The organism is Salinicola lusitanus, assembly GCF_003206045.1.
Lineage (GTDB): Bacteria > Pseudomonadota > Gammaproteobacteria > Pseudomonadales > Halomonadaceae > Salinicola > Salinicola lusitanus.
The window spans coordinates 342,937-399,062 of record NZ_PZJM01000004.1; the positions used below are offsets into that span (position 1 = coordinate 342,937).

Below are 56,126 nucleotides of genomic sequence, written 5' to 3' on the forward strand. Positions count from 1 at the left end.
AGGTCGGCCGCGACGCAGGTCATGATCTGGCGCGAGCGGGCCTCGGCAACGAGGCTCTCGATATCGACGATGTCACCGTCGACACCGGGGTACTGCAGCAGCGCGCCGAAAACGTCTTCCTGGGCCAGCTGGCTCGCGGGTGCCACGACCAGCTCGAATCCGAGGTAGGCCGCCCGGGTGCGGAGCACGTCAAGGGTCTGGGGCAGTACGCTGTCGGCGACGAAGAAGCGCTGGCTCTTCTGCTTCTTGTTGGCGCGCCGGCAGAGCGCCATGGCTTCCGCCGCCGCCGTGGCCTCATCGAGCAGCGAGGCGTTGGCAATCGCCATTCCGGTCAGATCCATCACCATCTGCTGGAAGTTGAGGAGCCCCTCCAGACGTCCCTGGGCTATCTCGGGTTGGTACGGCGTATAGGCCGTGTACCAACCGGGATTCTCCAGCACGTTGCGCTGAATGACGGCAGGCAGGTGCGTCGGATAGTAGCCCTGACCGATGTAGCTCTTGAAGACCTTGTTCTGGCGGGCCAGACCCCGTAGATAGTCCAACGCCTCCGATTCGCCACGCGGGCCATCCAGATCCAGTTCCCGGCCAAGTCGGATTCCCTTGGGAATGGTGCGATCGATCAGCGTCTCCAGCGATGACATGTCGAGCGCTTTGAGCATCTCGGTGACGTCGAGAGAATTCGGGCCATTGTGACGCTGAATGAAGTCGGCGTGATTGGCCAGGTCAGTCAGAGGGCGAGTCTCGGTGGGCATGATCTATCCGGCGAGGTTGGCGGGAAAAGGGGCGGCCGTTCGACGACGATGGCAGCGAACGGCCGAGCGGGTAAAGACGAGGCGGCGATCAGTCGTCCTGATCTTCCTCGGCGGCGACCAGTTCGCGGTAGGCGTCCGCCGACATCAGCGACTCCAGATCGCCTTGATCGGTCAATTGCAGCTTGAGAATCCAGCCGTCACCATAGGGTGAATCGTTGACGGTTTCCGGCGCGTCCTCCAGCGACTCGTTGACCTCGACGATCTCTCCCGCCAGGGGGGAGTAAAGGTCGGAGGCGGCCTTCACCGACTCGATGACGCCAAACTCGTCGCCGGCGTCCAGCTCCCGCCCGGGATCCGGAAGCTCGACGAAGACCACGTCACCGAGGGCTTCCTGGGCATGATCGGTGATACCGACGGTCACGGTACCGTCGCCATTGTCCAGCACCCATTCGTGGCTATCGGTGTACAGCAGGTTGTTGGGGATGTCGCTCATGGGAGTTTCCTATACGAAACAGTTTTCGGTATGGGGAATTTTGGTGAGCATTATGCACGAATGCGGGATCGATTGGCATAGTCTCGAGCGTCTCCAGCGCACCTTTGCGCGGAGTGCGCTTCTAGGTTGAGCCCAGATCCACGAAACGTCCAGTGTCGGGAGACGATCTCCGCAGAGCCCCGGCATATACGCCACCGACCTCGGCCGCTCCGTCGCCGACCGCTGCCATAGGACATCGCCACGCCAGGGCCGGACACCCGGAATGGCGATGAGGAAAAAGTTTCTTATTGGAAACACCAGGCGCTTTTCGCTAAGGTGTATCTTCCCGTCACATGGGGTATGGCGGCGGCTGCTGGATGAATGCTTTGGAATAATTGTGAACGCGTAGTTGAATCCTCTATTGTTGCCACGCTTTGACTTATTAATGATCGATCGTGGCGGCGGTTGGCCGTTCTGGCCCGTTCGACAGCAACAACAACGTGAGAATGGAGGTCGACGTGGAGCAACTCAATGCGGTTTTCAGTGCCATCAATGGTGTCGTTTGGGGGCCATTGATGCTGATCTTGCTGTTTGGGGTCGGTATCTACCTGCAGCTAGGGCTCAAGTTGATGCCCATTCGCAAGCTTGGCCTCGGTTTCAGTCTGCTATGGCAGGGACGACGCAGTGAAGCCGATAGTCGCGACGAGGGCGAGATTTCACCCTTTAACGCGCTGATGACAGCGCTCTCCGCGACCATCGGGACCGGCAACATCGCCGGCGTCGCCACCGCCATTGCGCTCGGTGGGCCGGGCGCGGTGTTCTGGATGTGGCTGACGGCGCTGGTGGGGATGGCGACCAAGTTCGCCGAAGCCGTGCTGGCTGTCCGTTACCGCGAGACCGATTCGACCGGCAATCATGTCGGCGGCCCGATGTATTACATCCGCAACGGGCTCGGCAAGCGGTGGGCATGGCTGGGCGGGCTGTTCGCGTTCTTCGGTGCGGTGGCGGCCTTCGGCATTGGCAATACCGTTCAATCCAACTCCGTCGCGGATGCTTTGACGACCTCATTCGGGGTGCCGGCCTGGCTGACCGGTCTGATCATCATGGTGCTGGCCGGCGCGGTGATCCTGGGCGGGATCAAGCGCATCTCCCGCGTCGCCGGCAAGCTGGTGCCGTTGATGGCCGTTGCCTACTTCGCGGCCGGCGTGGTCGTGCTGGTGCTGAATGCCGACCAGATCGGTGGCGCTCTGGGCACGATCTTCTCCCACGCCTTCCAGCCGATTGCGGCCAGTGGTGGCTTCGCCGGCGCGGCAGTGGCAGCGGCGATCCGTTTTGGCGTCGCCCGCGGGATCTTCTCCAACGAAGCCGGCCTGGGTAGCGCGCCCATCGCACATGCCGCAGCGCAGACCCGCAATCCGGTCCGTCAGGGACTGATCGCCATGCTGGGGACATTCATCGATACGCTGGTAGTCTGCACCATGACCGCGCTGGTGATTCTGACCTCGACCCACTGGCTCGATGGCGAAAGCGGTGCGGGGTTGACCTCGCTCTCCTTCGACAGCGCCTTGCCCGGCTTCGGGCAGCACATCGTGGCGATAGCGCTGTCGATATTCGCCTTCACCACCATTCTCGGCTGGTCGTTCTACGGCGAGAAGTGCTTCCAGTATCTGTTCGGCGACCGCGCGATTCTGCTGTATCGCATACTGTTCGTGCTGGCAGTGCCGGTCGGGGCCATGGCGAAGCTGGACTTCATCTGGTTGGTGGCGGACACCTTCAACGCGATGATGGCCATTCCCAACCTGATCGCGTTGGCGCTGCTGTCGCCGGTGGTGTTCAAGCTGACCCGGGATCACTTCGCCGGCAAGACGGTTCTGCCGGGAGAGGAGCTGGAAGGTCGCGGCCCTAAAGCGTAACGTTTTTCTATCTGCCCTGATCTGGAGACATCCATGTCCGACATGAAACAGACCCCGCTGTTCGCGCTGCATCAAGAGCTCGGTGGCAAGATGGTGCCGTTCGCCGGATACAGCATGCCCGTGCAGTATCCGCTGGGCGTCAAGAAGGAGCATGAGCATACGCGCCGGGCCTGTGGGCTGTTCGACGTTTCCCACATGGGGCAGCTGATGGTGACCGGACCCGCGCCAGCGAAGGCGATGGAGACCCTGGTCACCGCCGATGTCGTCGGGCTGGCGGAAGGAGGGCAGCGCTACGCGCTGTTCACCAACAGCGAAGGTGGCATCCTGGACGACCTGATGATCGTCAACCAGGGCGACTCGCTGTACGTGGTGGTGAATGCCGCATGCAAGGACCAGGACCTCGCGCTGCTGCGCACCGGGCTCGGGGCGAATCACGATGTCGAGGTCCTCGACCGCGGGCTGCTGGCGCTGCAGGGCCCCGATGCCGCGACCGTCATGCAGCGGCTCTGTCCTGCGGCTTGCGATCTGGTCTTCATGGAGCATGACCGGTTCGAGGTCATGGGCAACGAGATCTGGATAAGCAGAAGCGGTTATACCGGCGAAGACGGTTTCGAGATCTCGGTACCGTCCGAGGCGACCGAAGCACTGGCACGCTGGTTCGTCGATCAGCCGGAGGTCGAGCCCATCGGTCTGGGAGCGCGAGACTCCTTGCGCCTCGAGGCTGGACTCTGCCTCTACGGACACGATATCGACACGACCACCACGCCTGTCGAAGCCAGCCTCTCCTGGGCGGTGGGCAAGCCTCGTCGCGTTGGCGGAGAGCGGGAGGCCGGCTTCCCGGGCGCGGACAGGGTTCTGCACCAGCTGCAGGCCAAGGATCATCGTCGGCGCCGTGTCGGCCTGCTTGGCGAAGGCCGAGCGCCGGTCCGAGAGGGGGCCAAGCTGTTCGACGCGGATGACCAGATGGTCGGGCAGGTCACCTCGGGTAGTTTTGGACCCAGTGTAGGCGCACCTGTCGCCATGGCCTACGTCGTGGTCGAGGCCGCCGAGAAAGGCGCCACGCTCTATGCCGACGTTCGCGGCAAGCGATTGCCGATGGTGATCACGCCGATGCCCTTCGTGCCCGCCAACTACCATCGCGGTTGATCCCCAACATCTCCAGATTTATACCGTTATCTTGCAAGCCTCCTCAATCAGGNNCGCCGTCGATCGCGCGTGGCGCCAGCGCGTGTTGCCAGCGGGATTGCGCGCCGGGGCCCATCAGCAGCAGGCTGCCGTGAGGTAGCCAGACGTTGAAGGCGCGACGGGCGTCGGCGCGCTTTTCCCGAAAGCGAAGCGGGCGTTCGCTGCCGAGCGAGACCGACGCGACGATGGGATCTGCTCCCAGCTCGGGCTCGTCGTCGCTGTGCCATCCCATTCTCTGGTCGCCGCTCTCGTAGCGGTTCAGCAGTACACTGTTGAAGTCTTGGCAGGGTAGATCTGCCACCTCGAGCGCGTGGATCACCCGGTTTCGCAGATCCGCCACCAGCGGGTGCCAGGACCAGGGCTGCAGGGCGCGACCGGAGTAGCGATAGCTAGCGCCGTCATCGCCCATCCAGCACTGGGAGCGAGGAATCACATGTCGTTTGCCGTAGAGCGACAGGGTCGGCGATGACCATGCGATCTCCCGCTCGAGCCGGTGCTGAATGGCGGAGGCCTCGGCGGCGGCGATGAAATCGGGGAGCAGCATCAACGGCGGAGAGGCGGCGACGCATTGCCAGCGGTCAGGGAGGGACATACAGAGGCTTCAGTTCCAGATCATCAGCGCCAGCAGGCCGCTGCACCAGGCGAGGCCCGCCCCGATCAGCGCCCCCACGATCACGTCACTGACGTAATGGAGTCCCAGTATCACGCGGGAAACAGCGATCAGGCCGGCAAGTGGCAGAACCACGGGCAGCAGCTGCGGGCTGCTGGCGGCGGTCAGGCTGGTGAACATGACCGCGTGCAAGGTATGGCCGCTGGGAAAGCTGTAGCGATCCACGGGCGGCATGGTGCAGCGGATCGTGGTGAAGGTGATATAGGGTCGCTCACGACACAGGCGAGTCTTCAGCAGCCGGTAGAGCAGGGCGGCGACGCTGGCCGTCAGGCCCCACTGCACCGCGAGCCACCAGCCCTGGCGGCCGTGAAGCAGCGGCTGCAACAGGGCCAGGAACACCCAGGCAGGCCAGTCTCCCAATCGGCTGACGCAGCGGAAGAGCCAGAGTGTCGGGGCATGGCGGGACAGCTCCGCCAGACGGTGACTGAGCCGGCTCTCGAGGCGATCCAGTCGCTCAAACGTGAGACGTTGAGTGCGTGGCGGCATGTTGGGTCCCCTGAACTTGAATCAACTGCGCAAGAAAGCGATCACCAATGTGGCCCCAGCTCAGGCTCGAGACGCGCTGGTGAGCCTGACGGCCCAATCGAGCGTAGATTGCAGGCTGTCGGCATAGCTCGCTGGCAGCCTGGATGAAGCCTTGGGCATCTTCGGGCGGCACCAGGCGACCATCGATGTTGTCGGTGATCAACTCTCCCGCTGCCGCATGATCGAAGGCCACCACGGCCAGCCCGGAGGCCATGGCCTCCGGAACGACGTTGCCGAATGTCTCCGACAGCGAGGGAAAGATGAACATGTCCGCACTGGCATAGTGCCGTGCCAGCGATTCACCTGTCTTGAAACCCGTGAATATGGCCTCTGGCAGGCGCCTGGCGATCGTCTTGCGTGCCGGCCCGTCTCCGACCAGGACCTGTACCAGCGCCGGATTGGCACGCTGCATCGCCGCCATCGTGTCGGCCAGCAGGTCGATATTCTTCTCGCTGGCGAGCCGTCCGACGTAGAGCGCCACCGGCTGGTGCGGACCGGCTCCCCATTCGCGTCTGAGCTCGACGTCCCGGCGCGAGGGGCGATAGCGTTGAGCATCGACGCCCCGGGCGAGTACCGAGACCCGCCGATATCCGCTGCTCTCGAGCATTTGCTGTTGTGCCGCGGTGGGGACCAGGGTCGCTTCGCAGCGATTGTGGAAATACCGTAGACCCCGGCGAGCGATGGGGATGCTCCAGCCGAGATGATAGTTGCTGGCATACTGGTCGAAGTTGGTATGAAAGCCGCTGACCACCGGGATCCGCAGGTTTCGAGCGGCATTCAGCGCCGACCAGCCGAGTGGACCTTCGGTCGCGATGTAGATGGCGTCCGGACGCTCCTGTCGCCAGAGCCGGATCAGCCGGCGGCGGCACGGCAAGCCGATGTGCACGTCGGCATAGATGGGAAGGGCGATTCCCCTGACGTGAATGTCTCGTTCAGCCAGGGCGTCACGCTCGCCATTCACCGGGCTGGGACGAACCAGCTGAAGCAGGACCCCCTTGGATGCCAGATGGCTGGCGAGCTGGCTCAGGGTATGAGCCACGCCGTTGACCTCCGGCGCCCAGGTTTCACTGACCAGGGCTACACGCATCTTCACCACTCCTTCCACGCCAGCGAGGCTCTCCAGCAGTCCAGCCCGATCGCCAACCGTGTTCGAACCGGTCTCCGATACTGGGGGCTGCCGATGACGTCAATGCGTCACGGTAATGACGAATTCATGACACCGTTGATTAGCGTAGCACGCGTGCGGGGTCCACGGGCTTGCCGCCATGGCGGAGATCGAAAAGCAGATGATAGCGGCTGCTGTCGCTCTCCTTTCCGATCTCGCACAGCGGGGTGCCGGCGGATACCGATTGCCCCTCCGATACCATCAACTTGTCGCAGAACGCATAGACACTCTGCATGTTGTCGGCGTGGTGGAGGATGACGACCTGGCCCAATTGACGCATGCCACTGGCGAATCTGACCTTGCCCGAGGTGGTTGCCCTGGCCGTGGCAGGCGAGGATGTCGTCAGCATCATGGGCTGCAGTGTACCGTGGGCATCTCGTCCGAACCGGCGCTCGATGGTGTAGTTCTCCAAGGGCCAGCGCCAGCCCCTTGCCGACGAAGGGAGCGGGCCGGGATCGGGCAGCGATCGGGATGCCGCCGGTGTTGGCGATGATGGGCGGCGGCCCGCCGAGCCGCCCGCCAGCGGTACCTGGATCAACTGGCCGACGGCCAGCTGCGAGGGATCGATGCCCGCGTTTGCGGCCTGGACACGCTGCGGATTGGCGCCGAAGTATCGCGCGATCGAGTAGAGGGAGTCGCCTCGTCTCACCTGGTAACGGTAAGGGCCGCCACCGGGCGCGCGCTCCTGTTGCGAAGGCAGCAGCAGGCGCTGGCCGACCGCAAGGCGGCGCGAATCCACGCCGGGGTTGAAGCGCTGGAGCCGGAGCAGCGGTATGCCCGCCTGGTCCGCGATCTTGCCCAGCGTGTCGCCACGCTGCACCGTCACCCAGCCACCGCCGTCGGCGATGCGGGCCTGGCCGCCACCCCCACTCGCGCAGCCCGCGAGCAGGAGCATCAATCCCAGGAGTAGGAGGAGAGCGCCGCGTCTTTTTCCTGCCACAGTGCATTCAACCATGTGTAGAAACGTTCCTTGTATTGGGCATCGTCGTAGCCCCCGTCCAGCATCCACTGCGGCCTGTCGAGACATCTCGCGACGATCGCGACGTCGGCCTCGCGCCCGCACAGGAAGTCCCAGAAGTTGGGGGTGCCCCGACGGTAGTGCAGGGTGACGTCGATGATACCGTCCAGGCGCGGCCCCAGCAGCCCGATCACCTGGGCGACGCCGCCGGCCTTGGGCCGCAGGAGATGGCGGTAGGGGCTCTTCTGAAGGCGCTGCTTCTCAGGCGTGCAGCGAGTCCCTTCGACGAAGTTGTAGATCGTCATCGGCATCTCGCGGGCATGATCGCACATGCGCCGGGTCGCCTGGCGGTCCCGCTCGGCGAGCTTGGGATTCCGAGCCAGCTTCTCGCGGGTGTAGCGACGCATGAACGGGAACTCCAGGGCCCACCAGGCCAATCCGACGATCGGCACCAGAATGAGCTCTCGCTTGAGAAAGAATTTTGGCATCGAGAGGCGACCCGTCAGCACGTAGAGCAGGGCGATGATATCGGTCCAGCTCTGGTGATTGGCCATGACCAGCCACCACCGGCGTGGAGAGAGCGAGTCGGGGAGGTCGGCGTGGATCGTGGGACGAATCCAGCGGCGAATCCAGACATTGTTGGTTTTCACCCAGGCGAGGGCGATCCAGTGGAGACCGCCGAGCACCCCAAGGCGCCAGCGCCGGGTGGGGGTCACCAGTTTCAGTATCGTCAGCGCCACCAGAGGCATACCCCAGAAGAGCGTATTGAGAACCAGCAGCAGGACGCTGACGCACCCTTTCAGGGTCGACATGCCATTCTCCATCAATGACTTGGCTCGATGTTACTGGAATGTCGCCAGGCTGCACAGCGCTTCGGCCGGGATCCCGACGCCGCGTGGTGGTCGACGCGAATTCTGGGGCGGAATCCCGGAAAGGTTGAGATCCATCATTGCCGAAAAACTAACCAATCTAAGACCGGTGTCGGTAGGGTCGGCGGCCATCGCCATCGGCCACCGGAAATGCACAGTGTTATCCACAGAAGATGTGAATAATTCGTGTCGGTCCCCGGAATGCAGGCTGGACGAGTGGTCTCGGCAAGAACCGCTTCGAGTTGATAGACTGCCGCCGCCATGGCCTTCTGATCTCGACATTCGGCGCTCTTCGACGCGATTCGATGTGCTGCGCCGGGTTTCCCCATCGACGCCTGACGGAGAACCTCGTTGCGTTCACTACCCGCGACCCTGCCGATCCTGTTCCTGTGTGAAATCAGTTTCCTGCTGGGGCACGGACTGATCATGACGCTGCTCGGCGTGCGCATGTCGCTGGAAGCGTTTCCTTCCCAGATGGCGGGTCTGCTCATGTCCTGCTTCTCGCTGGGCTTCGTCGCGGGCAGCTACTGGCTGGAGAAGCGCATACGTAGCGTCGGTCACATCCGCGTGTTCGCGGCCTGTGGGGCGTTGCTGGCAGCGACGGCGATACTCCATGGGCTCTGGGTCAATCCCTGGGCATGGCTGGTCTGGCGGCTGTTTGGCGGCGCGGCGACCGCGGGGCTGTTGATGGTGATGGAGTCCTGGGTCTCGGGAGAGTCCACCAACGAGAATCGTGGTCGGGTACTGGGTTGGTATCTGGTGATCTCGACGCTCTCCCTGGCGGGCGGCCAGTGGATGCTCAACATGGCGGATCCGGCCACCTTCGTGCTGTTTTCGGTAGCCGGCGTCCTGTTCGCACTATCGCTGGTGCCGCTTTCGATCCACCGTATCCAGGGGCCGTTGCGCAGCAGTCACGACGTGTCCGCCAAGATTTCGCTGCGAACCTTGATGACTCGGGCGCCGGTCGGGCTGGTAGGGGCGTTCGTGGCGGGGCTCATGGTCCAGGCCTTCTTCGCAATGACCCCTTACTATGGCCAGGAGATCGGCCTCACGACCGCTCAGACGGCGAAATTCATGTCGATCACCACGCTGGTGGCGCTTATCGCGCAGTGGACGCTGGGAAGGGTTTCTGATCGCTTCGACCGCCGCAAGGTCATCCTGTGCATGGCGCTGGTGATGACGATATCCGGCGTGCTGATCGTGTTCGCCGCGAGATCGAGTTACTGGCTGCTGGTTTTCGTCGCGAGCTTCCATACCGCGATGCTGCACACCCTTTACTCGCTGAGCCTGGCCCACACCCATGACTGGCTCGAACCGGAAGAGACCATCCAGGCCAATGCGAAGGTCCTGATGTGTTACGGCGTGGGCTCCATCGTCGGGCCCTTCAGTGCGTCGCTACTGATGCACAGCGTGGGGCCGGATGGCCTCTGGCTGTTCCTCGGCGCGGCCGCGCTGGGTCTGGCGCTGTTCATCGCCTATCGGTTGTGGCGCCGCGAGCCGGTCAAGGCACCGGAGGAGCAGGAGCCGTACACGCCGCTAGTGCCGATGGTGGAATCGACCCACTACATCAACGAGCTGGACCCGCGGCATGGCCCCTACCAGTACGAATTGAATCTGGAGGGGGAGCTGGAAGAGGTACAGGAAGAGTCCGGGCTGCAGCCGGCATGAGCTTGCCTGGCCGCCGCAGGCGCATGCTTGTCGCTGGCCGAAACGGCAGCAGCCGGCGAATGCCGGCTTCTGAAGTGGCTGTCAGTGTCTGTCGTGGCGTCGGGCGCCGTTTCCCGTCAGGCGTTTTCGGGCATCAGTGCCTTGTCCCGCACGTACTGGTCGAACTCGGTGAAGCCACCGATATGGGTCTGGTCGACGAAGATCTGCGGCACGGTCTCTACCGGCTTGCCGATGGTCTTCTCCATGTCGGCTTTGGTGATGCCTTCCGCATGGATATCGATGTAACGGAAATCGAAATCGTCTCGCGCCTCCTTCAGTTTTTCCGACAGCTCCTTGGCGCGAACACAGAAAGGGCAGCCGGGACGGCCGAAAATGACAGTCAGCATCGTGTGTCTCCTGTTGCTGGGAAAGGCAATTGGATGGGTGTAAAGCCTGAGAAAAGATGGGGGTTATTCTTTCGTATTAAACCCGCACGGCCCAATAGAGTCTCTCTACGTCCATCATTGCAAGCCACTATGGTTCGAGACGCCGCCCGGCGTCGGCATCCCGCAGCAGATCCCCCAGCGCTCGATGGATGCCGGGCGCTGTGACCAGCAGGTTTTCGCCGTAGAGTTCCGCCGGTAGATTGCGGGGGCATTCGTAGAGATGACTCGTCTTCGCGCCGGCTTCACGAGCGATCAGCAGCCCGGCGGCGAAATCCCAGGGCGAGACGCTTTCATAGTAGGCATCGAGCTGGCCGCAGCCCACATGACAGAGGTCCAGCGCCGCGGAGCCGTTGCGGCGCACGTCGCGGCAGGCGTGCAGGACATGGTTCAAGCGCTTGACCAGCGGGCCGCGTTTGTCGCGCGCGTAGGGAAAGCCCGTCCCGACCAGGCTTCTCTCGAGGGTTTCCGACTGGCTGCACGCCATCGGCTCACCATTGAGATGGGCACCCTGGTCACGCACGGCGGTGAAAGTCTCGCCGAGAAACGGGGCGTGAACCACGCCGAGTTGGACCTCGCCGTCGAACGCCAGGGCGATCGACACGGCGACATGGGCGTGGCCGTAGGCGAAATTGACAGTACCGTCGATGGGGTCCACGACCCACAGCGGGCCGTCCTGTTCGAGTTGGCTGCGGTCCGGGGTCAGCTCCTCGGTCAGCCTTGCCTCGCCTGGAAACAGGGTCTCCAGCTCGCTGGCGATCATGTGATCGACAGCGACGTCGATTTCGGTCACCAGCTCGTCACCACCCTTGTACTGGCGGGAGAAATTTTGCTTCCGGCGAGCCTGGACGATCATGTCGCCGGCCTGTCGGGCGATACGGATCACCGAGTCGAGGCGTTGGGGGTGGTCCACGTTGAACTCCTGTCGGGGAAATGGCGTGGTCCCGGCGATCGGCGGAATCGTCGGGACGAACGGGGAACTTGTCTGCATGACGGCGTCGACCGGCCCCATACGGCGAGCCCGATCGACGCAGCGCGATGCCGAGGTGGCGCCGGGCGGTGATCTAGTGCCGCACCGGGCGCTTCTGGAGTTTACGCTGCAGGGTTCGCCGATGCATGCCCAGGGCCCGGGCCGTTGCCGAGATATTGCCGTCGTGTTCATGCAGCACTTTCTGGATGTGCTCCCAGGTGACCCGGTTCACCGAGGGGGGATTGTCGGCGATTTCCACGTCGACATCGCCGCTCTCGCGCTCGAGCGACTGCAGGATCTCATCGGCGTCGGCTGGCTTGCACAGGTAATTGACGGCACCGAGTTTCATCGCTTCCACGGCGGTGGCGATGCTCGAGTAGCCCGTCAGCACCACGATGCGACACGCGGGCGCCACTTCCAGCAGAGCCGGTAGCAGCTTGAGGCCGGAGTCCGACTCCAGCTTCAGGTCGAGCGTCGCCAGGGCGGGCGGTGCTTCCCTCGCGGCCGCCAGGGCCTGGTCATGAGTATGGGCGACGACCACGTCGTAGCCCCGGCGCCGCATGGCGCGCTCCATGACGAAACAGAGTTGTTCGTCGTCGTCGACGATCAGCAGACGTTCCGGATCGCTCATCGGTGGTTCTCCTTGGCGAATGATTGACGATCGACAGCAGCGCTACAGGCTCTCGCCGACCTTGATGCGGGGGAGCTTGACCTCCGTCAGGGTGCCGCCTTCCTCGTGGTTGTAGAGACTCACGCCGCCACCGAACCGGTTGACGGTGGCGTGGGTGAGGAACAGCCCGATTCCCATGCCTTTGCTCTTGGTCGAGATGAAAGTGTCGCCCAACTGATCCGCGATCGACATCGGTACGCCCGGGCCGTGGTCGCGGATGTCGATGACCACTTCGTCGGCGTTCCAGTCGAGGCTGGTGACGACGGCATCGGGGCTGGCATCGGCGGCGTTGTTGAGCAGGTTGATCATCGCCTGCTCCAGCGTGGCGTCGACGGCGATGGTCGGCTGGCCGCGCTTGCCGAGCACTTCCAGGCGATGGTTGACATCGGGACGCAGCACCAGCCAGCGCTGGATCAGGTTCTGGAGCCAGGGGGTGGCGCGAAGCGTCTCGGGCTTCTCCAGGCGCCGCCGATCCGCATTGGCGACGAGGGTCTGCAGGCGCTGCTTGCAGGTGTCGACCTGATGACGCAGCAGGTCGATATCCTCCACCAGCGATGGCTGGTCGCTGGCCTCGTGGCGCATCTCCTTGAGCAGCACCGCCATCGTCGATAGCGGCGTGCCGAGCTCATGCGCCGTGCCGGCAGCCTGGGTTGCAACGGCCAGGATCTGCTCGTTGCGCAGCGCCGCCTCGCGAGTGCGCGACAGGGTCAGGTCACGTCGCCGCAAGGTGTGCGCCATCTTGAAAATGAAGAAGGTCAACAGGCTGCCGGAAAGAATGAAGTTCAGCCACATGCCCAGGGTATGCAGCTGGACGCCAAAGACGACCGTGCTGTTGGTCAACTGCGGGACCGGCTCGTAGAACAGCATCATGGTGGTGTAACTGGCGGTGGCCGCTATCGCGATGACCCAGGCGTGGAACCACGGCAGGGTGGCGGCGGCGATCCCCAGCGGTACCAGCAGGTAGGTGATGAAGGGGTTGCTCGAGCCGCCGGTGTAGTAGAACAGCAGGCTCAATCCGGCGATGTCGACCAGCCAGTGCAGCAGGTATTCGGTATCGGTGACCGCGCGGGGCCGGCCCAGTCGCCACCAGGTCGCCACGTTGAACAGGCCCATGGCAACGATGACGCTGATGACCGGAAGAACGTGCAACTGGAATCCCAGCACCTCGATGCCGAAGATGATCGCGGCGAGGAAACCGGTCCAGGTGATACCGCGGACGATCGTCAGGCGAACCAGGTTGCGGTTCGGCGTCGAGAGCGGAAGCGGTTGCAGCATGGTCTCTCCGGGATCGAGTCGGGTGACGGCGTCGAAGTTGCCAGCAGTGACGATGGGGCTGGCTCGGCAGCGCCGCCAGCGTCGTCGCCATGTTAACGCAATGCCGGGAAGCGGCGTGAGCCCGGACATGGCCGCCGGGGTGGCGAGGGCAGTGTCCATTTGTCGCAGGTCCGGCCGGTGGTATCCGGCGGGTCGGGCGGCTACAACTCTGCGGGATCAGCGCGTACAATCGCCGCCATCTTCGATTCCCCGCGACCTCCCGGCCACGCCGCGTGAGTGCCGCCCCAGTCAGTGAAGCCTTTCATGTCAGATGCTCAGCTCGCCCAGGAAGCGGCCCTACGCCGCACCTTCGCCATCATCAGTCACCCCGATGCGGGGAAGACGACGATCACCGAGAAAATGTTGCTATTCGGCAACGCCATTCAGTTGGCCGGCTCGGTCAAGAGCAAGCGGGCGGAGCGCCACGCCACCTCCGACTGGATGAAAATGGAGCAGGAGCGCGGCATCTCCGTCACCACCTCGGTGATGCAGTTCCCCTACAACGGGCGCATCGTCAACCTGCTCGACACCCCGGGGCACGAAGATTTTTCCGAGGATACCTATCGCACCCTGACCGCCGTGGACTCGGCGCTGATGGTCATCGATGCGGCCAAGGGTGTCGAAGACCGTACCATCAAGTTGATGGAGGTCTGTCGGCTGCGCACTACGCCAATCCTGACCTTCATCAACAAGATGGATCGCGAGACCCGGGATCCCATCGAAGTGATGGACGAGATCGAGACGGTTCTCGATATTGCCTGCGCGCCGATGACCTGGCCGATCGGCATGGGCCGTGCGTTCAAGGGGGTCTATCACCTCTACGACGACGTCATCCATCTCTACACCCAGGGCCAGGGCAACCGGATTCCGGAAGACAAGCGCATCGAAGGACTGGACAGTCCCGAAGTGGACCGGGTACTGGGCGAGAGCGCGGCGGAAGAGCTGCGGATGGAGGTCGAACTGGTGCGAGGCGCGTCCCATCCGTTCGATCTGGAAGCCTACCGTCGCGGCGAGCTGTCGCCGGTCTACTTCGGCACGGCGATGGGTAATTTCGGTGTCCGGGAAATGCTCAACGGATTCGTCGAGTTCGCACCGACGCCCCAGGTGCGGGAGACCGATACGCGGGAAGTGGTCGCCGAAGATGGCCGCTTCTCCGGCTTCGTGTTCAAGATTCAGGCCAACATGGATCCCAAGCACCGGGACCGGGTGGCGTTTCTGCGAATCTGTTCCGGCAAGTACGAACGCAACATGAAGATGCGTCACGTCCGGATCGGCAAGGAGGTCAAGATCGCCGATGCGCTGACCTTCATGGCCTCCGACCGTGCCCATGTCGAGGAGGCGTGGCCCGGCGACATCATCGGTCTGCACAATCACGGCACGATCCAGATCGGCGACACTTTCACCGCCGGCGAGGACATGCGCTTCCTCGGCATTCCGCACTTCGCGCCGGAGCTGTTCCGCCGGGTGCGGTTGCGCGACCCCCTGAAGATGAAGGCGCTGCAGAAGGGGCTTCAGCAGCTCTCGGAGGAGGGCGCGACCCAGGTCTTCCTGCCGCTGGACAACAACGACCTGATCGTCGGCGCGGTCGGTACGCTGCAGTTCGATGTCGTCGCCCATCGGCTCAAGGAGGAGTACAAGGTCGACTGCCTCTACGAACCCGTCAACGTCAACACGGCACGCTGGGTCTACTGTCCGGACGCGAAGAAGCTCGACGAGTTCAAGCGCAAGGGCAGCGCCAATCTGGCGCTGGATGGCGGCGACTACCTGACTTACCTGGCGCCGACCCGGGTCAATCTCCAGATGACCCAGGAGCGCTGGCCGGAGATCGAGTTCCGGGCCACCCGCGAGCACTGAGACGCGGCCGTTCTGGCACTGCCCGGGGGAGGCGATTTCATCTTGCCGCTCCCGGGCGGTTGGGCCATGCTGACTAGCGTCGCGGCCCGGCGGATGGCGGCCCCCCCCTAACAAGCGTCGTGCGATCGACCAAAAAAGGAGAATGTCGATGGCTTCCAAGTTCCTGAAGGAGTTCCGAGAGTTTGCCGTCAAGGGCAACGTCGTCGATATGGCGGTGGGTATCATCATTGGCGGTGCGTTCACGCTGATCGTGCAGAGCCTGGTCAAGAACGTGATGAACCCGATCCTCGGGCTGCTGATCGGTGGTGTCGACTTCTCCAACTTCTTCGTCGTGCTCAAGGAAGGCGCCACGGCGGGACCCTACGCCTCGCTCGCAGCCGCCCAGCAAGCTGGCGCCGTCACTCTGGACTACGGCCTGTTTCTCAACGCCGTGATCAGCTTCGTCATCGTGGCCTTTGTGGTGTTCCTGCTGGTGCGCAGCATCAACCGCATGAAGCGCGAGGAGGCCGTTGCGCCCAAGGCGCCGACGGACAAGGCCTGCCCCTACTGCTTCATGACGATCCCGGTCAAGGCGACCAAGTGCGGCCACTGCACTGCCGACCTGCCGGTGTCGGACCCCGAGCCGCAAGGGACAGCCGCGACCTGAGTCATGCTGTTCGACGCCCACTGTCACCTCGATTTCGACAGTTTCGACGCCGATCGCCAAGCCGTCTTCGAACGTGCCCATGCGGTTGGCGTTTCGCGTTTCATGGTGCCGGGAACGACGCGTGAGCGCTGGGGGGCGGTGTTGAGCCTGGGGGAGCGTGCCGACGTGGTAGTGGCGCTCGGGCTGCACCCCTATTTCATCGCCCAGCACGCCGCCGGTGATCTCGAGGCGCTGGAGAAGGCCGTGGCGCCCGGCGATCGACTCGTCGGCATTGGCGAGTGCGGGATCGACGCCAGATTCGAGGCGACGCTGGAGCGTCAATGGGAGCTGTTCGAAGCGCAACTGCAGCTGGCGAAGCGGTATCGGCTGCCGGTCATCATCCACTGCGTCCACGCCGATGATCAGGTGGCCAAGCGACTGAAGCAGCTCGATCTTCCGGCGCGCGGCCTGATTCACGCCTTCGGCGGCAGCCCGGAACAGGCCAAGCGTTTCGTGGATCTCGGCTACCGGCTCGGGCTTGGCGGTGCTGTCACCTACGATCGCGCCAAGCGCTTGCATCGGGCGGTAAGGGCGATACCCGACGACGGCTTCGTGCTCGAGACCGATAGCCCCGACATGCCGTTGGCCGGGCGTCAGGGGCAGCGCAACGAGCCCGCCCATCTCGACGAGACCCTGGCCCGTGTCGCGCTGTTGCGGGGCCAGGATGCCGACTGGGTCGCCGCCAGCGCCTGGGACAATACCCACCGGCTCTTCCGACTGGAGGCGGCGTCGCCCTGAGTGGAAGCCGTCGTCGTCAGGCGGTCGCGGTCCCGTCGACGACGGACTCGGGATCGAGACGTTCGAGAGGATAGGGCAGCTCGCGCAACACCAAGTGACGTTCGCCGACGAACAGTGGCGATTCCTCGTCCTGGCTGGTGTTGAGAACGGCCAGGACGGCGCAGGACCCGGAATCGTCGTCGTTGACTGCCTGGAATATCTCGCCCACGCGCTTGGCCTCGCCATTGCGAATCTCCTCGCCGATAACGGGCAGCGATCTGCCTTCCAGCGAGGCGATCCGCAGGCGTCTTTTGACCTGCCCCCGGAAATGCGCCCTTGCCACCACTTCCTGGCCGGTGTAGCAGCCCTTGCGAAAGCTGATGCCGCCCAAGGCTTCCCAGTTGATCATCTGCGGCAGAAAGGCGTCGCTGTGATCGGCGGTGAGCCAGGCGACGCCGGCATCGATATCCGCACGCCGCCACAGAATCGTATTCGCGGCGCTGGCGGACTGGCTCAACGACTCCCATCGTGTTGCGGCCTCGGCGGCTGGCAGGATCAGCATCGCGCGGGGCTGGCCGGCGGGCTGGCGCAAGGCGACGATGCCCTCCTGCTGAGTCATGTGCCAGTCGAGACGGGGCAGGCCGGCAACGGACGTCCACGACTCGGGGCGCCCGATCATGCCGATCAGGGCCAGATCCTGGCGATGGCTCAGCTTCACCTTGTAGAAAGGGGCGTATTTCCCGAGATGAGTCGCCAGGGAAGCGGCCAGCGAGGCGTGCAGCAGCAGCCAGTAGCGTTCGGCGGATACCTTGAGGACTTCGGCATTGGCGATCATGCGCCCCTTCGGCGTACAGAAGGCGGTCAGGGGCGCGAAGTCGCCATCCGCATGCTCGACGTTGGCGCTGGTCTGACCCTGCAGAAAGCGAGCCGCATCGGGGCCGTCGCATTCGAGGATACTCAGGTGGGTGAGCGGTACCAGGTGTGTGCCGTCACTGGCGGAGCCGTGATCGCTGTTCGGGAACACCCAGTCGTGCTCATTCGACTGGCGTCCGCCCTGGGCCGTGAGATATGCCAGCCAATCGTCCATCCGATGCCTCCTGTGAAAACGGTTGTCGGTACCGGCGTCGGCGGTACCGGAGTGTGGTGTCTGGCCTCAAGATGGCGGCGATATCCGGCCATTGCAACGCCAGGTCGCGCAAACGGCGTGCTAGTCTATGCTGTCTGCCTGAAATCGTCGTGGAAGACCGTTGTGGAGAGTCTCGCATGTCCCGTATCAATCTCACGCTGAGCGGCGTATCGACGCCGGAAGACCTCAATCGTGTCACGACCGCCCTGATGATGGTGGATGGTGTCGAAAGCGTCGATATCGGCCGGGAGTGGGCCGAGGTGGAAGGGCGTGTCAACCGCGACGCGCTGATCGCGGCGGTGGAGGCGCTGAAATCGGGATTTACCGCTCGATGATCGTGGCTCGCCCCCCGAGCGATGGCACTCTAAGTTGCACCTCGCCCTTGAATGACGGTCGTTTGGACCCTAATTAGTCACCATGAACAAACCTTTCAAGATTCAATCCAAGTATCGTCCGGCCGGTGATCAGCCGGCCGCCATCGAGGGGCTGGTCCGCGGCCTGGGTGCCGGTCTGTCTCATCAGACGCTGCTCGGCGTCACCGGCTCGGGCAAGACCTTCACCATGGCCAATGTCGTCGAGACGCTGCAGCGTCCGACCATCGTGCTGGCGCCGAACAAGACCCTGGCTGCCCAGCTCTACGGCGAGTTCAAGAGCTTCTTCCCGGATAATGCGGTCGAATATTTCGTCTCGTACTACGACTACTACCAGCCGGAGGCCTATGTCCCGTCTTCCGACACCTTCATCGAGAAGGACGCCTCGATCAACGACCATATCGAGCAGATGCGGCTGTCCGCGACCAAGGCACTGCTGGAGCGTCGCGATGCGCTGATCGTGGTCTCGGTCTCCGCGATCTATGGTCTGGGCGACCCCGAGCAGTACATGAAGATGCGGCTGCACTTCAATCGAGGCGAGCAGATCGACCAGCGCAGCTTCCTGCGGCGGCTGGCGGAACTGCAGTACACCCGCAACGATGCCGACTTCCGCCGCGGTACATACCGGGTCCGCGGCGACGTCATCGATGTCTTCCCCGCGGACGCCGAGGACGAAGGCGTGCGAGTCGAGTTGTTCGACGACGAGATCGATTCGATCCGACTGTTCGATCCGCTCACCGGCGAGGTGCGCGGGCAGGTGCCGAGGATGACCATCTACCCCAAGAGCCACTATGTCACACCGCGGGATACCATCCTTGGTGCGATCGAATCGATCAAGCAGGAGCTGGCGGATCGACTCGAGTACCTGCGCAAGCACGAGCGCCTGGTCGAGGCGCAGCGTCTGGAGCAGCGCACGCTCTACGATATCGAGATGATGCTCGAACTGGGCTACTGCAACGGTATCGAGAACTACTCCCGCTATCTCTCCGGACGCCCGCCCGGCCATGCGCCGCCGACATTCTTCGACTATCTGCCGGACGACGCGCTGCTGTTCATCGACGAATCCCACGTCAGCGTGCCGCAGGTCGGCGGCATGTACCGCGGTGACCGGTCGCGCAAGGAGACGCTGGTCGAGTACGGCTTCCGCCTGCCCTCGGCGCTGGACAACCGACCGATGACGTTCGAGGAGTGGGAGGGCATCGTGCCGCAGACGGTGTTCGTCTCGGCCACGCCCGGCCCCTACGAGGCGGAGCACGCGGGGCAGGTCGTCGAGCAGGTGGTGCGCCCGACCGGTCTGGTCGACCCGCAGATCGAGGTGCGTCCGGCCACGACCCAGGTCGATGACCTGCTCTCCGAGATCCGGCTGCGCGTCGACGTCGGCGAGCGGGTGCTGGTCACCACCCTGACCAAGCGCATGGCGGAAGACCTCACCGAGTATTTCGACGAACACGACATCCGCGTTCGCTATCTCCACTCGGACATCGACACGGTGGAGCGGGTCGAGATCATCCGCGACCTGCGCCTGGGTAAATTCGACGTCTTGATCGGCATCAACCTGCTGCGCGAGGGGCTGGATATTCCCGAAGTGTCGCTTGTCGCCATCCTCGATGCCGACAAGGAGGGCTTCCTGCGCGCCGAACGCTCGTTGATCCAGACCATCGGCCGGGCGGCACGCAACGCCCACGGCAAGGCGATTCTCTACGGGGACCGGGTCACCGACTCGATGCGGAGGGCGATGGATGAGACCGAACGCCGCCGCAACAAGCAGATTGAGCACAATGAGCGCCATGGCATCACCCCGATGACCGTGACCAAGTCGGTGGCCGACATCATGGAAGGGGCGCAGGCGCCCGGCAGCCGCAAGGGGGGCCGCAAGCGCACCGAGCAGTTGGTGGCGGAAGCCCCGGGCGAATACACCCGCGAGGCCCTGGGTCAGATGAGTGCGCCGCAGTTGACCAAGGAGATCAGCAAGCTCGAGGATCGCATGCACGAGGCGGCCCAGAATCTCGAATTCGAGCAGGCCGCGAAACTGCGAGATCAGTTGCAGACGCTCAAGTCCAGGTTGCTGGAGCTGGGATAGGCGAGGTCAGGAAGCGCGAGAATGCCGGAAGGACCGGAAATACGCCGTGTCGCGGATCGGCTGGGGAAGGTGCTGGTCGGCAGACCCCTGGTCCAGACCTGGTTCGCCTTTGCCGAGATCGCACCGATAGCCGGGCGCCTGGGCCGAAGCCGGGTAACGGCGGTCGACTGCTGGGGCAAGGCGCTGTTGATCACCTTCAGCGATGGGCACGTGCTCTATTCCCACAACCAGCTCTATGGCGTCTGGCGTATTCACCGTCGCGGCCACGCGCCGACCTCGGGGCGGAAGCTACGTGCCCGGCTGACGACCGCGACCCACGCCGCCAGTCTCTACAGTGCCTCGGACATCTCGCTCTGGACCATCGAGACCGTTCGGCAGCAGCCATTTCTGGCCCGCCTGGGACCGGATCTGCTGACTCACGACGTCTCGGTGGGGGATATCGAGGCGCGGTTGACGGAGTCCCGCTTCGCGGGTCGGGGGCTTGGCGGGCTGCTGCTGGATCAGGGGTTCTACGCCGGTATCGGCAACTATCTTCGCTCGGAGATCCTGTTCTACGCGGGGTTGTCGCCGAGAAAACGCCCCAGGGATCTGACGGCCGCACAGCGCCAGCGACTGGCGCGCGTCATCCTGGCCACGATCCAGCAGGCCTATCGACAAGCCGGGGTCACCAACCGTCCCGTGTGGCGCAAGCGCTTGCAGCGGGCCGGGGAACATCGCGACCAGTGGCGGTTCGCCGTGTTCGACCGCGAAGACCTGCCATGTCACGCCTGTGATTCGATCATCGTTCGCGAAGCCGTTGCCTCTCGGCGCCTCTATCGTTGCCCCGTTTGCCAGCCGGAGTGACGAAACTCCATTGACGGGGTCAGCAATACATTTTGGTTTATACCGTTATCTTTCATGGCTGGTAAAAGTTGCAAACTGCCAATCTTCGTTCGCTAGGGTATGATTGGCGCCCTCGAAGCTACCGACCCGCGGACGATCGAACCGTCGGGCAGTTACCGTGACCAGCAGGAGACCGATGATGACCGTGATCCGCCAGGAGGATCTCATTCAGAGCGTGGCCGATGCGCTGCAGTACATCTCCTATTATCACCCCAAGGATTTCATCGATGCCATGCACGCGGCCTACCAGCGGGAAGAGAACCCCGCGGCGCGCGATGCCATCGCTCAGATCCTGATCAACTCCAGGATGTGTGCCACCGGCCACCGGCCGATCTGTCAGGACACCGGCATTGTCACGGTCTTCGTTCACGTCGGCATGAACGTGCGCTGGGAAGCCGACATGAGTCTCGACGACATGGTCAACGAAGGGGTGCGCCGCGCCTATCTGCTGCCCGATAACGTGCTGCGCGCGTCGGTGCTGGCCGACCCCGATGGCAAGCGCAAGAATACCGGTGACAACACGCCTGCGGTGATTCATCACAAGCTGGTGCCGGGCGACACGGTCGAGATCCACGTCGCGGCCAAGGGTGGTGGCAGCGAGGCCAAATCCAAGTTCGCGATGCTCAATCCCTCCGACAACGTGGTCGACTGGGTGCTGGAGCAGCTACCCAAGATGGGCGCTGGCTGGTGTCCGCCGGGCATGCTCGGCATCGGCATCGGCGGCACCGCGGAGAAGGCGATGGAGCTGGCGAAGGAAGCGCTACTCGACCCGATCGACATTCAGGCACTGCAGGCGCGCGGTGCCGGCAACCGGGCCGAGGAGCTGCGCCTGGAGCTATTCGACAAGGTCAACCGCAGCGGCATCGGCGCCCAGGGGCTGGGCGGTCTGACCACGGTGCTCGATATCAAGGTCAAGGATTACCCGACTCACGCCGCCAACAAGCCGGTGGCGATCATCCCCAACTGCGCCGCGACCCGTCACGTGCACTTCACGCTGGATGGCAGCGGCGCGGCTGTGCTGCCGGCACCGAAACTCGACGATTGGCCCGAGATCACCTGGGAGGTGGGCAAGGGTGTGCGGCGGGTCAATCTCGACGAGATTACCCCGGAAGCCGTGCGCGAATGGCAGCCTGGCGATACCGTGCTGCTGTCGGGCAAGCTGCTGACCGGACGGGATGCCGCGCACAAGCGAATGATCGATATGCTGGCCAAGGGCGAATCGCTGCCGGTGGATTTGAAGAATCGCTTCATCTACTACGTCGGCCCGGTCGACCCGGTGGGTGACGAGGTGGTCGGACCGGCAGGACCCACCACGGCGACGCGGATGGACAAGTTCACACGGACGCTGCTCGAGCAGACCGGCCTGCTGGGCATGGTCGGCAAGGCCGAGCGCGGCCCGCTGGCGATCGAGGCGATTCGCGACAATCAGGCAGTCTATCTGATGGCTGTCGGCGGCGCCGCCTATCTGGTCGCTCAGGCGATCAAGAAGGCCGAGGTGATCGCGTTCGACGACCTGGGCATGGAAGCGATCTACGAGTTCGAGGTCGAGGACATGCCGGTCACGGTGGCCGTGGACCACCTGGGAACATCGGTTCACCAGACGGGGCCCGCCAAGTGGAAGGAAATCATCGCCGAGCGGGTCTGAGCGCCAGGTGACGGAACCCGTCGGCGAGCGAAGCCGGCTGCTATTGCGTCAACGGAACCCGTAAAGAAGAGAGCCCCTGTGGGGCTCTCTTCTTTTTTCGGTATGATGTTGGTTAGGCTGACGATTTCTGGCGGAGAGGATGACAATGCAGCGTTGCGGAAGATGTCGGACATGACCTTGCTGATCGGCTGGCTGTTGTTCGTTTCTCATGTGGCCGGGATCGCCACGGCAATCATGGCGCTGATGTCCAGCCGCACCTCGCAGGGTGCCGTTGCCTGGATCGTGACGCTGATCAGTTTTCCCTATATTGCCGTGCCGATTTTCTGGACGTTCGGCCGCCCGAGATTCTACGGCTATGTCTCGGCGCGTGGGGAGCGGGACACCGTGCTGCGCCAGGTTCTTCAGCGTTATCGGCCAAACATGGAGTCGTTCATTTCGCGTCCGGAAGCCGTCAGCGGACGTATTCGTGCGGTCGAGGAGCTGGCTCGCATGCCGATGACCCGAGGCAATCGCGCGGAGTTGCTGATCGACGGCGGTGCCACTTTCGACAGCCTTTTCGAGGGGATCGATCGTGCCGAGGACTATATCCTGGTCCAGTTCTTCATCGTGCGCGCCGACGAGATTGGCCTGGCCTTCAAGCGCAAGCTGATCTTCCAGGCAGAGCATGGCGTCAATGTCTATTTCCTCTACGACGAGATCGGTAGTCGAGGGCTGCCCGGCGGTTATCTCAGGGACCTGGAAGAGGCCGGAGTCAGGGTCTCTGCCTTCAACTCCTCGCGCGGCTGGCGCCATCGATTCCAGATCAACTTCCGCAATCACCGCAAGATCGTGGTCGTCGATGGCCGAGTGGGCTGGACCGGCGGGCTCAATGTCGCCGACGAGTACCTGGGCCGGGTCGAGCGATATGGGCCTTGGCGCGATACTCACTTGAAGCTTCAGGGCCCGAGCGTGCTGGCGCTGCAGGAAGCGTTCTGGGAGGACTGGTACTGGGCAACCGGCGACATTCTGGCGCTGGGTTGGAAGCCCAGGCAGATTCCCGATGCGTCCCAGCACGTGGCGATCGTGCCTTCCGGTCCGGCAGACGGGCGCGAGACGGCCAGTCTCCTGGTTCAGCACGCCATTCATGGCGCACGTCATCGGCTCTGGGTGACCAGTCCGTATTTCGTTCCTGATCACGGTGTCCAGGACGCGCTGACCCTGGCGGCGCTCAGGGGCGTCGACGTCCGGGTGCTGATTCCCGAACGTCCGGATCATCTGCTGGTCTTCCTCTCCGCCTTTGCTTTCCTGCCGGAGATGATCCGCAACGGGGTCAAGATATACCGTTATCAGCCTGGTTTTCTGCATCAGAAGGTTCTGTTGGTGGACGACCACACCTCGATGGTGGGCACGGTCAATCTGGACAATCGGTCTTTTCGGCTCAACTTCGAAGTCACCGCCTATGTCCCCGACAAGGTCTTCGCGGCCTCGGTTTTCGAGATGCTCGAACGGGACTTCGCCAGCAGCCGGCAGGTCAGCCAGCGCGAACTCGAGGAGCGGCCGCTGTGGCGCAAGCTGGTATCGCGAGCCACTTATCTGCTGTCGCCCGTGCAGTAGCGCTGCCACTGGCCTGGCGGCCGACGTCACCAACGCTTGAAGGGTTGCCGGGAGGCACCATTGAATCTAGAAACCAAATGGCTCGAGGATTTCGTGGCCCTGTCCAACACGAGGAGTTTCTCGGCGTCGGCGCGTCAACGGCATGTCACTCAACCTGCGTTCAGTCGGCGCATCCGTTCACTGGAACAGGCCGTCGGCGCCACCTTGGTGGACCGCTCGACGACACCGGTCAGTCTCACGCCGGAAGGGCAGCTCTTTCTGGTGACGGCGAGAAACATGGTCGAGCAGCTCAACGACAGCCTGGCGCACCTACGCGGTCTGGCCATGGACAACGAAGCCTTGGACATCGTTGCCGCCCACTCGCTGGCACTGGCCTTCTATCCGCCCTGGATCTCGCGCCTGCAGAAAGGTGTCGGGGAGCTGCCGACCCGATTGGTCGCCATGAACGTGGGCGATGCCATTCACGTCCTGCGGGAGGGCAACTGCGACCTGATGCTGGCCTACCACGATCCCTATGCCACCATGCAGCTGGACGCCGAAATATTCCCCTCGTTCTCCATCGGCCAGGTCAAGATGATCCCCGTCAGCGTTCCGGATACGGGCGGCGAGCCGAGGTTCTCGTTCGATGGCGACGGGCCGATTCCGTTCCTCTCCTACACCCAAGGCGCCTTTCTCGGCCGCAGCGTCCGCATGTTGCTCAAGAACGAGCCCGGGCGCATGCGTCTCAAGACCGTCTACGAGACGGCCATGGCGGAAGGGCTCAAGGGCATGGCGTTGCAGGGCGTCGGGCTGGCCTGGATTCCGGATTTCTGTATTCGTGACGAACTGGCGAACGGAAAGTTGGTGCGCGCCGCGGAGAGCGACTGGGATATCCCGCTGGAAATTCGCCTGTATCGATGCTCGCTGGTCCACAAGCCCGGTGTCGAGAAGCTGTGGCGCCGCATGATGAAGCTCCCCAGCGATTTCCTGCGGGCATGAGGCGAACCGGTAGCGGTTGCGTGTCGCCGACCAGCACGGGAAATCCGGAAATCTCGTCTAGACTGCTGGTGTATCGTCCACAGGCCTCGCACCGTCGAGGCGTTGACGTTCATCTTTGCCGCCCTCGGTGACAGCAGACAACAGGGAACTCAACTTGATACCCCTTTACTCCAAAGCCGTCTCTTTCTGCCAGTACTGGTTCGCCGTCGTTCGCGATTCCATCAAGTTGTGGCTCGACCGCAACGCCTTCAGCTACGCCGGCTCGCTGGCGTTCTACACGCTCTTTTCGCTGGCACCGACGGTCATCATCGCGGTAACCGTGGTGGGGCTGTGGCTGGGTGAGGATGCCGCCCGGGGCGAGATCGTGCACCGCCTGCAGGATACGCTCGGCCCCTCGGCGGCCAGCGCGATCGAGAGTGCCGTCGCGCAATCGAGCATTCAGGCCTCGGGCATCCTGCCGACGGTGGCGGGCTTCGTCACGCTGCTCATCGGTGCGACGACGGTGTTCGGTCAGATGCAGTTTTCACTCAATACCATCTGGGGTGTCGCGCCCAACCCGGACCGCAACAGTATCTTTCTATTTGCCAAGAAGCGTCTGCTGTCGATGGCCGTCGTGCTGGCGATCGGCTTCGTGCTGCTGGTGTCGCTGATATTGGGCATCATCGTGCAGGCGACGTTCAGCTACGCCGGGGATTGGGTTCCCGGCAGCGTGTTCCTGCTCGAGATCGCTCAGTACGCCTTGTCCATCGTGGTCATCACGCTGTTCTTTGCCGCCATCTTCAAGGTGCTGCCGGATGTCGTGCTCTCCTATCGCGACGTGCTGCTGGGCGCCCTGGTGACAGCGGTGCTGTTCATCATCGGGCGCAACGCGATCGCGGCCTATCTGGCGCACACGGCAACGGCTTCGACGTACGGGGCGGCGGGTTCGGTCGTGCTGGTCCTGCTCTGGGTGTACTACTCGTCGCTGATCCTGCTGTTCGGCGCGGCGTTCACCCGAACCCATGTCCTGGCCAAGGGCGGCAGCATCATTCCTCGCAATACGGCCGTGGCAGTGCGCCATGAAGTGATCAGAAAGGAGGAGGCATCTCATGACTCATCGGACGATCAAGGCCTGGGTGAGCGGGAGAGTCCAGGGCGTCAGCTATCGTGAACATGTACGTCGTCACGCGGAGCGCTGGGGCATCACCGGTCATGCGATCAATCTCGAGGATGGACGCGTCGAGGTAACCGCCCATGGCGAGGCCATCGCCATCGCCGAGCTGATCGATCAACTGTGGGAGGGCTCCCCGGCCGCTGACGTCACCGATGTCACGGTCGAAGAGGCGACGATCGCGGCACCTGCAAGCTTTACCACAGGCTGAGACTCCGGGAGCCAACGCCGGCCGAGAATCGACCAGCGATGGTCGAACAAAATCGGCGAAGGCGGTCCCGGTTGACGCGGCAATCGATCGCTAACGTGGTACGGGTGGGCACAGTCGTTTACCGGCCGGCGCGCAGGCCGTGCCCGGCGGTATCGGATCGCGGTGGAATCTCGCCCGCTCGCCTGGCCGGCGCTCGGGCGAGCCGGTTTCAGTGCGAGGGCGGAGTGACCAGCGTGTCGACGATCCAGTCGATGACGCCCGGGCCATCGGCGTTCATGCAGATCTCCGCCACGTTGCCCTGGGACCAGCGGGGATCGACGAACTCGCGTCGTTCGGGGGCCATCAGGGTCTGGCCTTCGGCCAGGCCGTCGGTGACCACGCTCAGGTAGCCGCGCTCGACGCGGAACAGGTCCGGGCGCATCAGCCACACCAGCGCACAGCTATCGTGGGGGCAGCAGCCATCGATGCCCAGCGCCTGCTGGTAGAAGGCGCGGTAGAAGTCATAGCTCTCGCCCAGTACCTTCCCCAGGCGCCCCTGGGCTTCGACGATCCGCGCCATGCTCTGCGGATCCAGCACGCAGCGGTGTGTCGCGTCCAACCCCACCAGCGTCAGCGGCCAGTCGGCCTGCAATACCCGGGCTGCGGCATGGGGGTCGTTGAAGATATTGGCTTCCGCGACGGGCGTCACGTTACCGCCTTCACGGATCGATCCGCCCATCACGACCACGCGCTTGACCTTGTCGACCAGCGTGGGGTCGAGCTGCAACGCGGCGGCCAGGTTGCCCAGCGGGCCGACGGCGACCAGCACGACTTCGCCCGGCCGGGCGTTGACCTGCTCGACGATGAATTGGGCGGCACTCTGCTTCAGCGCCTGGGTGGAGACCTGCGGCAACTCGATGTTGCCCAAGCCGTTGTCGCCGTGGATGTGCCCCGGCGGCGGGTTCTTGGGCTTGACCAGCGGCCCGGCGGCCCCCTGGGCAACGGGAATCGACTGACCGGCGAGCTCCGCGAGCAGCAGTGCATTATGGGTGGCCACCTCGATCGTGACATTGCCGAAGGTGGTGGTCAGGCCCAGTAGCTCGATATCCGGGTGGGCCAGCGCGATGGCGATGGCCTGGGCGTCGTCGACTCCGGGGTCGGTGTCGAAAATGATGGGCGTCGGCATGAGAATTCCTAGAGTCGGTTCAGTTGATGCGCCGCCACCGCCGGGATGGCGGCGCGGCGGCGATGAAGAGGTTCAGAGGGTCGAACGCTCGGCCGGGAGAGCGGGCAGGGTGGTCATGGCCTTCTCGACGGCATCCGCATCGGGAATGCTGGGTTCGGCACCAGCCTTCTGGACACAGAGCGCCGAGGCGGTCGTTGCCAGGCGCAGCGCCTGTTCGATATCGTCGCCGCGCTGCCGTGCCGCCATGAAGTAACCGATGAAGGTATCGCCGGCGGCCGTGGTGTCGATCGCCTCCACCTTGTGGGCGGCCAGCATGACGCGCTCACCGCGATGCTGATGACAGGCCCCCTGGCCGCCCAGGGTCAGGACGATCTCCACGTCCGGCAGACGCGTGGCCAGCGCCTCGAGCAGGGTGTCGGAATCGACGGACTCTTCCGCCCCGACCAGCGCCGCCGCTTCGCCGCGATTGAGGAACAGGAGCTGGCACAGATCTAGCGGCAAGCCGGCGATCTCCGCGGAGAGCGGGGCCGGGTTGAACGCGATCGAGAGGCCGTTGTCGGCCGCCAGGCGCAGCATCTTGCCGGCATCGTTGCACTCGTTCTGGAGCAGGATCCAACTGCCGGGGACGGCCGAGCCGACCAGCGCCTCGAGGCGACCGTCGTCGAAGCCGTGGTTGGCGCCAGGGTAGAGGATGATCGCGTTCTCGGCGTCGTCGTCGACCTGGATCAGTGCGTGGCCGCTGGCGCCATCGATCAGCTCGATATCCGCGGTATCGACGCCGGCGCGGGTCAACGGCTCCAGCGCCCACCGGTCGCCCTCGTGCAGGCGTCCCCAGTGAGCAACGCGCCCGCCGGCACGCGCCAGGGCCAGCGACTGGTTGGCACCTTTGCCACCCAGTACCTGATGCAGGCTGGTGCTGGAGAGCGTCTCGCCCGGGCGCACCAAGTGTGGAACCCGATAGACGTGGTCGATGTTGATCGAGCCGTAGTTGTAGATCCCCGGAATTTCGGTCGCCATCATCCGCGCTCCTCGGTCAGCCAGGCGCGCAGGTTGTCGGCGGTCAGGTCGACGACGCGTTGACGCGCTTCCGGCGTGATCCAGGCATTGTGCGGCGTCACGATCAGATTGAGCGGCTCGTGCAGGGCATCGAGCAGGGGGTGCCCCTCTCGTGGCGGTTCGACAGGCAGGCTGTCGACGGCCAGCCCGCCCAGGCGCCGATCGCGGAGGGCGGCCAGCGCCGCGTCCTCGTCGATGATCCCGCCGCGAGCACAGTTGATCAGCAGCGCATCTCTCTTCATCGTCGCCAGCGCCTCGCGGCCGATCAGGCCCCGGGTCGCTTCCGTCAACGGGCAGTGCAGGCTCAGCACGTCGGCATCACCCAGCAGCGAGGTCAGACTGGGGCGAGCATCATTTGCCTCGTTACCGGGGCGGGCGGCAAAACTGACACGCATGCCGAAGGCTTCCCCCAGCCTGGCCACCGCCGAGCCCAGCTCCCCGCGGCCGACGATCACCAGGTGTTTGCCGGCCAGTTGTAGGGTGCGGTGGTCGAGCAGGCAGAAGAAGTCGCTTCGTTGCCAGGCGCCATCACGCACGTCGGCCTGGTACAGCGGCAGTCGCGCGGCCAGCGCCAGCATCAGCATCAGGGTGTGCTGGGCGACGCTCGCGGTGCCGTAGGCCGAGACGTTACGTACGATGATGCCACGCCGTTCCGCTGCGGCCATGTCGACGTTGTTGGTGCCGGTGGCCAGCACGCAGATCAGCTTCAGATCGGGAAGGGCGTCGATCAGCTCGGCGTCGATGACGACCTTGTTGGTCAACGCGATGTTGGCGCCCTCGAGCCGGTCGAGCCTTTCGTCCATGGCAGTGAGCTGATGAATCACGAGATCGTCGACGAACGTGCGAATCGGTGCGAGGTCGACGTCGTCGCCGAGGGAAGCGGCATCCAGAAGTACGGCTTTCATGCGTCTTTTCCTTGTCTCTTTTCCGTGCCGGCTGTCATCGCCTGGCAGTCGCTGGCGTGCGGACGACGACATCGGCATTGTCAGCCGGTAATATTGCCTGCGACCGGCCGCTACGCGCTATACTATGCGGCTTTCGAGCTTGGCTTGGGAAGGTCCGCGTGGCCACCGGTCATGACGAACGACGAACGAAAAACCGACTAAAGGATGGCGCGACGCCCGTCGGGGGAAGCGCGCCTGGATATCGCCAGCGAGCCGCCCGATCACCGGCCGGCGACCCTGGCACTCATAGAGAGTGACGACATCATGCCCATCTATGAATACGAGTGTAAGGCTTGCGGTCATCGGCTGGAAAAGCTCCAGAAGATCGGTGCGGCACCGTTGACCGATTGCCCGGCCTGCGAGCGCGCCGAACTGTCTCGCCTGGTCTCCGCAGCCGGCTTTCGGCTGGCCGGTGGCGGCTGGTACGAGACCGATTTCAAATCGGGCAGCAAGAAGAACCTCGTTGGCGATAGTGCCAAACCGGCGACTTCCGGCGATAGCGGCGGCAAGTCGGACGGCGCTAGTAAGGCGAGCGGCGAGAGCAAAGCGTCGGCCTGAATACCGTCTTCACCCTTTTTAGCTTCACAATCTTAGGATCCAGCATGCGCAGTCATTATTGCGGCCAATTGAACGAGTCATTGATCGATCACGAAGTCACGCTTTGCGGGTGGGTGCATCGCCGCCGCGACCATGGCGGTGTCATTTTCCTCGACATGCGCGATCGAGACGGTGTCGCTCAAGTGGTAGTGGATCCCGATACCGCAGAAGCGTTCGCCAACGCCGATCGCTCACGCAGCGAATATGTGCTGCGTATCGTCGGCCGCATTCGACTCCGTCCGGAAGGCACCCAGAACCCCAACATGCCCACCGGGATGATCGAGGTACTGGCCAAGCAGGTCGAAGTGCTGAATACCGCCGCCACGCCGCCTTTCCAGCTCGACGAGCATGGCAAGGTCGGCGAGGAGGTACGACTGAAGTACCGCTACATCGACCTGCGCCGCCCGGAGATGATCGAGAAGCTACGCCTGCGCTCGCGGATCACCCATAGCGTGCGTGCCTATCTGGAGGAGCAGGGCTTTCTCGACATCGAGACGCCGATCCTGACCCGTGCCACCCCTGAAGGGGCGCGCGACTACCTGGTGCCCAGCCGAACCCACGAAGGCCACTTCTTCGCGCTGCCGCAGTCGCCGCAACTATTCAAGCAGTTGCTGATGGTGTCGGGCTTCGATCGCTACTATCAGATCGCCAAGTGTTTCCGCGACGAGGATCTGCGCGCCGATCGTCAGCCCGAGTTCACTCAGATCGATATCGAAGCGTCGTTCATCGAAGAGCGCGATATCATGGGCATCACCGAGACCATGGTGCGTCAGCTGTTCCAGGACGTGCTCGACGTGGCGCTGCCGGAGTTCCCGCGCATGCCTTACAGCGAGGCGATGCAGCGCTACGGTTCCGACAAGCCGGACCTGCGCATCCCGCTGGAGCTGGTCGACGTCGACGACCTGATGCAGTCGGTCGACTTCAAGGTCTTCTCCGGTCCGGCCAAGGCCGAGGACGGCCGCGTCGCCGCGCTCAAGGTGGGCGGTGGGGCCAAGCTCTCACGCAAGGAGATCGACGACTACACCAAGTTCGTGGGTATCTACGGCGCCAAGGGCCTCGCCTGGATCAAGGTCAACGAGCGCGCCAAGGGCCTCGACGGACTGCAGTCGCCGATCGTCAAGTTCATGGAAGGCGTGATCGAGGAGCTGCTCGACCGCGTGGGTGCCGAGGACGGTGATATCGTCTTCTTCGGCGCCGACAAGGCGCGGGTGGTCAACGAGGCGCTGGGCGCGCTGCGGGTCAAGCTCGGCGAGGATCTCGACCTCTACACCGCCGCCTGGGCACCGCTGTGGGTGGTCGACTTCCCCATGTTCGAAGCCGACGACAACGGCCGGCTGTCGGCGCTACATCATCCGTTCACCGCGCCTTCCTGCTCGCCGGAAGCGCTCAAGGCGTCACCGGCTACGGCGCTGTCGCGGGCCTATGACATGGTGCTCAACGGCACCGAGCTGGGTGGCGGCTCGATCCGTATCCACAACCAGGAGATGCAGCGCGTGGTCTTCGACGTGCTCGGCATCGGCAAGGAAGAGGCGGAAGAGAAGTTCGGCTTCCTGCTCGACGCGCTCAAGTTCGGTGCGCCGCCCCACGGCGGCCTGGCCTTCGGACTCGACCGTCTGGTGATGCTGATGACCGGTTCGCGTACCATCCGCGACGTCATCGCCTTCCCCAAGACCCAGAGCGCCGCGGACCTGATGACCGACGCCCCGGGCGAGGTGAGCAAGGAGCAGTTGCGCGACCTGCACATCCGTCTGCGTCCCAAGGCCAAGCCGGAGAGTGCCGGCGAATAACACCGCCTGGCGTTCAGCCTGACCCGAACCGGCGCCCCGCGAGGCGCCGGTTCTTTTATGTGCGGCGGCTAGGGGATAGTCTGCCGAAGACACCCTCGCGGCGCGTTCCAGGCGTATCGTACAGCCCCGCCGAGCAGAAAGGTCGAGCAAGCATGAAACGTATGACTGAGCCAACGATGATCATTCGCACGACACCGGAGCCGGGACGATGATCCTGCTGGGTATCGATCCGGGCTCGCGCATTACCGGCTATGGCGTGATCGACGTCGGTGCGGCGCGGCCCCGCTACGTCGCCAGCGGCTGTATTCGCATCTCCGGTGACGACCTGGCGCAGAAACTGGCCCAGGTCTATGCCGGAGTCGCTGAACTGATCGGGCTCCACCGACCCCAGGAGTTCGCCATCGAGCGCGTGTTCATGGCCAAGAACCCCGACTCCGCGCTCAAGCTGGGCCAAGCCCGCGGCACCGCAATCGTATGTGCCGCCAACCACGGTATCCCGGTGCACGAATACGCCGCACGCCAGATCAAGCAGGCGGTCACGGGCACCGGCGGCGCCGAGAAGGCCCAGGTCCAGCATATGGTGACGGCGCTACTCGCGCTGGACGCGTCCCCCCCGGAGGATGCCGCCGACGCGCTGGCCATCGCGCTCACCCACGCCTACGCGCGTCAGGGGCTGGTGGCGACCAGCGGCCGCCGGCGCAGTAGTGGTAGCGCCGGTCGCAATCGTTGGCGCGACTTCAGGCCGGAGTGAGAGACGGGGAGGCATCCAATGTGCCAGCCCGGTTTTCAGAAGCAGAGCGCAGATGAATTAGCCCCCTCCAGAGCACTGGACACCGAGCAGCCATCGGGAACTAGGAATGGCCGAAGCGCTCCAGCTGCATCTCGCGCAGACGGCTGAGCGTGCGGCGAAAGGCAAATTCGAGGTAGCCCTGGGTGTACAGCTCATCCAGTGCGACCTCGGCCTCGATGTACAACGGCACGCGGCGGTCGTAGCACTCATCGACCAGGGCAATGAAGCGTCGCACCGCCTCATCGTTGCGCGCCAATGCCGGCAACTTTCTGTCGCCGGCGTCGACCCGCTCGGCGCCATCCTCGGTGCCACGGGCGATGCGTCCTTCGCGCGATTCGCCGCCCAGGCGCGGTACTTCCCCAAGGAGAATGGCCGGAAAGCGTTCGCACAGCGCGATGAAGTCCGACGCGGCCAGCGGCCGTTCGCACAGTTCACTGAAGCGGCACCACAGCGCTGCCGAGCTGTGACCTAGATTGGCGATATGCCGATGGTTCAGTTCGACCGGCTCATGACTCACCTGCTGATTGTCGCTCAAGCGGGCGAACAGCTCGTCCAGCGCCTGTGGCTGCTGCACCCAATAGCGCTGCACCTCGGCGCCAGGGTGCAGGCGATGATCCTGCTCGCCGTCCACGGCCACCACCTGCATATGCGCCTCGAGCGCGGCAATGGCCGGCAGGAAACGCTCGCGGTTGAAACCGTCGGCATAAAGCTGATCCGGCGGCTGGTTGGAGGTGGCCACCAGCACCACGCGCTGCTCGACCACCAGGCTGAGCAGGCGGCCGAGCAACATGGCATCGCCGATATCGCTGACGAACAGTTCGTCGAAGCACAGCACGCGTACGTCACGCCCCAGTTCCTCGGCCAACAGACGCAGCGGGTCGGCATGGCCGGTCAACTGGAACTGACGACGATGCACCCACTGCATGAAGTGGTGGAAGTGCTGGCGCCGCGCCGGCACTCGCAAGCTGTTGTAGAAGCCGTCCATCAGCCAGGTCTTGCCGCGTCCCACTGGCCCCCAGAGATACACGCCGGGCGGGCATTCGCCGCGATGCACGGCCTCGAAGCAGCGCTGCAACGCCTCGACCGTGCGGCGCTGGGCGGCATCGACGACGAAGCCGGCAGCGAGGGAGCGTTCGTACGCGGCCATGGGGGAGTCGGGCTCCCCCCGCTGGGCGTTCATCGCAAAACCAGCCGGCCGTCGTCGAACTGCGTTGGCCAGTCGCGCCGGGTGAAGACCTGGCCCGCCTCACGCACCCGGCGCACCTCGTCCAGATCCAGCTCGGCGATCAGCCAGCGGCTGCGCGTGGGGCACAGCTCTGTACTTTCGGCAATCACGCCAGTGGCCGGCATGCCGTGGTCCGACGGTACGTAGAGCGCGGCGCGGCCGATATTCTCGTCCAGCGCCGGCGACCAGGGCGCCAGGCCGACCGTGGGTGACTGCAGCACGGCAATCTGGTTCTCCAGCGCGCGCGCCTGGGCGCCGATGCGCACACGGTAGAAGCCGGCCTCGGTATCGGTGCAACTGGGCGCCAGGATCAGATCGACGCCGGCCTCGGCCAGGGTCCGCGCCAGCAGCGGGAACTCGTTGTCATAGCAGATCAGGATGCCCAGCTTGCCCAGCGCCGTGTCGAACACCTGGAGCCCGCTGCCGGCGGCGATCTGCCACTGCTCCCGCTCGAAGCGGGTCATCATCAGCTTGTCCTGGCTGCCCAGGCAGCCGTCCGGGCCGAACAGCCAGGCGCGATTGCGGTAGAGGCCGTCGTCATCCCGCACGGCCACCGAACCGGGTTGTAGATGAATCTGCAGCCGCTTCGCCAGGCTTTCGCACAACTCCAGCCAGCGCGGCAGCAGCGCCTGGATGCCGGCGATGGAGCCATGCAGGTCGCTACGCTGGGCCTCTGGCAACTGGCCCGTGAGCACCATGCCGGCGTATTCCGGCAGCAGCAACAGCTCGGCGCCCTGAGTGGCGGCCTCTTCGCAAAGCCGGGTCAGGTGATCGGCGTAGGTATCCCAACCGGTCAGCAGGTCGATGTGATATTGGCAGGCGGCAACCTTGATCATGAGGTGAGTTCCTTGAGCCAGAACGACAGGGGCTTGGCCGACGCCTCGGCTTCGTCCAGATCGCGCCAATGATACTGGGTGTGCAGTTCGGGATGATGGCGATAGCCGCGGCGCGCCCAGAAGGCGTCCAGCGGCTGGTAGTCGGCGGGCCGGCGCGGGTGCTCTGCCGGGCGCTGCACGGCGCAGAAGGCGCACCAGTCGAAACGGCTCAGCTGGCGCGCATGGGCCTCGCGCTCGGCGAAGAAGCGCACGCCCAGGCCACGCCCACGCCAGCCCGGCAATACCACCGACTCGGCGCAGTAGAAGATGCGCCCAGGATCCCAGCCTGCGGTGAGGAAGGGGTGCTGGAACTCCACGGTTTCATCGGCCAGCGGCAGCGCCGTGGAGGCGCCCACCACCCGGCCCTCGTCACGCACCAGCACGCACAGGCTGTCCGCGCTGCGCACATAGGTGTCGAGGTATTCGGCCTCGTAGTCGAGGCTGCCGTCGTAGAGGTAGGGAAACTCGCGGAAGACCGTGATCCGCAAATACGCCAGGTCTTCGACGTGGGGTGCAATCTGCGGCCCCCGTAGCAGTTCGATATCCATCTGGAGTCGTTCGCCAGCAGCAGGGTGACGCCGGCAGCTATGCCGGCTGGAAGGCGCGAACTTATCATGCGAGCCAACCCATCACTAAGGAAGCGCTGAATAAATCGACGAGCGAGATGAAGCGCAAGGCGCATGGAACACAGAACACGAGACATAACATGGGGTTAGGCGAGTGTTCGAGTACCACGCAAAGCAGCGATTCGCTCGCGCAGGCATTTATGCAGTGGTTTCCTAACCACGCTACGCAAGGAACCTAGCCATGACCGCCACCGAACTGATTCAGGCCTACTATGCCGCCTTCAACGCCGGCGACATGCCCACCTTCATCGACCTGCTGGACGAGGATGTAGTCCACGACATCAACCAGGGCGAGCGCCAGGTCGGCAAGGCCAACTTCGCCGTCTTCATGGACAAGATGAACCGCTGCTACCGCGAGCGCTTGGCCGACATCGTGGTGATGCAGAATGCCGCTGGCGACCGCGCCGCCGCCGAGTTCGTGGTGCACGGTGAGTACCTGGCCGACGACGAAGGCCTGCCACCGGCCAACGGCCAGACCTACGTGCTGCCGGCCGGCGCCTTCTTCGAGATCAGCAACGGCAAGGTCGCGCGCATCAGCAACTACTACAACCTAAACGAGTGGGTGGCGCAGGTGGGCTGAATATCGTCTGGCAAGAGGCCCGCGCGGCAGCTAGCCAGCCGATTCGGCGATGCGTATAGTGGACGCCGTCACGGAAAGGACGTTGAATGGAATGATTGGACGCCTGCACGGCACCCTGCTGGAAAAGCTCCCTCCCTGGATCGTGATCGATGTCAACGGCGTCGGTTACGAACTCGAAACCTCGATGACGACACTGGTCGCGCTACCCGCCGTGGGCGAGGAGGTCCGCCTCTATACCCACCTGAGCGTGCGCGAGGATGCGCATCTGCTCTACGGTTTCGGGCGTGACGAGGAGCGCCAGCTGTTTCGGGCGCTGATCAAGGTCAATGGCGTTGGGCCGAAACTCGCTCTGGCGATCCTTTCCGGCATGGATCGCGACGCCTTCGTGGGCTGCGTCATGGAGGGCGACAGCAAGGCGTTGACCAAACTCCCGGGCGTGGGCAAGAAGACTGCCGACCGGTTGATCGTCGAGATGCGCGATCGCTTTCCCCATTGGCAGGAAGAGCAGGGGTCGCTGCTGGATGCGCCGCGCCAGCCCGTGGTCAAACCGCAGGACCCGCTCGCCGATGCCGAAGCGGCGCTGGTGTCGCTCGGCTACAAGCCGACCGAGGCGTCGCGCATGCTCTCCGGGCTCGATGAGGGCCTGCCCACCGAAGCTCTGATCAAGGCGGCGCTGGCGCGCCAGATGGCCGGGTAAGCCGATATGATCGAACCAGACCGTCTCATCGAAGCCTCGCCGCGACAGGGCGAGCAGCACGCCGATCATGCCATCCGGCCGCGCCGGCTGGGCGACTATATCGGCCAGCCGCGGGTGCGCGAGCAGATGGATATCTTCATCTCGGCGGCGCGCAATCGCGGTGACTCCCTCGATCATACCCTGGTCTTCGGCCCACCCGGGCTGGGCAAGACCACGCTCGCCAATATCATCGCCGCGGAGATGGAGGTCGATATCAAGTCGACCTCGGGGCCGGTGCTGGAGCGCGCCGGCGATCTCGCCGCCATGCTGACCAACCTGCAGCCGGGCGACGTACTGTTCATCGACGAGATCCACCGTCTGTCGGCCGCGGTCGAGGAGGTACTCTATCCGGCGATGGAGGATTTCCAGCTCGACATCATGATCGGCGACGGGCCCGCGGCGCGGTCGATCAAGCTCGATCTGCCGCCGTTCACGCTGGTCGGCGCCACTACCCGCGCGGGGCTGCTGACCTCGCCACTGCGCGATCGCTTCGGCATCGTTCAGCGCCTGGAGTTCTATGCCATCGACGAACTGACCGAAATCGTTGCCCGTTCGGCGCGGCTGCTCGGGGTGACTGCCGATGTTGCCGGCGCTCGGGAAATCGCGCGGCGGGCCAGGGGAACGCCACGCATCGCCAATCGCCTGCTGCGGCGGGTACGTGACTTCGCCGAGGTCAAGGGCGACGGTAGTGTCGATGCCACGCTCGCCGACCAGGCGCTCAACATGCTCAACGTCGACAGCCACGGCCTCGATCACATGGATCGCCGGCTGCTGCTGGCGATGATCGAGAAGTTCGACGGCGGGCCGGTAGGGGTCGATAGCCTCGCGGCGGCCATCAGCGAAGAGCGTGACACCATCGAGGATGTCATCGAGCCCTATCTGATCCAGCAGGGGTTCATGATGCGAACCGCCCGTGGCCGTGTCGTCACCCGCTCCGCCTATCACCATTTCGGCATCGTGCCCAGCGATCAGGCGCCCCGAAGCGCGCCCCCCAACCACGACGAGCCCGGCAATGAATGAATTCATCCTGCCGGTGAAGGTCTATATCGAGGACACCGACGCCGGCGGCATTGTGTACTACGTTAACTACTTGAAATTCATGGAGCGCGCACGGAGCGAGTGGTTGAACGCATTGGGTTTCGGTCAACGTGGACTGATCGAGCAGGGCGTACAACTGGTGGTACATTCGCTTCAGTGTCGCTACGCCCGCCCGGCGCGACTCGATGACCGGCTGGAGGTGACCGCCAGCATCGAGCGCCTGGCCGCCTGCTCGTTGCGATTCGCGCAGGCAGTTCGGTACGACGGGGATACATTATGCGAAGCGTCGGTCGATATTGCGTGTGTCGACGCGCAACGCCTGAAACCAAGACGTTGGCCCAGCAGTCTATATGCGGCGCTGACATCCGCCATTCCTAGCCAGTGATTCGAGGATTTTCGTGAACGACTCCATGTCCATCCCCCATCTGATCATGAACGCCAGTCTGGTGGTCCAGCTGGTCATGCTCCTGCTGTTGGCCGCCTCGGTCGCTTCCTGGGTCGTCATCTTTCAACGCAGTTTCGCGTTGAGCCGAGCCCGGAAGGCGCAGAAGGCCTTCGACGAGCGTTTCTGGTCAGGTGTCGATCTCAACGAACTCTATCGTGACGTACCGGATAACTACGAAGCCCAGGGCTCGGAGCACGTGTTCCGGGCGGGCTTCCGGGAGTTCAACCGGCTGATGCCCAAGACGCGCAGTAGTGAAGCGGTGCTGGACGGCGTACAACGCTCCCAGCGAGTCGCGCTGTCACGCGAGGAAGACAGCCTCAATGACAAGCTCACCCTGCTGGCCACGGTGGCGTCGGCCAGCCCCTACATCGGCCTGTTCGGCACTGTCTGGGGAATCATGGGGTCGTTCCAGAGCCTGTCGATGGCACAGCAGGCGACGCTCTCCACGGTCGCGCCATGGATCGCGGAAGCCCTGGTGGCGACAGCCATGGGCCTGTTCGCGGCGATCCCGGCGGTGATCTTCTACAACCGGCTGTCATCCATCGCCAGCCGTCTGCTCGGCGAGTACGAAGACTTCGCCGAAGAGTTCCATTCGATCCTGCACCGTAACCTGCAAGGTCGCGGTGGCAACCCGGCGGCCTGAGGCGGAGGTTCAACATGGGTGGACCCTATAGCCGCCATCATCGGCGCAAGCCGATGGGCGAAATCAACGTCGTCCCGTTCATCGACGTCATGCTGGTACTGCTGGTGATCTTCATGATTACCGCCCCGATGCTGACCCAGGGCGTGCAGGTCGATCTGCCGCAAGTCACGTCGGAGCCGATCGATACCGACGAGCAGGAGCCGATCATCGTCTCCGTGGACAGTCAGGGCGAATACTTCATATCGCTGGGCGAACAGGACAAGGCGGTCACGCTGCAGACCGTTGGCGACCAGGTTGTGGCGATTCTCGAGCGCAAGCCCAACACCCCGGTCATGGTACGTGGTGACAGGAACGCCTCTTACGGTCAGGTCGTGACATTGATGAGCACGCTACAGATGGCAGGTGTGGCGAACGTCGGATTGATTTCCGAGCCGCCGCAAGGCAACGACGGGTAAGGAGTCAGCATGGCGAAGCGAAACCGCCGTGTCGGTTACGGCCTGCCCGTCGTCCTGGCGATCGCCGTTCACGTGGTGGCACTGCTGTTGACGATGCTGCGCCTGCCGGATAGCGAGCCTACGCCCAGCTCATCCTCGGTGGTACAGGCCACATTGGTCAGCGACGTGACTGCCACGGATCAGGCACAGTACGCCCAGGAAGCGCGGGCACGTGCAGCGCAGCGGCAGGCGGAAGAGGCCGCCCAGCAGGCAGCGGAGCAACAGGCCCAGGAAGCCGCCCGGCAAGCGGCCGAGCAGCAAGCCCAGGAACAGGCCCAGCAGCAAGCCGCCCAACGCCAGGCCGCCGCGGAGCAGGCTCAGGCGGAGTCGGCGCGGCGCCAGCAGGCGGCGGAGCAGGCGGCTGCCGAACGTGCCGAGGCAGAAGAGCAGCAGAAGGCGGCCGAAGCCGCACGCCAGGCCGAGCGAGAGAAGCAACAGGCCGAAGCCGAGGCGGAAAAGCAGCGTCAGGTCGAACAAGCCAAGAAGCAGGCCGAAGCCGAGGCGGAGAAGAAGCGCCAGGCCGAAGAAGCCAAGAAGCAGGCCGAAGCCGAGGCGGAGAAGAAGCGTCAGGCCGAAGAAGCCAAGAAGAAAGCCGCAGCCGAGGCGGAGAAGAAGCGTCAGGCCGAAGAGGCCAAGAAGAAAGCCGCAGCCGAGGCGGAGAAGAAACGCCAGGCTGAAGAGGCCAAGAAGAAAGCCGCAGCCGAGGCGGCGGCAAAAGAGGCGGCAGCCAAGGCGCTGAGCGACTCCATTGCCAACGAAAAGGAACGTATCGCCAATGCCCAGCAGTCCGACCAGGCCTCGAACAGCTTCATCAACCTGGTCAAACGGGCCGTCGAGGACCGGTGGCACTTGCCGGCCAACGTGGACAATGGTTTGGTGGCACAAGTGAGAGTGAGGCTAGGGCCTTCGGGTGAATTGCTGGCAGCCAGCATCACTCGCAGCAGCGGTAACCCCAGCTTCGATCGCTCGGCCACGCAGGCCGTGGAAGCCGCGGCCCCGTTCCGTGAGCTGCAGCAACTGGACGCCGGTCTGCAGCGGCGGTTCCGCGATTTCAATCTCAAATTCACCCCCGGGGATATACAGTGATGAAACGATGGATGTCTCAAGGATGGAAAGCCCTGGCCGCTGGCTGGCTGGTGTCGCTGGCGTGTCTCGCGACCACGGCCCAAGCGCAGAACCTGACCATCGAAATCACCCGCGGTAGCGATCAGGCAACGCCCATTGCCATCGTGCCGTTCGAATTCAGTGGACAAGGCGGGTTGCCACAGGATGTGGCGCAGATCGTCAGCGATGACCTGGAACATAGCGGCCAGTTCTCGCCGCTGAGCCGCAGTTCTCTCGTGTCACTGCCCAGCAGCAGCAAAGACGTGTTCTACGACGACTGGAAGCGGGTCGATGCCCGCTATCTCGTGGTCGGAAAGATCGAGCCCCAGGGCGATCAGTATCGTATCCAGTACGAGCTGATGGATATCCTGGGGGGCAAGCGCATGCTGGGAGAGACGCTGACTTCGTCAGACGGCAACCTGCGTGCCAGTGCTCATTACATCAGCGACCAGATCTTCGAGGCCATCACGGGCATCCGAGGGGCTTTCTCCACTCGCATTGCTTACGTCGCGGCCAGCGGTACCGGTGACAACGCGCGCTACGCCCTCTACGTGGCCGATGCCGATGGACACAACGGCCAGCAGATTCTGTCCTCAGACGATCCGATCCTGTCGCCGGCGTGGTCGCCGGATGGCCAGAAGATCGCCTACGTCTCGTTCGAATCCGGTAACTCGGCCATCTACGTGCAGAATGCCTCCACCGGCGAGCGGGTCCGCCTGACCTCTTTCCGCGGCATCAATGGGGCGCCGGCATGGTCGCCGGACGGACGCAAGATGGCGATGTCGCTTTCCAAGGATGGCCAGCCGGAGATCTATGTGATGGATCTGGCCTCGCGCCAGCTCACCCGTCTGACCAACAATCGTGCCATCGAGACCGAACCCGACTGGTCCCCGGACGGCCAGTCCCTGATTTTCACCTCTGACCGAAGCGGGGCGCCGCAGCTCTATCGCATGTCGGCCACAGGAGGACAGGCCGAGCGGGTAACCTTCACCGGCAACTACAATTCCGATGGACGCTTCTCACCGGATGGAAAAACATTGTTCATGGTGACCCGTGATGGCAGCGGCTATCACGTGGCGAAGCAGGAGCTCGACACGGGTCGGGTGACGGTTCTGACAGATTCACGTTGGGACGAATCGCCCAGTGTCGCGCCGAATGGCACCATGGTAATCTTCGCTACCCAGCAAGGGGCGCAAGGTGTGTTGGGGGCAGTTTCTTCGGATGGACGAGCGTCTTTCCGACTGCCTTCGGCGCAGGGTGACGTACGCGAACCCGCGTGGTCGCCGTTTTTGAACTAAACGACTACAGTCATTGTGTCATTCGACATCCGAGCAAGGAGATGACAATGCAAATTAAGACCTACGCCAAGACGTTAGCAGTCGCGCTGTCGCTAGCCGTAGTGGCTGGTTGTTCCAGCAGTGGCGGTACCCAGGAAGGGGACATGAATGGCACTTCCGGTGGCATGTCCGGACAGGGCATGACTTCCGGACAGGGCACCTCGGGCTCGCAGATGGGCGCCAACGATCAGCGTCCTAGCGTCGACACCATCTATTTCGCATTCGACAGCGAAGAAATTCGCCCTGAATTCGAATCGGTACTGCGCGGCCACGCCCAGTATCTGATGGCCAACCCGAACGTCAACGTGACCCTCCAGGGTTATGCTGACGAGCGCGGTACTCGCGAATACAACCTGGGCCTCGGCGAGCGTCGTGCGCAGGCGGTCGAGCAGTACCTGACCGTTCAGGGCGTATCCCCGTCACAGATCCAGATCGTCAGCTACGGTGAAGAGCGTCCGGCAGTTCAGGGCCATACCGAAGAAGCGTACGCCAAGAACCGTCGTGTCGTGTTCGCGTACTAAGCTGCGACGGAGAGAAGCATGAAACACGGTCTGAAAAGACTGTGCGGCGCGGGAGCCCTGGTGCTCCCGCTGTCCGTATGGGCTCAGCAACCTGTCGTCGATGATCTCACCGGTCAGTCGAACGGCTTCTACAGTCAGACGGAAGCCCGCCAAAGCGGCGGCGGCACTCTGACGATCCTCAATCAACTGCAGGACAACAAGCAGCAGATCCAGCAGCTTCGTGGCCAGGTCGAGGAGCTGCGTTACCAGCTGGATCAGCTCAAGCAACAGACCCAACAGCAGTATCTGGATCTCGATGACCGTATTTCCGGCGGCGGAATGGATTCAGGTAGCGCGGGAGATGCCAGCAGCGATCTGAGCGGATCCGATGTCGACAGCGGCACGGCAAGTGAGGTCTCCGGCGCCGCCGGCGCCTCCGCGTCAGCCAATGGTGGCGCTGCCAGTGAAGCCGACGCCAGTGCCAGCCGTTCGAACGCCGCCAGCACCACGGGCGGTGAAGGGCGAGAGGCCTATCAGGCGGCATTTCAGCAAGTGCAGTCGCGGCAGTTCGATGCAGCCATCGACGCCTTCCAGCGTTTCATTTCCGACTATCCGCAGTCCAGCCTGCTACCCAACGCACACTACTGGCTGGGTGAACTCTACTCGGCGCAGTCACAGCTCGATCAGGCCGCCGATGCGTTCGATACGGTCATCAGCGACTACCCACAGAGCAACAAGGTGCCGGATGCGCTTTACAAGCTGGGCCTGCTGAAGGCGCGTCAGGGCGATGCCGAAGGCAGTCGGCAACTGCTGCAGCGGGTACGCAGCGACTATCCCGACAGCAACGCCGCGCAGATGGCGGGCGATTTTCTCAATCAGATGGGCTGAGCGGATCGTTCAGCGATCCGCCGGCACCGCGACTCAGGATCTCTCCCTATGACCTGCCATATCGATTACCAGGCGCCCGCTGACCTGCTCGCCGGAAAGATCGTGCTGGTGTCTGGCGCCAGCGCCGGCATCGGCAGGTCCGCGGCCATGACTTACGCCCGCCACGGCGCCACGGTCATTCTGCTCGGTCGTAGCGTCAGCCGTCTCGAGGTGGTCTACGACGCCATCGAGGCGATGGGTGGCCCGCAGCCGGCGATCTTCCCGCTCAATCTGGAAAGCGCGACCGCCCAGGATCATCTGGCGGTGGCCACCAAGCTCGAGAAGGAGTTCGGGCGCCTGGACGGGTTGCTGCACAATGCGAGCATTCTGGGAGATCGGGTGTCGGTGGCGTCCTATGACCTGGAGCTCTGGGCCAAGGTGATGCAGGTCAACTTCACCGCGACACTGGGATTGACCCAGGCTCTGCTGCCGCTACTGGGTCAATCCGCCAGTTCGTCGGTGGTGTTCACCTCTTCCAGCGTCGGACGACTAGGGCGGGCGAAGTGGGGCGCCTATTCGACTTCGAAGTTCGCCACCGAGGGACTGATGGAGATTCTGGCCGATGAGCACCACGGGTCGACCATCCGTTTCAATTCGCTCAATCCCGGTGCCACGCGCACGGCCATGCGTCAGGCCGCCTATCCCGACGAGGATCCTCAGCGCCTTCGCACGCCGGAAGAGATCATGCCGACCTATCTGTGGCTGATGGGCCGGGATAGCGAAGGAATCAGTGGCGAGGCCTTCGACGCCCAGCCGCCGAAGCGCTGAGCCCGGGCCCGGCTAGCGAGACGTCAGTAACGCCAGCAGTTCGTCGGCCAGGGACTCCGAGGTATCGAACCAGCGCTCCGCCGGCCATTCGTCGAGTGGCTCCTCGGCCGGAATATAGCCGTAACGCACGGCAATCGCCGTCATTCCGGCCCGCTCCGCGGCTTCCATATCCCGCCGATGGTCCCCGACGTACCAGCACTCTCCCGGCTCCACGTTCAGTCGACGAGCGGCGAACCACAGCGGCGCCGGTTCGGGTTTCCTGACAGGCAGATCATCGGCACAGACCAGCACCCCGGGCCGCAAGGAGAGCGCTTCGATCAGCGGTTCCGCATAGGCCCTGGGCTTGTTGGTCACGATCCCCCAGCCCCGCGCCTCCGCCTCCCAGCGCGCGATGAGCCCTGACAAGCCCGGATAGACGCGACTGTTGTCGGCCACCACTTCCGCATAACGATCCAGCAGATATTGACGGGCGTCGGCATGTTGCGGGTGATCACTGGCGAGATCCAGCGCCAGGGTCACCAGGGCACTCCCGCCGTTGGAGACCTGGGCCCGGATGACGGGGTAGGGAAGTCGCTCCCTGCCATGGTGCTCCCTCAACCGGTTGGTGGCCTCGGCCAGGTCGGGAGCGGTGTCGACCAGGGTGCCATCGAGATCGAACAGCAGCGCTTTCGGGAGGGCATGCGGGCTCATTTGTCGTTGCCGCTACCGGTCCACTCGGGACGCACATGCACCATGTAGTTGACCGAGACATCGTTGGGTGTCAGCCGGTAGCGTCGGGACAGCGGGTTGTAGGTCAGCCCGGTCTGGTCTTGCAGTCGCAGGCCGGACTGTCGACACCAGCCGGAAAGCTCGGAGGGGCGGATCAGCTTGCGGTAGTCGTGGGTGCCCTTCGGCAGAAGGCCCAGCACGTATTCGGCACCGACAATCGCGAAGGCGTAGGATTTCGGGTTGCGATTGATCGTCGAGAAGAACAGATGGCCGCCGGGTTTGACCAGCTTGGCACAGGCCGCGATCACCGAAGCCGGATCCGGCACATGCTCGAGCATCTCGAGGCAGGTCACCACGTCGAACTCGCCACTATGCGCCGCCGCCATCGCCTCCACGCTGATGCAGCGATAGTCGACCTCCACGCCGCTCTCCTGCTGGTGCAGCCGTGCCACCGCCAGGGGAGCCTCTCCCAGATCGATCCCGGTGACTTCGGCGCCGCGCATCGCCATGGCTTCACTCAGGATCCCGCCCCCGCAGCCGACATCGATGACCCGCTTGCCGGCCAGGGAGACATGGGCGTCGATGAAGCCCAGACGCAGCGGATTGATATCGTGCAGCGGCTTGAAATCGCCTTCCCGATCCCACCAGCGGCTGGCAAGCGCATCGAACTTGGCGATTTCGGCATGGTCGACGTTGTGATGCACGGAGGTGTCGTCGTGAGGTGATGATGTCATGAACGGATTTCCTTTCCGGGAATGTCGGTACACCGTCAAGCGGGGACGGCCGGCCAAGCGCATGGCGGTGCATCGCTTTGCGATATTCTACTATGGACGGTAGCTTGTCTGGAGACCATGTCGGAGAAAAGCGAGTCGGTGGGGCAGCGCCTCGAGTTGTCGCTTTTCTGCGACTGTGCTTTCGGCTTCTCGCCCGCTAAGCTAGCAGAAGGATACGCTGTCGGCACACCGGCAATCGTTGATTTCATACCCAGGAAGGGAAGGACCTAAAAGATGATTCGCAAGGCCGTACTGCCCGTCGCCGGATTCGGCACCCGCTGCTTACCCGCTTCCAAGGCGATTCCCAAAGAGATGATCACCATCGTCGACAAACCGGTGATTCAGTACGTGGTCACCGAGGCGGTCAAGGCGGGCATCAAGGAGATCGTCCTGGTCACTCACTCCTCGAAGAGCGCCATCGAGAACCATTTCGACAAGCACTTCGAACTCGAGACCCAGCTCGAGGCCAAGGGCAAGAACGAACTGCTCGAGGAACTTCGCAACATCATCCCGGACGACGTCAATATCATCAGCGTGCGTCAGCCGGAGGCGCTGGGGCTGGGACACGCCATCCTGTGTGCCCGCCCGGTCATCGGCAATGACCCGTTCGCCGTACTGCTGCCCGATGTGGTCATCGACGACGACGGTATGGCCAGTAACGATCTCACCGGCATGATCAAGGCGTTCGACGAGACCGGCAAAGCCCAGATCATGGTCGAAACCGTGCCCAAGGAGCTGACGTACAAGTACGGCATCGTGGCGCTCGAGGGGGCCGAGCCCGCCGCCGGCAAGAGCGCACCGCTGACCGGTATGGTCGAGAAGCCGAAGGTCGAGGAGGCACCCTCCACGCTGGCCGTGATTGGCCGTTATCTCCTGCCGGGCGAGATCTTTCCGATTCTGGCCGAAACGCCACCGGGGGCGGGCAACGAGATTCAGTTGACCGATGCCATCGAGACCCTGCGCAAGAACAGCGGTGCGGCGGCCTATCGCATGCAGGGCCAGACCTATGACTGCGGCAGCCAACTCGGCTATCTCGAAGCGACCCTGGCCCTGGGGCGGAAACATCCCACCCTCGGTGAAGGGTTCCGTCAGTTGATCCAGCAATACGCGGCCGAGGACTAAGTCGATGCGCGTGGTCGTACATGGTAGCGAACTGGCCGCGGCAACCGCCGCCGCCGCATTGTGCTCGGTTGGGCATCAGGTTACCTGGATGCCACATGCCGAATTTCGCTGGGACAGCTTGGCGCGTGCCGACTGGCTGATCAGCGAGCCCGGATTGAAGGATCAGATTCTGGCAGGCGAGGAGTCCGGCCAGTTGGCGATCGTGGATGAAGTACCGGCCGACGCCGATGCCGATGTCCATTGGCTGGCACTCTCCCCGGATCAACGCGAGTCGGCGGAGAGCTACGTCCGGCAGGTGCCGGGGCGTCAGAGCACGCCTCTGATCATCGTCAACAACTCCACCTTCCCGGTAGGCCAGACGGAGAAACTCGAAGCGCTGCTGGGTCACGCCGGCCAGGTGGCCGTGGCGCTGCCCGACCGCATCGAGGAAGGGCGTGCCTGGGAAACGTTCACCCGACCCGCGCACTGGCTGCTGGGGAGCGAGGACGAGTGGGGAACCCAGCAGATACGCGAGCTGTTGCGGGCCTTCAATCGGCGCCACGAGGTGTTCCAGTTGATGCCCAGGCGTGCCGCCGAACTGACCAAGCTGGCCATCAACGGCATGCTGGCGACACGGATCAGCTTCATGAACGAACTGGCAGGTCTTGCCGATTCGCTCGCCGTCGACGTGGAGTATGTGCGCCAGGGGATGGGGGCCGATACCCGTATTGGCTTCGAGTATCTCTATCCCGGCTGTGGCTTCGGCGGTCCCAACTTTTCGCGGGACCTGATGCGTCTGGCCGACGTCCAGCACTCAACCGGGCGCGAATCCCATCTGCTGGAGCACGTCCTCGACATCAACGAGAGCAAGAAAGAGACACTGTTCCGCAAACTCTGGAACCACTTCAAGGGGGAACTGGAAGGCCGCACCGTAGCCATCTGGGGCGCCGCCTTCAAACCCGGAACGGCGCGGATCGATCATGCCCCGGTCCTGACGCTGCTGGAAGCGCTGTGGGCGCAGGGAGTCACGGTCAGGGTTCATGATCCGGCGGCACTGCATGCGCTGGGTGAACTCTATCCCGACCACCCGCAACTGATCTTGTGCGAGGGCGATTTCTATAGCGCTTGCGAGGGAGCCGATGCCCTGATGCTGGTGACGGAGTGGAAGTGTTACTGGAATCCGGATTGGCGCCGGCTGCTGCAGTCGCTGAAGACGCCGCTGATCTTGGACGGGCGCAACATCTACGATCCCGCTTACGTGGCTTCACGCGGACTGGTCTACCGCGGGATCGGCCGCCGCGCCTAGTCCCGCTCCCGGCGAGCGCCTGAATCCTGGCCCTTGGCCGGGGCTCAGGCGCTCGCCTCGATGTTGAGCTGCGCGTATTCCCAGTTCAAGTGGGGCCACAGCGCATCGAAATAGTCGCCTTGGCGTTGAGGGTAATCGATCCGGTAGGCGTCCTCGTTCAGGGCAATGGCCAGCAGCGGGGCCACGTCGGTGGGGCGCGCTCCTGTTGGCGAGTGCCGCAGTTCCAGCCTGCCATCGGCGTTGACCGCCAGCCATGACCACCCCTCCGAAACGTCCAGGATGCTGGCTCGCCACCGGTACTGCAGTGCCCCGATGCCGCCGAAGGTCTGGTCGATTCTCCGCGCCAGATCGTCGGGCACCGCAACGCTTCCGGCGCTGAGTCCATGCCAGAAGAACACCAGATTCCAGGCCTCCTGCGCGGATCGGCGAATCTCCGCCTCGTGGTATTCGGCAAGGCTCGCCAATGAGTGCTCGGGTAGCCCTGGCGCTCTGGCGTTGAGCGCATCGATATGGCGGCGATGGTAATGACTATAGAGCAGGTCGACCTGAGCCCGGGATACCTCGGGCTCCAGCGAATGGCGCTCGAATGGCAGGGCGGGCAGCTCGAATCGGTTAGCGAATTCAGGCATCTGGCTCATCGACGAGTAGAGGTGGAGAGGGCTACATTACGGCCCAGCGGAAGCGGCCATGCTACCGCGATCGCACCCGCCATCGTCAACGGCGCGCCTGCGGCCGCCAGTATCGTGCGAGCCGACTGCGGCCAAGTCTGGGCTTTGCAACGGCTTTCACGTAACGTGATCTCGTCAGCCGCCCGAGACCCGCTTTTCGTGGCATAGTGGCGTCCATGGCTGACGCCTCGAAACCGGCTTCCAGGCTCCGGGACCTGGATGTCGAGCGCTGTTTCTGTTTTACGTACTATCCGCACCACTATTGGCAAGGTATACGACGGCAATGCCATCACAATCGGACGAGCATCGCGCATCCCCATCCATCGTCCCAGATCGAGACGACATGACGACACGCCGCTCGGGAGCGGTGCATTATCAAGGTTCTTCTTCCGGGCGCGGCCGACCCAGGGTGTGGCCGTTGTGGTTCCTCATCCTGCTGCTCATTGCCGGCGCGGTTGCGGGGGGGTGGCTGCTCTGGCAGCGGCTGGAGGCACAGCACGCCCAGATCGACCGGCTCAACCAGCGTGTGGATGCGACCGGGTCGACCCTGGACGCTTCTGGGGAGAGTCTGCGGGCCGAGTTCGATCGCCTGCGTGACCAGTTGGAGGCCACGCGAGCGGCGGTGGGGAGCCTGGAGACGCGGGTGGCGGATTCCCGATCCAACGACCAGACGGCTCAGCAGATCGAGAAACTGCAGGACGCCGATCGAAACCTGCAGGGATTGATCGACGCGCTCCAATCCTCGCTCAACGCCCTCGAGAGCACCGGCAAGGACGAGCGTGGCGCGCTGGCTGCCAGGCTGGCCTCGCTCGAGAGTGGCCAGAATCAGCAGGGCGATCGCCTCGATTCGATGGCCGACTCGCTCGATCAACAGCAGCAGGAGAACCAGGCACTTTCGGAGCAGCTCACGGCCTCGCTCGAGGAGTTGCGTCAGTCCCAGCAGACGCTCTCTCGCCAGGTGGAAGGAAACGACTCGACCGATCTGGGTGCCGCTATCGCGGATCTGGAGTCCCGTGTCGAGACCCTGGCCCAGCAGGATGTACCATCGACCGATGCCCTGAATCAGCTTCGTGGCTCGGTGACGGAACTTCGCCAGGGCCAGACGGCTCTCAGTGCTGGTCTCGAATCGCTACGCTCACGGGTCGATGCGCTGCCAACGGGGGCGAGTGCCGCCCAGATTCGCGAGCTCAAGGAGCGGCTGGGATCCCTCGAGGCCAGCCGTTCGCAATTGACGAGCCGCGTGGCCTCGTTGATCACGGACGTTTCCAACCTACAGCGCGGCGGAGGCTGATCTCATGCGGCAAGTCAAGGTCCTACGGATGGGACTCTTTTGCCTGGCGTTGCCCGCCGCGGGGCATGCCTGGGCACTCGGTGTGACGGTCAAGGGATTGAGCGGACCTCCGGCGGAGAATGTGGTCAACATCCTGTCCGAACTCGAGCCCGACAGCCAGGCGACCCGGGAGCGCTTGGACGGGGTGGTGAGGAACCGTGCCCAGCAGGCGCTGCAGGCCTTTGGCTACTACAACGCCAAACTGGCCACCCATTACCCCGATGCGGACAACCGGCGGGTCGTGATCGATGTCGAGCCGGGCGAGCGCACCAAGATCACCCAGGTAGACGTCAAGCTGGAGGGCGACGCCAGGCAGGATGAAGCTTTCGAGGAGGTGATGCGCTCGAATCCGCTCAAGGTCGGCGACCCGCTGCTGCACTCTCGTTACGATGGTTTCAAGGGCAAGTTGTCGACCCTGGCGCTGGAGCGCGGCTACTTCAACTCTCGTTTCCGGCAACAACGAATCGAGGTTCGCCCCTGGGAAGAGAGCGCCCGCATTTTTCTCGATCTCGATAGTGGTCCACGCTATCGTTTCGGGCACGTGCACTTCCGAGGGAGCCAGATCGAACCGCATCGGCTGCAAAACATGGTTCCCTTCGAACCTGGCGACCCCTATCTCGCCGGTGATCTCGCCACGCTCAACCAGAATCTCGGCCAGACCGACTGGTTTGCCGGGGTAGCGGTGCGCCCGCGCGTGAACGAGGAGGCCGCATCCACGGTCCCCAGCCAGTGGTGGAGCGAGTCGACCGGGCGCGATACCACCGCCGACCCGTCCAGTGTGCTCGGCGGGCCGGGGCTGAGCATGGCCCGCGAGTTGACCGACAGCCAGCCCACGGTGGTTCCGGTCGATGTCGAACTGACACCGGCCGACCGCCATCAGTTCGAGGTCGGTGTCGGCTACGCCACCGACGTAGGCCCGCGAACTCAGTTCTCCTGGACCATGCCTTGGCTAAATCGCTATGGCCACAGCCTGACCAACTCGCTCTACCTCTCGGCCCCCGAACAGCGCTTTTCGGGGGAGTACAGGATCCCGCTGGAGAACCCGCTGAGAGACAGCTACCGGGTTCGTTACGGGCTAAAGAATATCGACAACGAGGATACCAAGAGCTTCGAGAGCTCGGTGCAGTTGGCCCGCCACTGGGAGTTTTCCAACGGCTGGATCCAGGATCTCTACTGGCAGACCACCTACGAGGATTTCACCCAGGCCGATCAGAACGACGCGGTGCTGCTGCTCTATCCCGGCATCAGCTGGTCGCGAACGCGCAAGCGCAACCCGATCTTCCCGAGCTGGGGCGACAAGCAGGAACTCACTCTGGAGTGGTCCGACCCTTCGTGGGGGTCGGACGCCCGCTTCGTGCGCACCACCTTCAACTCCCAGTGGGTGCGGATGCTCGGCGGCGAGAACCGCTTCGTCGGGCGTATCGGTGGTGGTGCCATGGCGACCAACACCTTCGACAAGATCCCCCCCTCGCTGCGCTTCTTCGCCGGTGGCGATCAGAGCATACGCGGCTATTCCTACGAGAGCCTGTCGCCGGAAAACGACGATGGCGAGCTGCTTGGCGGACAGCACATGCTGACCAGCAGCATCGAGTATCAACGCCACCTGACCGGCAATTTCTGGAGCGCGACCTTCGTCGATACCGGCAACGCCTTCGACGAGTGGTGGCCCGATGAGCTCAAGACCGGCGCCGGCGTCGGCGTGCGCTGGATTTCACCCGTTGGGCCGATCCGTTTCGATATCGCCCACCCGTTTGACGACGAGGAGGACTCTTGGCGTCTTCATTTCTCCATCGGACCGGAGTTCTGATTCGGCTACTGCTGTTCCTGATCCTGTGGCTGCTGGGTCTGGTTCTAACGCTGGTCGGGCTGGGATTGTCCCCCTGGGGTAGCCAATGGCTGTTCGAGCAGGCCCAGTCGAGAGGCTGGGTCGAGGCACAACGTTTCGAAGGCGCGCCGCTCGATGAGCTGACCGTCGACGGTCTGCGCCTGTCTGCCGGGACACTGGACCTGTCCGTCGATCATCTCCACCTGGCCTGGGCGGACGACTGCCTGCTCAAGGGGCGGATCTGCCTGGACGATCTGACGATCACGGGGGCGCGAATTCGACTGGGCGAGAGCGAATCGCAACCGTCCCCTGAGCCTGACGCGGCCGAAGGGAGTGGCATGCCGTCGATCTCCGTGCCGCTGCCCATCGAGATTCGCCAGGTGCGCCTGGACGATGTCGGCATTCAGCTCGCCGACGGTACCAACGTGCACTGGGATCATTTCCAGACCGCTGCCGAGATGGCCGGCAACCATCTGAAACTGCTCCCGACGACCCTGGAGCGGACTCGCATCGCACTTCCCCAGAGCCCGGGCCTGACGCTGGCGACGCCCGACCTGGGCAGCGGCGTCTTGAGCCCGGATGCCATCGATGCGTCGGTCGCCATCAACACGGTCGATGGCGACAACGGCAATGACGGCGGGGCCAAGGTCTCCACGCCGCTGACGGACGCCGCGGCGCTAGCCGCCGTTCCCGATGCCCCGGTCGCCGTCGCGCTGACACCATTGACCCTGGCGGCGGCTGCCAACGTTGCCGACGGTAGTGCCGAGCAGACCGATGCGCGGGTTCAGCGCATCGAGCAGAGCCTGCGGGAGATCCGGGATCGGCTGCCCGATATCCAGCTGCCGCTGGAGGTTGAGATACCGGACCTGACGATCAGCGACCTGCAACTCGAGGGACCGAGCCCGCAGCATCTCGACCGGTTGGCGCTGTCGGCCTCCGCGGTCGACCGCCGGGTCGAGATTCACCGGTTGATGGTGGATTCGCCCGATGGCCACGTCGAACTCACCGCCAGTGCCGAGCTGCAAGGGGACGTCCCGCTCTCCCTGTCACTGCAGGGTCGCATTACCCGAGCGCCGATCTATGGCCAGACACTATCGCTCGACGCCAACGGCACCCTGGCCGACCTGGACATCCGGCTACGCACGGCCGGCAACGCCGCGGCCGCGGTCGATGCGCGACTCCAGGCGTTCGCGCCAGGATTGCCGTTTTCGGTGAATGTCAACGCCGAGCGGCTGCGCTGGCCGCTGGCCGCGCGGCCCTTTGCGCCGCTCACCGATCTGGAAGGCGGCCTCGATGAGGTCGCGATCCTGAGTGCCCGCGAGCTTCGCGGCATCAAGCCGGTCGAGCAGACCCCAGCGCAGTACCAGCTTGACCACCTGACGCTGGCTGTCGAGGGTCGACTCGACGACTATCGTGCCAGCGTCGACCTTGCCGGTCAGGGCGAGGGCCTGCCCCCGGTGACACTAAGTGTCGCCGGCGAAGGGGACCTCGATCATTTCCGCTGGCAACCGATGCGGCTGGCAGCCGAGGGCGGCCAGCTCAACAGCCAGGGGACGGTACGCTGGACCCCGGCTCTCTCGGCCAGCGTGAACCTGGATTTCGAGCAGCTTCCGCTGGAGGCGTTCACCCAGGCCGTGACAGGGCAATTGAACGGCCAGGCCCGTGCGGCCTTCGCCATGCGCGACGACGGCGGCTGGCAGCTGTCGGTTCCGCAACTGGCGATCGATGGCCGGCTGCAACAGCGCGCACTCAAGCTGAATGCGCGTCTCGACGGCAACAGCGATAACCAGTGGGACATCCGCGCACTCGATTTTCGTCAGGGTGACAATCGCGTGACCGCCAGCGGCCGCGTCGACGACCATCTCGCTATCGATGGCCGGATCGATGCTCCGGCGTTGGGCACGATCTTGCCGGACCTGTCGGGCGCGCTGCGCGGCCAGTTCCAAGGGCGCGGCACGCTGACGAGGCCGCAGATCACGGTCGACCTGCAAGGCAGCAATGTTGGATACGCGGAAAACCGTCTCGAGCAGTTGGTGCTGAAGGCCAACTCCACCGGTACGCGGGACCCGCAGTTCGACGTCAACTTGAACGCCAGCGGCGTCCAGGCCGGCGGACAGCAGCTTCGGAGCGTCGATCTGGACCTCCAGGGGAGACTGTCGCGACATCAACTGGCGCTCGACGTCAGTGGCGGTGAGGGCCTACCGGTCTCGCAGGCCTCGGTGAGGTTGCAGGGCGGCCTGGACAGCGCGTTCCAGAACTATCGGGGGGCATTCTCCCGGCTCTCGGCATCGACCGACTACGGCGACATCGCCCTGCGCGACTCGCTGGACTTCAGCGCCAACCTGACCAACGCCAGTGCGACGATCTCGCCGTTCTGTCTCGATCGCCAGCAGGGCGGCGCGCTCTGCCTGACCGAGCGCATGAACGCGTCGGCCGCGCAGGGACGCGCTGCGCTGTCGATCGATGACGTCCCGATGGCGCTGCTCAACGATTTCATGCCGAGCGGGTGGCAAGTCGATGGCCAGACCAGCGGTAACATGGTTGCCAGTTGGTCACGCGGCGGTCAGGCCTGGGCCGCCACGGCCGATATCGATAGCCGCATCGATGTCAGCGGTGTCGACGCGAGGGGGGCTCCCTGGCAAGTGCCGGCGGCGACGATCTCTCTGTCGCTGGACGCCGACCAGCAGCGAGCCCAGACGCAACTCGACCTTCAGCTGGAAGATGCCGGAAAGGTGCAGCTGCAGGCACGGATCGACGACCCGGCGGGGCAAGGCAACCTGCAGGGGCGCCTGCAGATGAGCGACCTTCGCTTCAGTCCCTATCGGCCACTGATATCCGGGATCGACCAGTTGGAGGGCGCCATCAATGGCGACGTCTCGCTGGGTGGCACGGTGGCGATGCCGGCCTTGAATGGCAACGTCACGATCGACGGCGTCAGGGTCAAGGGCGGCGTGTCTCCGGTGGCGGTGACCGATGGACAACTGACGCTGGCGCTGCGGGGCCAGTCATCGACACTGCAAGGCTTCGTTCAGAGTGAGGATGGCCGGCTCGACCTGACCGGCGACGCCAATTGGCAGCAGCCCGACGAGTGGAGGGCCAATGTCGATATCGATGGTACCCAGTCTCCGCTCATGGTCGCGATGCCGGCCTATGGGCGTCTGCGGATAGCGCCGGACCTGCAGATCCGGGCGATGCCACAGCGCTTGCAGGTTCGGGGCGACGTGAGCGTACCGTGGGCACGTCTGGAAATCGGCCAGATTCCCTCGTCCGCCCAGGCACCCAGCAGCGACACCGTCGTGATTACCGAGGAGGAGGACCGGCAGCAGCAGGCCGCTGCCGCCGCCCGCCAGAACGACGAGGGTGCCGGCACTGCCCAGGCTCTGGCCGATGCGGGGATGCAGCTCGACGTTCGGGTCAATCTGCACCTGGGGCCCGACATGAAGCTGGAGGCCTATGGGCTGGAAGCCGGCCTGCGGGGCGAACTTCAGGTCCGCCAGGGCACCGGCCCGGTTCAGTTGTATGGCGATGTGAACCTGGTCGATGGTACCTACACCTCCTTCGGCCAGGATCTCATCATTCGGCAGGGCCAGGTGCTGTTCAGCGGGCCGGCGTCGCAGCCAAGCCTGCAGTTCGAAGCCATCCGCAACCCGGATACCACCGAAGACGATGTGATCGCGGGCTTGCGGGTGACGGGCTCCGCTTCCGCGCCGCGTCTGACGATCTTCTCCGAGCCGGCGATGACCGAGAGTCGGGCGCTCTCCTACATCCTGAGAGGCCGGGCACCCGAGGACTCGGGTAGTGGAGACGACGCCCTGACCTCGGCGCTGATCGGGCTCTCGCTTTCGCAGACCGGCAGCGCCGTGGGTCAGGTCGGCCAGGCGTTCGGCGTTCAGGACCTGAGCCTCGATGCCTCGGGATCGGGCGACGACAGCC

At 64.0% G+C, this 56,126-nt stretch carries 54 protein-coding genes (2 of these 54 only partly in view); 33 read left to right on the forward strand and 21 right to left on the reverse strand.

The genetic code is table 11. The annotated features are described in order from the left end of the window. Positions 1-752, reverse strand: partial view of an aminomethyl-transferring glycine dehydrogenase gene (gene gcvP / locus DOM45_RS08770; protein WP_110599566.1) — the start only. 2,149 nt of this gene lie to the left of the window's left edge; 752 of the gene's 2,901 nt are visible here — the first part of the coding sequence; its start codon is at positions 750-752; the stop codon falls past the left edge of the window. 88 nt (positions 753-840) lie between these two features. Continuing rightward, positions 841-1,245 carry a glycine cleavage system protein GcvH gene (gene gcvH, locus DOM45_RS08775; protein ID WP_110599568.1) on the reverse strand — a complete coding sequence of 135 codons (405 nt, stop codon included), beginning with the start codon at positions 1,243-1,245 and terminating at the stop codon, positions 841-843. 497 nt (positions 1,246-1,742) lie between these two features. Between gcvH and DOM45_RS08780 the strand changes: the two genes are divergently transcribed. Together DOM45_RS08780 and gcvT are read left to right on the forward strand one after the other, a co-directional pair. Then, complete coding sequence (locus DOM45_RS08780; RefSeq protein WP_110600432.1) at positions 1,743-3,137, forward strand: alanine/glycine:cation symporter family protein; 1,395 nt, start codon at positions 1,743-1,745, stop codon at positions 3,135-3,137. Between the two features lie 33 nt (positions 3,138-3,170). Then, positions 3,171-4,283 carry a glycine cleavage system aminomethyltransferase GcvT gene (gcvT, locus tag DOM45_RS08785; protein WP_110599570.1) on the forward strand — a complete coding sequence of 371 codons (1,113 nt, stop codon included), beginning with the start codon at positions 3,171-3,173 and terminating at the stop codon, positions 4,281-4,283. A gap of 43 nt (positions 4,284-4,326) precedes the next feature. Here gcvT and DOM45_RS08790 read toward each other — a convergent pair whose 3' ends face one another. The 5 genes from DOM45_RS08790 to DOM45_RS08810 form a co-directional block, all read right to left on the reverse strand. Then, positions 4,327-4,914 (reverse strand): alpha-ketoglutarate-dependent dioxygenase AlkB family protein, encoded by a 588-nt coding sequence (locus DOM45_RS08790; protein WP_240612337.1) that lies wholly within the window; start codon positions 4,912-4,914, stop codon positions 4,327-4,329. 9 nt (positions 4,915-4,923) lie between these two features. Next, positions 4,924-5,478 carry a phosphatase PAP2 family protein gene (locus tag DOM45_RS08795; protein ID WP_110599572.1) on the reverse strand — a complete coding sequence of 185 codons (555 nt, stop codon included), beginning with the start codon at positions 5,476-5,478 and terminating at the stop codon, positions 4,924-4,926. After that, positions 5,447-6,604 carry a glycosyltransferase family 4 protein gene (locus DOM45_RS08800; RefSeq protein ID WP_110599574.1) on the reverse strand — a complete coding sequence of 386 codons (1,158 nt, stop codon included), beginning with the start codon at positions 6,602-6,604 and terminating at the stop codon, positions 5,447-5,449. The genes DOM45_RS08795 and DOM45_RS08800 overlap by 32 nt, the downstream gene beginning before the upstream one ends. 139 nt (positions 6,605-6,743) lie before the next feature. Beyond that, positions 6,744-7,577: a murein hydrolase activator EnvC family protein gene (locus DOM45_RS08805; protein WP_240612338.1), complete on the reverse strand. Its 834-nt coding sequence runs from the start codon at positions 7,575-7,577 to the stop codon at positions 6,744-6,746. Further along, positions 7,577-8,452, reverse strand: coding sequence for an acyltransferase (locus DOM45_RS08810; protein ID WP_110599578.1), 876 nt, complete (start codon positions 8,450-8,452; stop codon positions 7,577-7,579). The genes DOM45_RS08805 and DOM45_RS08810 overlap by 1 nt, the downstream gene beginning before the upstream one ends. Before the next feature lie 408 nt (positions 8,453-8,860). Between DOM45_RS08810 and DOM45_RS08815 the strand changes: the two genes are divergently transcribed. Further along, positions 8,861-10,177 (forward strand): MFS transporter, encoded by a 1,317-nt coding sequence (locus DOM45_RS08815; RefSeq protein ID WP_110599580.1) that lies wholly within the window; start codon positions 8,861-8,863, stop codon positions 10,175-10,177. Positions 10,178-10,293: 116 nt separating this feature from the next. On the opposite strand, the gene DOM45_RS08820 is transcribed toward DOM45_RS08815, so the two are convergent. The 4 genes from DOM45_RS08820 to DOM45_RS08835 all read right to left on the reverse strand — a co-directional run bounded on the left by DOM45_RS08820 (position 10,294) and on the right by DOM45_RS08835 (position 13,514). After that, positions 10,294-10,563 (reverse strand): GrxA family glutaredoxin, encoded by a 270-nt coding sequence (locus DOM45_RS08820; protein WP_110599582.1) that lies wholly within the window; start codon positions 10,561-10,563, stop codon positions 10,294-10,296. 127 nt (positions 10,564-10,690) lie between these two features. Beyond that, on the reverse strand, positions 10,691-11,512 hold the full coding sequence (locus tag DOM45_RS08825) for an inositol monophosphatase family protein (protein ID WP_280951676.1): 822 nt from the start codon (positions 11,510-11,512) through the stop codon (positions 10,691-10,693). 151 nt (positions 11,513-11,663) lie between these two features. After that, the gene (locus DOM45_RS08830) at positions 11,664-12,200 is read right to left on the reverse strand and encodes a response regulator transcription factor (RefSeq protein ID WP_110599584.1); all 537 of its coding nucleotides are present in this window, start codon (positions 12,198-12,200) and stop codon (positions 11,664-11,666) included. 42 nt (positions 12,201-12,242) lie between these two features. Beyond that, positions 12,243-13,514 (reverse strand): ATP-binding protein, encoded by a 1,272-nt coding sequence (locus tag DOM45_RS08835; RefSeq protein WP_110599586.1) that lies wholly within the window; start codon positions 13,512-13,514, stop codon positions 12,243-12,245. A gap of 303 nt (positions 13,515-13,817) precedes the next feature. On the opposite strand from DOM45_RS08835, the gene DOM45_RS08840 reads away from it, so the two are divergent. The 3 genes from DOM45_RS08840 (at position 13,818) to DOM45_RS08850 (ending at position 16,830) form a co-directional block, all read left to right on the forward strand. Then, entirely contained in the window at positions 13,818-15,407 is a 1,590-nt protein-coding gene (locus DOM45_RS08840) for a peptide chain release factor 3 (RefSeq protein WP_110599588.1), read from the forward strand. A 148-nt stretch (positions 15,408-15,555) separates the two neighbouring features. Further along, positions 15,556-16,053, forward strand: a complete 498-nt coding sequence (gene mscL / locus DOM45_RS08845) for a large conductance mechanosensitive channel protein MscL (protein WP_110599590.1) — start codon at positions 15,556-15,558, stop codon at positions 16,051-16,053. Between the two features lie 3 nt (positions 16,054-16,056). Beyond that, positions 16,057-16,830 (forward strand): TatD family hydrolase, encoded by a 774-nt coding sequence (locus tag DOM45_RS08850; protein ID WP_110599592.1) that lies wholly within the window; start codon positions 16,057-16,059, stop codon positions 16,828-16,830. Between the two features lie 16 nt (positions 16,831-16,846). On the opposite strand, the gene ygfZ is transcribed toward DOM45_RS08850, so the two are convergent. Further along, positions 16,847-17,896: a CAF17-like 4Fe-4S cluster assembly/insertion protein YgfZ gene (ygfZ, locus tag DOM45_RS08855; RefSeq protein WP_110599594.1), complete on the reverse strand. Its 1,050-nt coding sequence runs from the start codon at positions 17,894-17,896 to the stop codon at positions 16,847-16,849. A 176-nt stretch (positions 17,897-18,072) separates the two neighbouring features. On the opposite strand from ygfZ, the gene DOM45_RS08860 reads away from it, so the two are divergent. The 8 genes from DOM45_RS08860 (at position 18,073) to DOM45_RS08895 (ending at position 26,845) form a co-directional block, all read left to right on the forward strand. Continuing rightward, entirely contained in the window at positions 18,073-18,270 is a 198-nt protein-coding gene (locus DOM45_RS08860; protein ID WP_110599596.1) for a heavy-metal-associated domain-containing protein, read from the forward strand. A gap of 82 nt (positions 18,271-18,352) precedes the next feature. Further along, positions 18,353-20,386, forward strand: a complete 2,034-nt coding sequence (uvrB, locus tag DOM45_RS08865) for an excinuclease ABC subunit UvrB (RefSeq protein ID WP_110599597.1) — start codon at positions 18,353-18,355, stop codon at positions 20,384-20,386. A 21-nt stretch (positions 20,387-20,407) separates the two neighbouring features. Then, positions 20,408-21,229: an endonuclease VIII gene (nei, locus tag DOM45_RS08870; RefSeq protein WP_110599598.1), complete on the forward strand. Its 822-nt coding sequence runs from the start codon at positions 20,408-20,410 to the stop codon at positions 21,227-21,229. Between the two features lie 178 nt (positions 21,230-21,407). Beyond that, on the forward strand, positions 21,408-22,913 hold the full coding sequence (locus DOM45_RS08875; protein WP_110600438.1) for a fumarate hydratase: 1,506 nt from the start codon (positions 21,408-21,410) through the stop codon (positions 22,911-22,913). Positions 22,914-23,075: 162 nt separating this feature from the next. After that, entirely contained in the window at positions 23,076-24,506 is a 1,431-nt protein-coding gene (gene cls / locus DOM45_RS08880) for a cardiolipin synthase (protein WP_425353329.1), read from the forward strand. 60 nt (positions 24,507-24,566) lie between these two features. Beyond that, positions 24,567-25,484 carry a LysR family transcriptional regulator gene (locus DOM45_RS08885; RefSeq protein ID WP_110599600.1) on the forward strand — a complete coding sequence of 306 codons (918 nt, stop codon included), beginning with the start codon at positions 24,567-24,569 and terminating at the stop codon, positions 25,482-25,484. Positions 25,485-25,641: 157 nt separating this feature from the next. Continuing rightward, positions 25,642-26,634 carry a YihY/virulence factor BrkB family protein gene (locus DOM45_RS08890; protein ID WP_425353332.1) on the forward strand — a complete coding sequence of 331 codons (993 nt, stop codon included), beginning with the start codon at positions 25,642-25,644 and terminating at the stop codon, positions 26,632-26,634. Next, positions 26,573-26,845 (forward strand): acylphosphatase, encoded by a 273-nt coding sequence (locus DOM45_RS08895; protein ID WP_110599602.1) that lies wholly within the window; start codon positions 26,573-26,575, stop codon positions 26,843-26,845. The genes DOM45_RS08890 and DOM45_RS08895 overlap by 62 nt, the downstream gene beginning before the upstream one ends. A 208-nt stretch (positions 26,846-27,053) precedes the next feature. Here DOM45_RS08895 and DOM45_RS08900 read toward each other — a convergent pair whose 3' ends face one another. The 3 genes from DOM45_RS08900 to DOM45_RS08910 form a co-directional block, all read right to left on the reverse strand. After that, a complete protein-coding gene (locus DOM45_RS08900; protein WP_110599604.1) occupies positions 27,054-28,010 on the reverse strand; it encodes a nucleoside hydrolase in 957 nt (318 codons plus the stop codon). A 72-nt stretch (positions 28,011-28,082) separates the two neighbouring features. Continuing rightward, positions 28,083-29,030: a ribokinase gene (locus tag DOM45_RS08905; protein ID WP_240612340.1), complete on the reverse strand. Its 948-nt coding sequence runs from the start codon at positions 29,028-29,030 to the stop codon at positions 28,083-28,085. Continuing rightward, the gene (locus tag DOM45_RS08910) at positions 29,027-29,971 is read right to left on the reverse strand and encodes a D-2-hydroxyacid dehydrogenase (RefSeq protein WP_110599606.1); all 945 of its coding nucleotides are present in this window, start codon (positions 29,969-29,971) and stop codon (positions 29,027-29,029) included. The genes DOM45_RS08905 and DOM45_RS08910 overlap by 4 nt, the downstream gene beginning before the upstream one ends. Positions 29,972-30,274: 303 nt before the next feature. Here DOM45_RS08910 and DOM45_RS08915 point away from each other — a divergent pair, with 303 nt between their 5' ends. The 3 genes from DOM45_RS08915 (at position 30,275) to ruvC (ending at position 33,145) form a co-directional block, all read left to right on the forward strand. Beyond that, positions 30,275-30,568: an FmdB family zinc ribbon protein gene (locus DOM45_RS08915; protein WP_110600447.1), complete on the forward strand. Its 294-nt coding sequence runs from the start codon at positions 30,275-30,277 to the stop codon at positions 30,566-30,568. 44 nt (positions 30,569-30,612) lie between these two features. Next, positions 30,613-32,394, forward strand: coding sequence for an aspartate--tRNA ligase (aspS, locus tag DOM45_RS08920; protein WP_110599608.1), 1,782 nt, complete (start codon positions 30,613-30,615; stop codon positions 32,392-32,394). Between the two features lie 208 nt (positions 32,395-32,602). After that, a complete protein-coding gene (gene ruvC, locus DOM45_RS08925; RefSeq protein WP_110599610.1) occupies positions 32,603-33,145 on the forward strand; it encodes a crossover junction endodeoxyribonuclease RuvC in 543 nt (180 codons plus the stop codon). Positions 33,146-33,245: 100 nt separating this feature from the next. On the opposite strand, the gene zapE is transcribed toward ruvC, so the two are convergent. Genes zapE through DOM45_RS08940 form a run of 3 tightly spaced genes read right to left on the reverse strand, consistent with a single transcriptional unit; the run spans position 33,246 to position 35,832 of the window. Continuing rightward, positions 33,246-34,331 carry a cell division protein ZapE gene (gene zapE, locus DOM45_RS08930; protein WP_240612341.1) on the reverse strand — a complete coding sequence of 362 codons (1,086 nt, stop codon included), beginning with the start codon at positions 34,329-34,331 and terminating at the stop codon, positions 33,246-33,248. A gap of 29 nt (positions 34,332-34,360) precedes the next feature. Beyond that, a complete protein-coding gene (locus DOM45_RS08935; RefSeq protein ID WP_110599614.1) occupies positions 34,361-35,245 on the reverse strand; it encodes a carbon-nitrogen hydrolase family protein in 885 nt (294 codons plus the stop codon). Next, positions 35,242-35,832 (reverse strand): GNAT family N-acetyltransferase, encoded by a 591-nt coding sequence (locus tag DOM45_RS08940; RefSeq protein WP_110599616.1) that lies wholly within the window; start codon positions 35,830-35,832, stop codon positions 35,242-35,244. Before DOM45_RS08940 ends, DOM45_RS08935 begins: the two co-directional genes overlap by 4 nt. Before the next feature lie 259 nt (positions 35,833-36,091). Between DOM45_RS08940 and DOM45_RS08950 the strand changes: the two genes are divergently transcribed. The 11 genes from DOM45_RS08950 to DOM45_RS09000 all read left to right on the forward strand — a co-directional run bounded on the left by DOM45_RS08950 (position 36,092) and on the right by DOM45_RS09000 (position 44,482). Next, positions 36,092-36,490, forward strand: coding sequence for a nuclear transport factor 2 family protein (locus tag DOM45_RS08950; RefSeq protein ID WP_110599618.1), 399 nt, complete (start codon positions 36,092-36,094; stop codon positions 36,488-36,490). A 91-nt stretch (positions 36,491-36,581) separates the two neighbouring features. Further along, complete coding sequence (gene ruvA / locus DOM45_RS08955) at positions 36,582-37,187, forward strand: Holliday junction branch migration protein RuvA (RefSeq protein ID WP_110599620.1); 606 nt, start codon at positions 36,582-36,584, stop codon at positions 37,185-37,187. 6 nt (positions 37,188-37,193) lie between these two features. Continuing rightward, positions 37,194-38,246: a Holliday junction branch migration DNA helicase RuvB gene (ruvB, locus tag DOM45_RS08960; protein WP_110599622.1), complete on the forward strand. Its 1,053-nt coding sequence runs from the start codon at positions 37,194-37,196 to the stop codon at positions 38,244-38,246. After that, the gene (gene ybgC / locus DOM45_RS08965; RefSeq protein ID WP_110599624.1) at positions 38,239-38,649 is read left to right on the forward strand and encodes a tol-pal system-associated acyl-CoA thioesterase; all 411 of its coding nucleotides are present in this window, start codon (positions 38,239-38,241) and stop codon (positions 38,647-38,649) included. The genes ruvB and ybgC overlap by 8 nt, the downstream gene beginning before the upstream one ends. 13 nt (positions 38,650-38,662) lie before the next feature. Continuing rightward, positions 38,663-39,352: a protein TolQ gene (tolQ, locus tag DOM45_RS08970; RefSeq protein WP_110599626.1), complete on the forward strand. Its 690-nt coding sequence runs from the start codon at positions 38,663-38,665 to the stop codon at positions 39,350-39,352. Between the two features lie 14 nt (positions 39,353-39,366). Further along, positions 39,367-39,807, forward strand: coding sequence for a protein TolR (gene tolR, locus DOM45_RS08975; protein WP_110599628.1), 441 nt, complete (start codon positions 39,367-39,369; stop codon positions 39,805-39,807). Between the two features lie 9 nt (positions 39,808-39,816). Continuing rightward, positions 39,817-40,932 carry a cell envelope integrity protein TolA gene (gene tolA, locus DOM45_RS08980; protein WP_110599630.1) on the forward strand — a complete coding sequence of 372 codons (1,116 nt, stop codon included), beginning with the start codon at positions 39,817-39,819 and terminating at the stop codon, positions 40,930-40,932. After that, positions 40,932-42,248, forward strand: coding sequence for a Tol-Pal system beta propeller repeat protein TolB (tolB, locus tag DOM45_RS08985; RefSeq protein WP_240612342.1), 1,317 nt, complete (start codon positions 40,932-40,934; stop codon positions 42,246-42,248). The genes tolA and tolB overlap by 1 nt, the downstream gene beginning before the upstream one ends. Before the next feature lie 47 nt (positions 42,249-42,295). Then, complete coding sequence (gene pal / locus DOM45_RS08990; RefSeq protein WP_110599634.1) at positions 42,296-42,808, forward strand: peptidoglycan-associated lipoprotein Pal; 513 nt, start codon at positions 42,296-42,298, stop codon at positions 42,806-42,808. Positions 42,809-42,826: 18 nt separating this feature from the next. Beyond that, the gene (gene ybgF, locus DOM45_RS08995) at positions 42,827-43,675 is read left to right on the forward strand and encodes a tol-pal system protein YbgF (RefSeq protein ID WP_110599636.1); all 849 of its coding nucleotides are present in this window, start codon (positions 42,827-42,829) and stop codon (positions 43,673-43,675) included. A gap of 48 nt (positions 43,676-43,723) precedes the next feature. Beyond that, the gene (locus DOM45_RS09000; RefSeq protein ID WP_110599638.1) at positions 43,724-44,482 is read left to right on the forward strand and encodes a YciK family oxidoreductase; all 759 of its coding nucleotides are present in this window, start codon (positions 43,724-43,726) and stop codon (positions 44,480-44,482) included. 12 nt (positions 44,483-44,494) lie between these two features. Here the strand turns inward: DOM45_RS09000 and DOM45_RS09005 are convergent, their stop codons facing one another. Together DOM45_RS09005 and ubiG are read right to left on the reverse strand one after the other, a co-directional pair. Beyond that, entirely contained in the window at positions 44,495-45,172 is a 678-nt protein-coding gene (locus DOM45_RS09005; protein ID WP_110599640.1) for an HAD-IA family hydrolase, read from the reverse strand. Then, complete coding sequence (ubiG, locus tag DOM45_RS09010) at positions 45,169-45,924, reverse strand: bifunctional 2-polyprenyl-6-hydroxyphenol methylase/3-demethylubiquinol 3-O-methyltransferase UbiG (protein WP_110599642.1); 756 nt, start codon at positions 45,922-45,924, stop codon at positions 45,169-45,171. Before ubiG ends, DOM45_RS09005 begins: the two co-directional genes overlap by 4 nt. 273 nt (positions 45,925-46,197) lie before the next feature. Between ubiG and galU the strand changes: the two genes are divergently transcribed. Both galU and DOM45_RS09020 read left to right on the forward strand, forming a co-directional pair. After that, positions 46,198-47,085 (forward strand): UTP--glucose-1-phosphate uridylyltransferase GalU, encoded by an 888-nt coding sequence (gene galU, locus DOM45_RS09015; protein ID WP_110599644.1) that lies wholly within the window; start codon positions 46,198-46,200, stop codon positions 47,083-47,085. Between the two features lie 4 nt (positions 47,086-47,089). Further along, positions 47,090-48,370, forward strand: coding sequence for a nucleotide sugar dehydrogenase (locus DOM45_RS09020; RefSeq protein ID WP_110599646.1), 1,281 nt, complete (start codon positions 47,090-47,092; stop codon positions 48,368-48,370). 44 nt (positions 48,371-48,414) lie between these two features. Here DOM45_RS09020 and DOM45_RS09025 read toward each other — a convergent pair whose 3' ends face one another. Continuing rightward, a complete protein-coding gene (locus tag DOM45_RS09025; protein ID WP_162302610.1) occupies positions 48,415-48,999 on the reverse strand; it encodes a superoxide dismutase in 585 nt (194 codons plus the stop codon). 382 nt (positions 49,000-49,381) lie between these two features. Between DOM45_RS09025 and DOM45_RS09030 the strand changes: the two genes are divergently transcribed. The 3 genes in view from DOM45_RS09030 to tamB are tightly spaced (at most 4 nt apart) and all read left to right on the forward strand, a layout consistent with a single transcriptional unit that may run on beyond the window. Further along, the gene (locus DOM45_RS09030) at positions 49,382-50,329 is read left to right on the forward strand and encodes a coiled-coil domain-containing protein (RefSeq protein ID WP_157958378.1); all 948 of its coding nucleotides are present in this window, start codon (positions 49,382-49,384) and stop codon (positions 50,327-50,329) included. 4 nt (positions 50,330-50,333) lie between these two features. Continuing rightward, positions 50,334-52,175 (forward strand): autotransporter assembly complex protein TamA, encoded by a 1,842-nt coding sequence (gene tamA / locus DOM45_RS09035; protein ID WP_110599652.1) that lies wholly within the window; start codon positions 50,334-50,336, stop codon positions 52,173-52,175. Further along, positions 52,139-56,126 carry the 5' portion of an autotransporter assembly complex protein TamB gene (gene tamB / locus DOM45_RS09040; protein WP_240612343.1) on the forward strand. Its footprint extends 191 nt past the window's final position, so only the first 3,988 of its 4,179 coding nucleotides appear in the window; it begins with the start codon at positions 52,139-52,141; its stop codon lies beyond the right edge, outside the window. The genes tamA and tamB overlap by 37 nt, the downstream gene beginning before the upstream one ends.

What these genes read in the sequence shown, in the direction of transcription:
- ygfZ (WP_110599594.1), bottom strand. Translation starts at nt 17,896, where the DNA reads ATGGACGATTGGCTGGCATATCTCACGGCCCAGGGCGGACGCCAGTCG.
- DOM45_RS08915 (WP_110600447.1), top strand. Translation starts at nt 30,275, where the DNA reads ATGCCCATCTATGAATACGAGTGTAAGGCTTGCGGTCATCGGCTGGAA.
- DOM45_RS08810 (WP_110599578.1), bottom strand. Translation starts at nt 8,452, where the DNA reads ATGTCGACCCTGAAAGGGTGCGTCAGCGTCCTGCTGCTGGTTCTCAAT.
- tolA (WP_110599630.1), top strand. Translation starts at nt 39,817, where the DNA reads ATGGCGAAGCGAAACCGCCGTGTCGGTTACGGCCTGCCCGTCGTCCTG.
- DOM45_RS08940 (WP_110599616.1), bottom strand. Translation starts at nt 35,832, where the DNA reads ATGGATATCGAACTGCTACGGGGGCCGCAGATTGCACCCCACGTCGAA.
- DOM45_RS08835 (WP_110599586.1), bottom strand. Translation starts at nt 13,514, where the DNA reads ATGCTGCAACCGCTTCCGCTCTCGACGCCGAACCGCAACCTGGTTCGC.
- DOM45_RS09005 (WP_110599640.1), bottom strand. Translation starts at nt 45,172, where the DNA reads ATGAGCCCGCATGCCCTCCCGAAAGCGCTGCTGTTCGATCTCGATGGC.
- DOM45_RS08950 (WP_110599618.1), top strand. Translation starts at nt 36,092, where the DNA reads ATGACCGCCACCGAACTGATTCAGGCCTACTATGCCGCCTTCAACGCC.
- DOM45_RS09025 (WP_162302610.1), bottom strand. Translation starts at nt 48,999, where the DNA reads ATGCCTGAATTCGCTAACCGATTCGAGCTGCCCGCCCTGCCATTCGAG.
- ubiG (WP_110599642.1), bottom strand. Translation starts at nt 45,924, where the DNA reads ATGACATCATCACCTCACGACGACACCTCCGTGCATCACAACGTCGAC.
- DOM45_RS08905 (WP_240612340.1), bottom strand. Translation starts at nt 29,030, where the DNA reads ATGATGGCGACCGAAATTCCGGGGATCTACAACTACGGCTCGATCAAC.
- gcvH (WP_110599568.1), bottom strand. Translation starts at nt 1,245, where the DNA reads ATGAGCGACATCCCCAACAACCTGCTGTACACCGATAGCCACGAATGG.
- DOM45_RS09020 (WP_110599646.1), top strand. Translation starts at nt 47,090, where the DNA reads ATGCGCGTGGTCGTACATGGTAGCGAACTGGCCGCGGCAACCGCCGCC.
- aspS (WP_110599608.1), top strand. Translation starts at nt 30,613, where the DNA reads ATGCGCAGTCATTATTGCGGCCAATTGAACGAGTCATTGATCGATCAC.
- tolR (WP_110599628.1), top strand. Translation starts at nt 39,367, where the DNA reads ATGGGTGGACCCTATAGCCGCCATCATCGGCGCAAGCCGATGGGCGAA.
- gcvT (WP_110599570.1), top strand. Translation starts at nt 3,171, where the DNA reads ATGTCCGACATGAAACAGACCCCGCTGTTCGCGCTGCATCAAGAGCTC.
- DOM45_RS08860 (WP_110599596.1), top strand. Translation starts at nt 18,073, where the DNA reads ATGTCCCGTATCAATCTCACGCTGAGCGGCGTATCGACGCCGGAAGAC.
- tolB (WP_240612342.1), top strand. Translation starts at nt 40,932, where the DNA reads ATGAAACGATGGATGTCTCAAGGATGGAAAGCCCTGGCCGCTGGCTGG.
- cls (WP_425353329.1), top strand. Translation starts at nt 23,076, where the DNA reads ATGTCGGACATGACCTTGCTGATCGGCTGGCTGTTGTTCGTTTCTCAT.
- DOM45_RS08830 (WP_110599584.1), bottom strand. Translation starts at nt 12,200, where the DNA reads ATGAGCGATCCGGAACGTCTGCTGATCGTCGACGACGACGAACAACTC.
- DOM45_RS08850 (WP_110599592.1), top strand. Translation starts at nt 16,057, where the DNA reads ATGCTGTTCGACGCCCACTGTCACCTCGATTTCGACAGTTTCGACGCC.
- DOM45_RS09000 (WP_110599638.1), top strand. Translation starts at nt 43,724, where the DNA reads ATGACCTGCCATATCGATTACCAGGCGCCCGCTGACCTGCTCGCCGGA.
- zapE (WP_240612341.1), bottom strand. Translation starts at nt 34,331, where the DNA reads ATGGCCGCGTACGAACGCTCCCTCGCTGCCGGCTTCGTCGTCGATGCC.
- pal (WP_110599634.1), top strand. Translation starts at nt 42,296, where the DNA reads ATGCAAATTAAGACCTACGCCAAGACGTTAGCAGTCGCGCTGTCGCTA.
- tamA (WP_110599652.1), top strand. Translation starts at nt 50,334, where the DNA reads ATGCGGCAAGTCAAGGTCCTACGGATGGGACTCTTTTGCCTGGCGTTG.
- galU (WP_110599644.1), top strand. Translation starts at nt 46,198, where the DNA reads ATGATTCGCAAGGCCGTACTGCCCGTCGCCGGATTCGGCACCCGCTGC.
- ybgC (WP_110599624.1), top strand. Translation starts at nt 38,239, where the DNA reads ATGAATGAATTCATCCTGCCGGTGAAGGTCTATATCGAGGACACCGAC.
- DOM45_RS08795 (WP_110599572.1), bottom strand. Translation starts at nt 5,478, where the DNA reads ATGCCGCCACGCACTCAACGTCTCACGTTTGAGCGACTGGATCGCCTC.
- DOM45_RS08800 (WP_110599574.1), bottom strand. Translation starts at nt 6,604, where the DNA reads ATGCGTGTAGCCCTGGTCAGTGAAACCTGGGCGCCGGAGGTCAACGGC.
- mscL (WP_110599590.1), top strand. Translation starts at nt 15,556, where the DNA reads ATGGCTTCCAAGTTCCTGAAGGAGTTCCGAGAGTTTGCCGTCAAGGGC.
- DOM45_RS08820 (WP_110599582.1), bottom strand. Translation starts at nt 10,563, where the DNA reads ATGCTGACTGTCATTTTCGGCCGTCCCGGCTGCCCTTTCTGTGTTCGC.
- DOM45_RS08910 (WP_110599606.1), bottom strand. Translation starts at nt 29,971, where the DNA reads ATGAAAGCCGTACTTCTGGATGCCGCTTCCCTCGGCGACGACGTCGAC.
- DOM45_RS08900 (WP_110599604.1), bottom strand. Translation starts at nt 28,010, where the DNA reads ATGCCGACGCCCATCATTTTCGACACCGACCCCGGAGTCGACGACGCC.
- DOM45_RS08875 (WP_110600438.1), top strand. Translation starts at nt 21,408, where the DNA reads ATGACCGTGATCCGCCAGGAGGATCTCATTCAGAGCGTGGCCGATGCG.
- nei (WP_110599598.1), top strand. Translation starts at nt 20,408, where the DNA reads ATGCCGGAAGGACCGGAAATACGCCGTGTCGCGGATCGGCTGGGGAAG.
- ruvB (WP_110599622.1), top strand. Translation starts at nt 37,194, where the DNA reads ATGATCGAACCAGACCGTCTCATCGAAGCCTCGCCGCGACAGGGCGAG.
- ruvC (WP_110599610.1), top strand. Translation starts at nt 32,603, where the DNA reads ATGATCCTGCTGGGTATCGATCCGGGCTCGCGCATTACCGGCTATGGC.
- DOM45_RS08840 (WP_110599588.1), top strand. Translation starts at nt 13,818, where the DNA reads ATGTCAGATGCTCAGCTCGCCCAGGAAGCGGCCCTACGCCGCACCTTC.
- ybgF (WP_110599636.1), top strand. Translation starts at nt 42,827, where the DNA reads ATGAAACACGGTCTGAAAAGACTGTGCGGCGCGGGAGCCCTGGTGCTC.
- DOM45_RS08805 (WP_240612338.1), bottom strand. Translation starts at nt 7,577, where the DNA reads ATGCTCCTGCTCGCGGGCTGCGCGAGTGGGGGTGGCGGCCAGGCCCGC.
- DOM45_RS08935 (WP_110599614.1), bottom strand. Translation starts at nt 35,245, where the DNA reads ATGATCAAGGTTGCCGCCTGCCAATATCACATCGACCTGCTGACCGGT.
- ruvA (WP_110599620.1), top strand. Translation starts at nt 36,582, where the DNA reads ATGATTGGACGCCTGCACGGCACCCTGCTGGAAAAGCTCCCTCCCTGG.
- DOM45_RS09030 (WP_157958378.1), top strand. Translation starts at nt 49,382, where the DNA reads ATGACGACACGCCGCTCGGGAGCGGTGCATTATCAAGGTTCTTCTTCC.
- DOM45_RS08895 (WP_110599602.1), top strand. Translation starts at nt 26,573, where the DNA reads ATGACTCATCGGACGATCAAGGCCTGGGTGAGCGGGAGAGTCCAGGGC.
- uvrB (WP_110599597.1), top strand. Translation starts at nt 18,353, where the DNA reads ATGAACAAACCTTTCAAGATTCAATCCAAGTATCGTCCGGCCGGTGAT.